Here is a 57,671-nt window from a genome sequence, read left to right on the forward strand (position 1 = left end):
GAAACCGAAAGCACGGCCTCTGTCACGGTGACGGCAACGTCGGATGATGGTTCGACCTCGACGGAAACGTTCGAGATCGCGATCACGGATGCAAACGAGTTCCCGATTGGTCCGGTTTCTGACAGCGATACGACGGGCAATGTGGTCGACGAAAACGGCACGGGCGGTGAGTACACCGGCGTAACGGCTTTCGCAGACGATCCGGATGTGACCGACGTGGTGTCCTATGAGATCACGGGCGGCGATGATCGGTTCGATATCGACCCGGATACGGGTGAAATCACCGTAAAAGACGGCGTCAGCTTCGACTATGAGACTGAAACCGAAGCTGATGTGGAGGTCACCGCGACTTCATCCGATGGCACCACGTCAACGGGCACGTTCACGGTGAACATTGCGGATGTGAACGAAGCCCCGGACCTCGTCGTCGAGTACGGAGATGTTGGTACCAATCTCATCAAGAACGGCTCGTTTGAATCCTTCGACGTGGACAGCGGAACCTGGAACCAGTTTGCCGAAGACAATTCCGGTGCGTGGACCACAAACGGCAACATGGAAATCTGGGACAACTTCAACGGTGTCTCTGCCACCGAAGGCGACCAGCATCTCGAGTTGGATTCGGAGAAAAACGTCAACTCGATTTCCCAAACTGTCGAAACGTCCTTGGGTCAGGTTTATGACCTGTCCTTCGATGTTCAGGCGCGCAGGGATGACGATTCCAATACCGTCGAGGTTTATTGGAATGGCGAACTGGTCACCAGTGTCGATCCGGAAAAGGGCAGCTGGGAAACCGTCGAGTTGCAGGTTGTCGGAACAGGCGGCAGCGACGTCCTTGAATTCCGCGAAACCAGCGAAGACAACGACACTTACGGTGCATTTATCGACAATGTTGAACTGACCGGGACGGACAGGATCGCAATCGTCGAAGAAACACCGGGCGTCGAAGTTGTTCCGCTTTCGGTCATTGATCCGGATGCAGGTGATACGCATACCTTCTCCGTGTCTGACGACCGGTTCGAGGTCGTAGCGAAGGACGGCAAATACGTTCTCAAGCTCAAGGACGACCAAGAGCTCGATTACGAGACCGAGACACAGGTTACGCTTCAGGTAACAGCAACCGATCAGGGTGGGTTGTCCGATACCGAAACCATCGTCATCGATGTCATCGATATCGTTGAAAACACTGAGCCTATTGGCCCTGTTTCGGACGTCGACAATGCGAGCAACTCCGTGATGGAGAATGCAGCTGCGGCGACTGTCGTTGGCATCACGGCGTTTGCAACCGATGCGGATGCCGGCGACAGCGTAACCTATTCGATCACCGATGACCGGTTCGACATCGATCCGGAAACAGGCGTGGTCACGGTTGCCGATGGTGCGGAGATCGACCGCGAGACAACTCCGACCATTGACATCGAAGTCACTGCGACGTCGACCGATGGCTCGACCTCGTCGAAGACTTTCACCATTGAGGTGGGCGACGACACTACCGAGTTCTCCATTGGTCCTGTGTCGGATGTCGACGATGCAGCCAACCAGATTTCCGAGACCGCGGACGGCGGCGAGGACACGGGTCTTACTGCATTTGCCGAAGACAAGGATGCAACGGATACGGTCACCTATGAATTGAGTGGTGATGACCGGTTCGAGATCGACGAAAACACCGGTGTCGTGACCGTTAAGGACGGCGCCGAATTCGATGCGGAAACCGAGCCGACGGTCACAGTCACAGTGACTGCGACCTCAACCGATGGCTCGTCGAAATCGAAAGACTTTGACATCGACGTGCAGGATGGAAACGAGGCACCGGACCTGATTGTGCATCTTGAAGATGGTTCGAAAGAGTTCATCGTGAACGGCAGCTTCGAACTCTTTTCCGGCACAATGTCCGGTACGGATGGGACCGGTTGGTATGACACCCCGGACACCATCGATGGCTGGACTTACCAAGATGTCGATATCCATCAGGCCGACCGGCATGGTGAAGGCGCCACCGATGGCGATCACCGTCTCGACCTGACCGCCGACGACAACGGTACGATTTCCCAGGAATTCGATGGCATGCTTGACGGGCAGGTCTACAACCTGAGCTTTGATCTCAACTCGCGCGGCAACACACCGGGCGAGGGCGTTGCCGAAGTGTACTGGAACGGCGAGCTGATCGATACGCTTGACCCGACCGACCTGGGCGCGGATTGGCAGAGCTACAGCTTCGATATCGTTGGCGGGTCCGGGGACGGAACGAACACCTTGACCTTTGTCGACAAGGGCTCGGACAACAGCCATGGCGTTTACATCGACAGCGTCTCGATCAAGTCCGACAACCGGACTGCAATTCTCGAGGAATTCGAGGGTGCAGAGGTTGCCCCGCTTTCGGTCATTGACCCGGATGCAGGCGACACGCACACGTTCAAGGTCTCCGATGATCGGTTTGAGGTTGTCGAGGCTGACGGTAAGTATCTGCTGAAGCTAAAGGATGATCAGGCGCTCGACTATGAAACCGAGCAGCAGGTAACCGTTGAGGTGACCGCGACGGACAGCGGGGGCCTTTCCGACACCGAAACCATCGTGATTGATGTCATCGACATTGACGAGAATACGGCGCCGGTCGGTCCTGTAAGTGACGTTGATGACGCGAAAAATTCTGTCATGGAAAACGCAGCTGCGGCCACTGTTGTCGGCATCACGGCGTTTGCGACGGATGCTGATGCGGGCGATACTGTCACTTACTCCGTCACCGACGACCGCTTTGAGATTGATCCGGATACGGGCGTGATCACGGTTGCCGATGGGGCGGATCTTGACCGCGAGACGACGCCAACGATTGATGTTGAAGTCACGGCGACGTCGACCGATGGTTCGACCTCTTCGAAGACGTTTACGATTGAAGTGGGCGATGACAACACCGAGTTCTCGATTGGCCCGGTAACAGACAAAGACGATGCGTCCAACCAGATCTCCGAAACCGCCGACGGAGGTGAAAATACCGGCATCACGGCGTTCGCCGAGGATCAGGATGCAACAGACACGGTTACATACGAACTCAGCGGCGATGACCGGTTTGAGATCGATGAGAACTCAGGTGTCATCACCGTCAAGGATGGTGCAAGCTTCGACGCTGAGACCGAACCGACGGTAACCGTCGCTGTTACCGCGACATCAACCGACGGGTCGTCGTCGACGAAAGACTTCACGCTTGATGTCACCGATGGCAACGAAGCACCAGATCTGTCTTTCGATCCGGAGTTGGGGCCTGGTGTGTCCGTAACGTTGACATTCATGGAAGAGACCGCCGGGTATAAGAACACCATTGGGGTTTTCCAGGTTGATGAAAACGGCGATCCGGTGTCTGGCGAGATCGTTTGGGTCGATCACAATACTCTCAACAAGGGTGATAGCGCTACTGTTTATCTGGAGGGAGCCAAGGAAGCCGATATTGGTTTCTTCCTCATTCCGGACGGTGCCTCGAAAAACTCTGGCCTGCAGAGTGGCGACCAAGTGACCTTTGAAAAAGACAGCGATGGCAACTGGCAAGCTGTGCTGGAGGATGGCACCAAACTTGAGGGCCGCAATGCCAATGTCTTCTTCTCTGGCGACGGGTCGCTTAACCCGGACGGCTTCGACCAAACCTTCGAGAATGGCATTGAGATTGGCTTCGAAGATATTGCGGGCGGTGGCGACAAAGACTTCGATGATCCAGTCTTCACTGGGGAAACATTCGGAACTGCAGCAACCGCAGCAGTTTATGAAGAGGAACTTGGTGCGGATGTCGGCGGACTAACCGTTGTTGATCCGGATGTAGGTGATACCCATACATTCACCATTTCTGATGATCGGTTTGAAGTTGTAGAGCAGAACGGCGAATATACGCTGAAGCTCAAAGACAACGAAGCGCTGGATTACGAAACAGAGACGCAGGTCACCGTCCAGGTTACGGCGACCGATACAGGTGGGCTGTCTGACACTGAAACGATCGTCATTGATGTCATCGACATAGATGATGCGCCGGGTTCGGATATCGGCCCCCTCCGCGACAGCGATGCTGCGTCAAACACGATAACCGACAAAGCTGTTGGTGGAGAAACGGTCGGTATCACTGCTCTTGCCGATGATCCGGATCTCGAAGATGACGTCACCTATGAATTGGCCGGAGACGATCGGTTCGAAATCGACGAGAACACAGGGGTCATCACTGTCAAGGATGGTGCGAGCTTTGATGGTGATAAAGAGACTGGCGTTGATCTCACGGTAACGGCGAACTCAACCGATGGCACTAGCTCTACTGAAACCTTTACTGTCGAAATAACCGATGGAAACGAAGCACCCGATCTTGTCGTTGAGTACGGTGACGTTGGGAACAATCTGATCAAAAACGGTTCTTTCGAAACGTTTGACGTCGCTGACGCGAGCTTCAGGCAGTTTGAAGAAGACAGTTCCGGTGCTTGGACCTCCAGCGGGAAAATGGAGATCTGGGACAACTACCAAGGAGTGAACGCCACCGAAGGCGACCAGCATCTCGAACTGGATTCCGAAAACAATGTCAATTCGATCTCGCAGATGGTCGAGACCTCATTGGGACAGGTTTATGACTTGTCATTGGATGTTCAGGCACGAACTGACGACGCCTCCAACACTGTCGAAATTTATTGGAATGGCGAGTTGGTTTCGAGCGTTGATCCAGTAACAGGCAGCTGGCAGACAATTGAGCTGCAGGTTGTTGGAACTGGTGGCAATGATGTTCTCGAGTTCCGTGAAACCAGCGAAGACAACAACACATTCGGGGCATTCATCGACAATGTTGAGTTGACAGGTACTGACCGCCTTGGCGTTGTTGAAGAAACTCCTGGTGCGAAAGTTGTTCCGCTTTCGGTCGTAGACCCGGACATTGGTGACACGCACACATTTACGGTCTCTGACGATCGTTTCGAGGTTGTCGAAGCAAATGGTGAGTATCTTCTGAAGCTGAAGGACGACAAGGCGCTTGATTACGAAACCGAAACTCAGGTCACTCTGCAAGTCACTGCGACCGATGAAGGCGGATTGTCCGATACAGAAACCATAGTTATAGACGTTATTGACATTGAAGAGGTTCCAGGAGCCGACGTTGGTCCTGTAAGTGACATCGATGGCACGAAAAACTCTGTCATGGAAAACGCAGCTGCGGCCACTGTTGTCGGGATCACGGCGTTTGCGACGGACGCTGATGCGGGCGATACTGTCACTTACTCCATCACCGACGACCGCTTTGAGATTGATCCGGATACGGGCGTGATCACGGTTGCCGATGGGGCGGATCTTGACCGCGAGACGACGCCAACGATTGATGTTGAAGTCACGGCGACGTCGACCGATGGTTCGACCTCTTCGAAGACGTTTACGATTGAAGTGGGCGATGACAACACCGAGTTCTCGATTGGCCCGGTAGCAGACAAAGACGATGCGTCCAACCAGATCTCTGAAACCGCCGACGGAGGTGAAAATACCGGCATCACGGCGTTCGCCGAGGATCAGGATGCAACCGATACGGTTACATACGAACTCAGCGGCGATGACCGGTTTGAGATCGATGAGAACTCAGGTGTCATTACAGTTAAGGACGGTGCAAGCTTCGACGCCGAGACCGAGCAGACTGTCAGTGTCACCGTCACCGCAACCTCCACTGACGGATCAACCGCCACCAAAGATTTCGATATAGAAATTACCGATGGCAACGAGCCGCCGGATCTTGTTGTTCACCTTGAGGACGGGTCAAAACAGTTTGTAGTCAACGGCAGCTTCGAAGTCTTTGATGGCCCGCTTGGCGGTTCCGACGGCACTGGTTTTTATCAAAATCCGGACAGCATCGAAGGTTGGATCTACGAGAACGTGGATGTCCATCAGGCAGGGCACCTCGGTTTTGGTGCTACCGATGGCGATCATCACCTTGATCTCGCAGCTCTTACCAATGGCGAGGCATCTCAGGCGATTGATGGCATGATGAGCGGCCAGGTCTATGAGCTGACCTTCGACATGAAGTCCCGCGGTGATATCGGCCAAAGCGTTGCCGAGGTTTATTGGAACGGAGAGCTGATCGAGACCATCGATCCAGCAAAAACAGGCTCGGATTGGCAAACCTACACATTCGATCTAATTGGCGGCGCTGGCGACGGTACCGATACGCTGACCTTTGTCGAAATCGGGTCCGACAACAACGGCGGCGCACTGATCGATAGCGTCTCAATCACCTCTGATAGCCGGATTGCTGTATTGGAGGAATTCGAAGGTGCGGAAATCGCTCCCCTGTCTGTCATCGACCCGGATGCTGGAGACACGCACACAGTCACTGTGTCAGATGACCGGTTTGAAGTCGTCGAAGCGAATGGGAAATACCTTCTGAAGCTGAAGGATGACCAGTCTTTGGACTACGAAACCGAACAGCAAGTGACCGTCCAAGTCACTGCGGCCGATAGCGGTGGTCTATCGGACACGGAAACAGTCGTGATCGATGTTATCGATATTCCGGAGGACGTCCTCAACACTGATATAGGACCGGTCAAGGATATTGATCAGTCCGCCAACATGGTGTTGGCTGGCGCCGCGGCTGGTGTGGTTGTTGGTATTACCGCGTTTGCGGATGACGTGGATGCGGGCGATACCGTGACCTACTCGATCACTGATGAGCGTTTCGAGATCGATGAGGAAACAGGCGTTGTGACTGTTGCCAAATGGGCGGAATTGACCCCTGGCGATGACATCAGCCTTGAAGTGACGGCGACGTCTTCGGATGGATCAACCTCGTCTAAAACATTCGAGATCGAGGTCGGTCCGGATAACAAGCCGGTCGTTGCAAATGATGATGCCGCGACCGTGGGCCTGACCACGACATCATTCTACTACAGCGACGATGACGGTGAGCTGCATGTGATCAGCTCTGACGGAAGCGATACGGTCATCGGGTCGACGGGTGTTGGTGCCCTGACCGATGTCGCAATCGACAGCTCCGGGAAACTGTTTGGCATCACGTTCAGCAGGCTCTACAGCGTCGACCCTCAAACCGGTGAAGCAACCAAAATATCGTCATCTAAGTTCGGCACGTCTATGAATGCGCTTGAGTTTGCGCCTGATGGCACGCTCTATGCCGCCAGCACCAACGGCAAGCTGTATACGGTGGATGTCGATACCGGGAAATCAACCTTGGTTGGTGAGATGGAATTCGAGTCCGCAGGCGATTTGGCCTTTGCCGGGAACAAGCTTTATCTCTCAGCCTCTGACGGGTCGATTGTTGAGATCGATCCTGCATCTGGTGCAACAGTGGCCGTTGTGGCGACGCTTCCTGTCAGCAATGCCTTTGGGCTTGTTGGGGATCCGGCCGGCCAGCTCTATGCCTTCACAAGTGGCGGCAAGGTGTTCCAGGTCGATCCTGAAACCGGCTCGGTTTCGACACCTGACAACTATGTCATGAATGACAGCGGTTGGGGAGCGACCGAAACAGCGGACTCCGATGGTCAAACAGGGTTCGTGGAAGGCGACGTCCTTGCGAACGATGTCGATCCTGAAGGATCTATGACGGTAACCGGTATATTGTTCGGAGGTCAGGAATTCGCGACAGGGACAAAGATCGACAGCGACTACGGCTCTCTTACGATCAGTGCTGATGGATCCTATACCTACGTTCTGGATCCCGACAGTGCGGCGGCCCAGGCCCTGGGCGTTGGAACATCCGACGAAGAGGTGTTCACGTATACCGTTACGGATGATGGAGGCAATACAGACAGCGCCACGTTAACAATCACCGTTAATGGCTATGCTGATGGCGCGGAAGTATCTGCAGTCGACGATGAGCCAGTGCGCTTGCGTGCTGAAGGTTCTGACAAAGATGATGACGACATTTTAGCCAAAGGAACCGGCGACGACGAAGGTGACGTGGAATCTGCCGCGGTCGCGACCAATGACGATGATGGCCAGGAAGGGCTTGAGCAAACCGGCACCAATGAGGCTGATACGCTTGAAGGTGGTGCTGGGGCCGACGCTCTATATGGCCTCGATGGCAATGACATCCTGATCGGCAACGAAGGTGCGGATCGTCTCGACGGTGGTGCCGGGAACGACCTGTTCAAAGGCGGCAAAGGCGACGACGAAATGGTCGGCGATGATGGCAACGATATGTTTGCCTATGCGATGGGCGACGGAAACGACAGCATCTCTGGCGGTACGGGAAGCTGGATTGACGTCATCGATCTGGCAGACGGAGCCGATGGCACGCCGCTCGGCGAATATGGTGCCGATTGGACGATCACCGTTACCGAAGGTTCGATTGAGACACTTGCGGATGGTTCAATCACGCTGGCGGAAAATTCCGACGGGTACATCGAGCTGGCCGACGGTGCAAAGGTCGACTTCTCCGATGTCGAGAGCGTTTCCTACTAAGACGTTGGTACAAAAAAGGCGGCCAACCGGCCACCTTTTTTGTCAAAGCTGTCCCTATCGAATGGGTTCAAGTGTTTGTGCTTGGATAACGGTATCTGGCGGCAGAGGTTCAGCTATTGCGAACTGTGCTTCGGCCAATTCCGTTTCCGAGGGTTCCAGCCGCAAGGTCCAATTGTTGAACTCAGGTACCAACCGTGGAACCGCCGGTGGCAATTCTTCAATAATGGAAAAGTTTGAAGGCGCAAGGCGTCCAATGGAGGCGAGCAAGAAGAACTCTGCGATCATTGCGTCATATCGTGCGCGCTCATAGTCAACTTGACTGGTCAGCAATTCGCGCTCTCCGTCAAGCACGTCCAAGAGCGAACGTTGTCCGCTTTCGAATTCGACCTGTAGACCCTTCACAGCTCTACGATTTGCGCCGATGGCCCGTTTCGATGCTGCAGCGCGGAGGCGGGATGCGGCTTCTTGTTTGTAGGCGCGAGTGACATTCTCACGAATAATCTGCTGGATATCGTCCAGCTCAAATTCTTGCTGCGCAGCGGTGAATTTTGCAGTCCGGACTGCGGCGATGTTTCGTCCGCCGGTAAAAAACGGTGCTGTGACCCGTACCCCAAGCCGAAAGTCTTCTTCGTCGCGGTTTCCAAGATTTCCACGATACCCGTTTGACCATGAGCTTTCCAAGTCCACGCGCGGTAACATGTCCCCGACGGAGGCCCTCGCAGCATAGCGTGCTGCGCGCGCATCGGCGGTTGCAGCCCGGATTTGTGGATTGTTTTGGTATGCAATGTTGATCCCGTCTTCAAGTCCATTCGGCTTGAGAGACCCTGGTACAGCTGGCCACCCGATTTTGCCGGGCTCCTGGCCGGTCAGGCGCTCATAAAGCGCAACCGACGCTTCAAGGTCGCCAACCGCCTGATCGCGGTTGCCCTGCGCTTCGGCCAGGCGCGCAAGTGCCTGTTCAATGTCTGTCCGTGTTCCGTCGCCGGACTCGTATCTTGCGCGTGCACCTCGGACCTCCCGCTGAACGACGCCGACATATTTTTTCAAATGGGCAAGGACACAGCGATCACGGACGACGCGGAGATAAGCGTCCGCGGTGTTGAACAACAGCGTTTGTTCTGTCCCGATCAGCTGGTTGCGGCCCGAGACTGCTTCTTCGTGGGCTTGGTTCAGGCGGTTAACTGCCGAGAAGCCTTGAAAAAGGGGCTGTGAGAGTGTGACGCCAAGCTCGTGGAAGAACGCGCGGTCGCTGTCATTGTCGCGATCACTTCTAAAGGCACTGTGTTCTCCGACGTAGTTACCGGTGATTGTTGGAAGGAAATTGGAACGCGCCGTCCAGATACCCTGGTTGATCGCCTCGTAGCGAGACCGCTCGGCCTTGAGGCCAGGGTTTACTGCGTAAGCCGACGACATCGCTTGTTCCAGGCTTTCAGCCCAGACTGGTGCAGGTAGCGCAAGCGCTGCATAGATTGCCGTACATGCCAGCAATAGTGTTGCGCATCTTGGTCTGGAAATAGTCGGCAATTCGTGTGTCATCACCACGTGCACCCGTCCTGTTCTGTCCAGAAATACGGTAAATATCTTTGGTTAACCAAAGGTAATTTCATTGGGAATTCGAGTGCAGCAATTATGGTGTAAGTATATTTGTTATTGATAAAAATATCGGTTAATTAACAATTTCTGACTGGAGCGTGTTTTCTTGTGTTTCGGCTTTCTTCATGAGTACCTTATAGAATTTGTTTTTTGTTGGGTGTGTTTTGCAATATCGGGGAAAGAATGCGGTTAATAAAAATTTATGGGATTAATTAACGGTCGCTAACCATTTTTCATTCAGAAATTAAACAAACCCGCGAATTGTGGGGCACCAACATCGGTGCCCTTATTCCCGACGCACCCTTAAAAACACTGTTTCCATTGTTTATAGATGCTCACGAGATCAAAAACGACCCGAGTTGGTGACGCTTATCATCGTTTAAAAGCTGATATTCTTGCGAACACTTTGCCCGCCGGATATCAGGCACCCGAACCCGAAATTGCAGAGCGTCTTGGCATGAGCCGAACGCCTGTGCGGGAGGCTTTGATCAGGCTTGAGGCTGAAGGGCTTCTGGAATTAATGCCTCGAAGGGGCGCGCGGATTATCGGTGTCAAACAGAGTGATCTGAAGGACGTCTATGAAATCCTCGAGGTTTTACTGCCCGTAGCAGTCGCAGGTGCCGCCCGGTCCGGTGTTGACGGCGAGCAAAGTGCTTTCCTCGAAGGGTTAATCCGGCAACTCGAACGGGCGGCAGACGACAAATCTGCCGAAAGATGGCTAGAAGCGGATGATCAGTTCCATCTCGCGCTTACGTCGCTCCACGGCAATATGCGGCTTTACAAGCAAATGCGCGATCTATTGGATCAGATCTTCCGGCCTAGGACGGTACTCGCAAAATTGCGCGAACAAATGCCGGTTGAACCTGCCTATCACTGGGCGCTTCTGAACGCCGTCGACGATTTGAGGCCCGAGGATGCTGCAGATAGAGTTTTGCAGAATTTGCGGGCAAACCGAGACGGTTTTGACGATATGTTTGAGCGCTGCGGACTTAAGGTAATTTGACGATGCTTTTGACCTAGGGAGCAGGGCCCGTTGACTGGCCAAGGATCAGTTCGGCTTCCAGATGTTCGTATGCGTGTTCATCACCCTCCTCATTGACCTTCTGAATGATCATTTCCGCAGCCCTGATACCAGCGTAGCGCACAGATGAGCGGGTGCATGTGAAAATCGGCACTTCGCCGCTGTTGGGCAAAAACGAAAGAGCGTCGTCGTGGGTTATCACGGAGACGTCTTTCCCGATTCGAAGCCCGCACAGACTTATGCCGCGGGCGACGCCGATTGCGCTGATCATGCTTGAGACCAAAAAAGCGGTCGGCGGCTCCTGCGATTTGAGCAGGCGGATTGCGGTCTCGGCGCCGTAAGGTTCGGTCATGTCGGCGCTCGACATCAGCTTCTGATCAGGCTCCAGGCCATGCGCCTGCAGCGCGGTCTCATACCCTGTGCGGCGGCGGACAGCGAAATCCATTGTTTCGAGGCCGTTTATTAGTGCAATGCGTTTGTGGCCAAGGTCGATCAAGAGGTTTGTTGCGCGTTCAAACGCCCGCCGGTTATTAACGTCAATCCAGCTGGTGCGTTCTTCTGCTCCCGTAATGCGGCCATGAACCACAAAGGGCAGGCCGAGCTGATCAAGCAGATCATGACGGCGGTCGTTGATGCGTGGCCCTTGTAGAATAACTCCGTCCGCTTTTTTCCGGGAGGCGATTTCCCGGAATGCATCTTCTTCGTTGTTGTCCTCCACGACAGAGATGATCATGTCATAACCATGTGTCGCGTAGGTTTGGCCGGCGCCAGCGATAAACTCCAGAAAGATCGGGTTCATCATGTCATGCACCGATCGCGGGATGACGTGACCGATCGCCATTGAGCGGCCTGTGGCCAGTCTGCGTGCTTGCAAGTTAGGTTCGTAACCGAGCTGCCGCGCCATTTCGACAACCCGATCACGCGTTTTTGCGCTGACCTCCGGATATCCGTTCAGTGCGCGGCTTACTGTCGTCTGCGAAAGCTCCAAGGCTTTCGAGAGTTCTTTCAAATTGACCATTCTGCCCCAATTTCCAAAAGGCTTTGGCTGCGTGCCCTTCCGCACTGCAAAACAGGGACTCTACACTAATTGGGGTCGACATTCCTTGACAAGCCCACGGTCGGCAGACATGGTGAGGTCAGAATTCAAAGCGGTTTGAAAAATAAAAACCACGCTGTCGAAAAGACGGGTATGAGCTGGAACTGCTACTATAGGTCGTTTTCAGCCGGTGTTCGGGAGGACAAAAATCATGAAATCGAAACTATTGGCCTGCACGGCCTGTTTGGTCTTGGCACTCGGGTTTGCTGCCGGAGGTGTCCAGGCACAGAGCGGGGTAGCGACCGAAGCAGATCTCATTTTCAAGCCGGGCGAAGGGGCGTTGAACTGGGGCAGCTACACATCTTGGAAAGAGTCGGCGCCGGATCTGAGCGGCCAAACGGTCACGATCGCCGGCCCGTGGCTGCAGCCAGAAGATGGCTTTTTCCGCAATGTTTTAGCGTACTTCTCCGAAGCGACCGGTGCAGAGGTTGTCTACACCGGATCGGATTCCTTTGAACAGCAAATTGTAATCGACGCCGAAGCCGGGGCAGCTCCTAACATTGCAGTATTTCCGCAACCCGGCCTTGCTGCAGAGATGGCATCACGCGGCTTATTGACGCCGCTGCCTGCCGCTATGCGAGACTGGGTGTCAGAGAACTACGGAGCCGGCGACAGTTGGGTAGATCTTGGAACCTATGCCGATACGGCTGGAAATGACCAATTCTACGGCTTTTTCTATAACGTAAATGTCAAAAGCCTTGTCTGGTATGTGCCGGAAAATTTCGAGGACGGTGGCTATGAAGTGCCGAAATCGATGGAAGAGCTGAAGGTTCTTACGGAACAAATTGTCGCTGATGGTGAAACCCCTTGGTGCATTGGTCTTGGATCAGGGGCCGCAACCGGCTGGCCGGCGACCGACTGGGTAGAAGACATGTTGCTTCGCACGCAGCCTCCCGAGGTATATGATCAATGGGTGGCGAACGAGATTTCTTTCGACGATCCGCGCATAATAGCGGCGATCAAAGAGTTCGGCTGGTTTGTGCGTGATGATGCAAAGGTGGCTGGAGGCGCCGGTGCTGTTGCTTCAACGGACTTTCGTGACAGTCCGAAGGGTTTGTTCTCTGTTCCGCCACAATGCTACATGCACCGCCAAGCCTCCTTTGTGCCGGCATTTTTTCCTGAAGGCGTTGAATTTGGTGCCGACGTCGATTTCTTCTATCTGCCTGCTTACGCAGAGAAAGACTTGGGGAGCCCGGTGCTTGGCGGTGGCACACTGATGGCTATTACGAATCCATCGGACGCAACCTCCGCGCTTATGGAGTTTTTCCAGCAGCCCATCGCCCATGAGGTCATGATGGCGCAGACGGGCTTCTTGACCCCGCACAAAGGTGCAAACCCGGACGTGTATCTCAATGATACGTTACGCGGGCAGGGCGAAATTCTCGTCAACGCTACGACTTTTCGTTTCGACGGTTCGGACCTTATGCCTGGTGCTATAGGAGCAGGGGCGTTCTGGACCGGAATGGTCGACTACGCTGGTGGAAAAGATGCTCCTACGGTCGCTCAGGAAATCCAGAAAAGCTGGGACGCTCTGAAGTAATCGGTTTTCTGGGTGGGTTTTGTGTGTGAAACCTGCCCAGTTTTTTCGAGCTATTCCTGACATTGAGCGGTGGCGAAAGGCCTGCACCCGCTTGGCGGACGAGAAGGGGAGCGGCTGTGCTTTCAGAAAATCCGGCACTGCTTGGACTAGCGACAATCATTTTGGGCGTCGGCGCCTGCCTAGGTTATTTTTTTCTATCCAATTTGGTTCTCGACAAGGTCGTTTTTCCTGCCCGCGGAAAGCACGCAGGACGCAATATCAACCGGGCGAATATGGTTCGGCCCTGGCTGTTTCTGTTTCCGGCACTGTTTGCCCTGGGGCTATATCTGGCATACCCGGTCTTCGAAACGCTGCGTCTTTCTTTGACGGATCGAAGCCTTGGAGGGGCATTTGTAGGTTTCGATAACTACCGACAAATGATGAACGAAGCGAAGTTCTGGGAAGCGCTCAGAAACAACATGTTGTGGCTGATCGTCGTCCCGGCGATTTCCACCTCATTCGGGCTTCTAGCAGCCCAGCTCACTGACCGACTCCGTTGGGGCAATTTGGCAAAGTCACTCATCTTCATGCCAATGGCCATTTCATTTGTCGGGGCATCGGTCATCTTCAAACTGATCTATGACACCCGTCCGGCAGATCAGAACCAGATCGGAGTTCTTAATGCAATCTGGCTCAAGTTTGATGGCGGCGCCGGATCCATTTTTGTGCTCCAAATCCTCCCGACAGTCTTCTTTCTTGCAGTGGCGGGGCTTGCTGTGTTTTCGGGCTGGGGCATGTTCCGGGATGGGAGCGCGAGCCTTCGGGGGCGATCACTTTGGCAGATGAGCCTCCGTGTGTGCGCCGCTGTGCTCGGTCTCTGGCTGGTTTGGGCAAGTATTTCTGCCGCTGTTGGGATTTGGTTTGTAGAATTGCCCTATGGTGAACCCCAGACTTGGCTAACCATTCCTTTTTGGAACAATTTTTTCCTAATGGCCGTCTTGATCTGGATTCAAACGGGTTTTGCCATGGTCATTCTGTCGGCAGCATTACGCGGGATTCCGGAAGAGACCGTGGAAGCTGCCATAGTCGATGGGGCAAACCCGTTTCAGATATTTTTCAAGATTAAGGTGCCACAGATCATGGGTACCATTGTCGTGGTCTGGACAACGATTACGCTAACCGTACTGAAGGTCTTCGATATTGTTTTCGCCATGACAAACGGTCAGTGGGAAACACAGGTTCTTGCCAACTACATGTATGACAAACTCTTCCGCTCAAACGACTGGGGAGTAGGATCGGCCAGCGCTATTGTCATTATGCTGTTGGTTACCCCGATCCTGGTCTGGAACGTCCATAATGCACGTAAGGAGATGCGCTGATGGCGGGTGTAGCGGGCAAGAAATCAAGCCTTACCTGGGCTGTTCAGATCTCTGTTGCCTTGCTTGTGCTTCTCTGGCTTTTTCCCACAGTCGGTCTGTTCGTATCGTCGTTTCGAACGGCAGATCAGATTTCGGCGTCGGGCTGGTGGGCCGCATTGTTTTCCTCAGAGCAAAGCGAAGTGTTCCGGACGCTTGATCCAGATGAGCATCGTGTCTTGGATGGGAACGGTTTTCGCGTTGACGGGACTATTTTCGCGGACACACCGCTCAACATACAGGCTTGGGGCGTCTCATCCCGTGACATTGCTGCTTACCAACCCGGGGAAACTGCCGAAATGAAAGGCGGTGAAACCCTCACTCTGCGACGGGATGGCAGCTACACTTGGCGCGGAAGTGACGAACAACTTGCGGGGCGTGGTCAGAGGGTTTTTGTAACTGCGCAAGTACCGCCAGAATTCACGCTCGATAACTACGCAACGATCCTGTTCTCAGGCAGCGGACAGGACAATATGGCGAAAGCGTTTTTCAACACACTGACTGTCACGATCCCGGCAACGATTATTCCAATTGTTATTGCGGCCTTTGCTGCCTACGCCCTTGCCTGGATGGAGTTTCCTGGTCGGGCCTTATTGATTGCGGCCATCGTCGGGCTTTTGGTTGTACCTCTTCAGCTCGCGTTGATCCCTTTGCTAAGGCTCCACCTGGGGATTGGCATTGGAAAGGGCTATATCGGAGCCTGGCTCGCCCACACCGCCTTTGGCATGCCTCTCGCAGTATATTTGTTGCGGAACTATATGGCCGGATTGCCGCGCGACATTATTGAAAATGCAAAGGTGGACGGGGCTACCGATTTTCAGATTTTTACCCGCATCATTATACCTTTGAGTTTTCCCGCACTCGCATCATTTGCCATTTTTCAGTTTCTGTGGACCTGGAACGATCTGCTCGTGGCCAAGGTGTTTCTCATCGACGCGACAGGCTCGACCACCGTCATGACCAACCAGATCGTTGAACTATTGGGCACGCGCGGCGGGAACTGGGAGATCCTTGCAACGGCTGCATTTGTTTCGATCGCCGTGCCCTTGGGCGTGTTTTTCGTGATGCAAAGATATCTGGTGCGCGGGCTTTTGGCAGGGTCAGTCAAATAAATGAAAAACAAGAAGAACGGGGAGCAGCCGATATGACGTCCTTGTCACTCAAAGGTGTCTCGAAAGCTTATGGATCGATGGAAGTTCTCAGGGATATCGATCTGGATATTGAACAGGGTGAATTGGTCGTCTTTGTGGGGCCGTCGGGCTGTGGCAAATCGACTTTGTTGAGGATGATTGCGGGATTGGAGAAGATAACGGGCGGAACACTCGATATCGACAATGTCGTGGTAAACGATCTGCCGCCCGCACAGCGCGGCATAGCCATGGTGTTTCAGTCCTATGCGCTGTATCCGCACATGACCGTCTATGACAACATGGCATTTTCGCTAAAGCTTGCGGGCAAGTCGCGGCAGGAAATCGATACGGCCGTCCGCTCAGCTGCCGACATGCTGCAGCTGTCTCAATACCTGGACCGGCTTCCGAAAGCGTTGTCGGGTGGCCAGCGCCAGCGTGTTGCGATCGGGCGCGCAATCGTTCGTGATCCAAAGGTTTTCCTGTTTGATGAGCCGCTCTCCAATCTCGATGCAGCGTTGCGCGTTGCAACGCGGATCGAGATTGCGCAGCTAAAAGAGAGCATGCCCGACAGCACTATGATCTACGTGACCCATGACCAGGTTGAGGCAATGACGCTTGCGACACGCATCGTGGTTCTACATGGGGGTGGTATCGAACAGGTCGGTGCGCCTCTTGAGCTCTACGAAAGACCAGCCAATACGTTTGTCGCACAGTTCATCGGCTCTCCGGCCATGAACTTGATTGAGGCGAAAGTTACGGAAACTGGGCCTCGAACTTCGGTGATAATGGCCGATGGCGGCCACGCAACATTGCCGATCCCCACTCGGGCCGAGGATCAGGGTAATGCGGTCAAGCTCGGGGTCCGGCCCGAGGATTTGAGTTTGGTCGAAGGTGACGATTTTCTGGTTTCAGCGGATGTGGAGATCATTGAAGCGCTTGGTGAAACAACGGTCTTGTATTTCAAACCAAAGAGCGATGCACCGGCACTGATTGCCAAGTTGCCAGGAATTCATCAGATCCAGCGTGGCACCCATCTAAAGCTGATCGCAGCACCGGAAAAGTTGCATTTGTTCGATGAAAACGGCGTATCGTTTTTATATCGGAGCTGACACGGTATTTGTCAGTTGCTGAGCGCGGTTTCCAGAACGCATTCCGTCTCCAGCTAATTGAGTACGGGAAAACTATGAGCTGATACGCGACTAGTCTGGAGCGTACCTAGCAGCCCGTGCCTTCGGTCTGGTCCGGCAACTATATGAAAGAATTCATACTTTTTAATGCTAGTGATCGTTTGATCGGCTGAGATTTGCCAGATTAAAGCGCCGTCACGCCTTTTGCCGCTGTTCTAAAAGCAGTCCCCATGTAAGATCATTCTTTGTCATAACATGTTCATATGAGCGTTAATATACGTTCATATGAACATACTATCACGATGTTATCCGACGCTTTGTTGCGCCGACATCGGATCCGGCAGGGTGCCTGCTCGGACCCGGATTGGTGTTCAAGGGGGAGGGGCGCAGGGAGCAAAAATGCTGGGACACGTAGATATTTCAAAACGTCAGGCGGAAATCGCGGAACTGGTTCAAAAAGCCGGGTTTGCTTCGGTCGAGCATCTGGCCGAACTCTTTGAAGTGACTACGCAGACCATCCGCCGGGACGTAAACGGGCTATGTGAACTGGGTATTTTGCGCCGCACCCATGGAGGGGTGGAGCCTCCAGCGCCATCCTCAAACATTCACTACAGCACGCGTCAGATACTTAATATCTCAGAGAAAAAACTGATTGCATCTATGGTCGCCAAGCATGTGTCGAATGGCCAATCCTTGGCGTTCTCAATTGGGACTACGCCCGAAATCGTCATGCAGTCATTAACGGGTCATGACAGCTTGGCCGTATTCACCAACAATCTGAATGTTGCGTTTAGTGCATCTTCAAACCCGTCATTCCAGGTGACGATCGCCGGTGGACGGCTGCGCCACGGCGACCGGGATGTTCTGGGGACATCCACACAGGAGTTCTTCAATCGATATAAAGTGGATGTGGGTATCTTCGGTGTGGCGGGTGTTGATGAGGACGGCACGCTCCTCGATTTTCATGAGGACGAGGTAGCCGCCCGTCAATCGATCCTTGACAATTGCCGGCAGTCTTTTCTGGTTCTCGATCACACAAAGTTTGGCCGTACGGCTCATGTGCGCGGCGGACGGATGTCGGATGTGTCTGCGGTCTTCACCGATCGGCCTATTTCAGATGAAATTTCAAACCTTCTTGCTCAGTCGGGGACGGAGCTTCACGTAGCTGACGAGGATGCCGCGTCATGACTACCGCTTCTCAAGAGACAAGATGCGGCAAGGCGATCCACCTTGAGGGTATTTCAAAAACCTGGGGCGGGGCAGTCGCGGTCGATGGTTTGACGATCGATGTTCCTGCTGGAAGTTTTACAGCTCTTTTGGGGCCGTCCGGCTGTGGAAAATCCACAACCCTGAGAATGATTGCCGGGCTTGAAACGACTGACAGCGGTGCGATCCGTATTGGTGATGAGAATGTGACCCGCAAAGGGTGCTCTGAGCGGGACCTTTCCATGGTGTTTCAGTCCTATGCACTGTTTCCGCATTTGAGCGTTGCTGAAAATATTGTGTTTGGCTTGAAAGTGCGTCGGGTCGCGCGCGAACGGCGGGATGAGAAGTTGAAGCGGGTGGCTGCTCTGCTGGGACTGTCTGCCCTGCTGGACCGAAAACCGGCTCAACTTTCCGGTGGGCAACAGCAGCGCGTTGCGTTGGGACGCGCCATCATCGCGGAAAAACCCGTTTGTTTGATGGACGAGCCATTGTCCAATCTTGATGCCAAGTTGCGTCACGAAATGCGCCTTGAGATCCGGGCTCTGCAGCAGCAACTCGGTTTCACCATGGTATATGTGACGCACGATCAGGTTGAAGCGATCACTATGGCCGACCAGGTTGTGCTTTTGAATAAGGGCAAGGTAGAGCAGGCTGCAGCTCCGCGTCATTTGTATGAGCGGCCATCTACTCCATTTGCCGCACGTTTCATTGGAACACCGCCGATGAACCTGTTTCCGGCTGAGATCTTCGGTGTGCTTTCTGATGCGTCCGACCTGACGCTTGGCGTGCGTCCCGAGGCGCTCAAATTTTCGTCCGAAGGACCAATTGCTGGAACCGTTCGGGCCGTTGAATTCCTCGGTGCCGATGTTTTGGCTGACTGTATGGTTGCTGGAACTGGCTTTCAGGCGAGGCTTCCCGCTGCGAACATGCTGGCACCTGGTCAATCAGCGCAGTTTTCTTTCAGCCCTGAAGACCTTCACGTTTTTGACACCGCTAGCGGGCGCCGGCGGGATGACCTTCAAACCGAAATTGGTGCGCGGCTGCGTGCCTAACCTTCTGTGCCGGAGAGTGGCGCAGCGACCGCGTTGTTCGCGGAGGCTCAAACAAAGGAAGTCTGCAAATGTTGAAGTCCTCTTTTCTTAAAGCCGTTGCCGCCACGGCGCTAACGGTCAGCACATGGGCCTCGGCCCACGCTGTCGATCTCCAATTCTATTTTCCAGTGGCTGTGGGCGGTAGCGCTGCAGAAACCATTCAAGAACTTACTGCCGAGTATGTCGCGCAGAACCCTGATGTGAACATTGATGCTGTCTACGCTGGGTCCTACCAGGACACTGTCGCCAAGGCGATTACAGCCTCGCGCGGCGGCAACCCGCCTCAGCTTTCAGTTATCCTGTCGGTCGACATGTTCACACTCATTGACGAAGACCTGATTGTCTCCTTCGATGACTATCTGACGAGCGAAGAAGACAAAGAGTGGCTGAACGGGTTCTACCAGGCATTCATGGAAAACAGCCAAACCGACGGCAAGACCTACGGTATCCCATTCCAGCGTTCCACACCGGTGCTTTACTGGAACAAAGAGGCCTTCAAAGAAGCAGGTCTTGATCCTGATGTTGCGCCTGCAACTTGGGACGAAATGGTTGAGTTTGGCAAAAAGCTCACCAAGAAGGACGATAGCGGCAATGTTACCCAATGGGGTGTACGCATTCCCTCTTCCGGCTTTCCTTACTGGTTGTTCCAAGGTCTCGCGATTGAAAACGGCGTTATCCTAGCGAACTCTGAGGGCAATCAGACGAATTTCGATGACCCGAAAGCAGTTGAAGCCCTGCAGTACTTGGTTGATCTGAGCACAAAATACGAAGTTATGGCACCGGGCATTATCGAGTGGGGGGCAACTCCGAAAGCCTTTTTTGAAGGTCAGACAGCGATGATGTGGACGTCTACAGGCAACCTTACCAACGTTCGCGATAACGCCCCGTTTGAGTTCGGTGTTGCCATGCTTCCCGAAAAGGTACAGCGCGGCGCGCCGACAGGCGGTGGTAACTTCTATCTCTTTAAGGGCGGAAGCGACGAGCAAAACCAGGCAGCAGTCGACTTCGTCAAGTGGATCACTGCTCCTGAGCAATCTGCAAAGTGGACCATGGCGACTGGATATGTCGCACCACGCCCGGAAACCTGGGAAACAGAAACCATGAAGCAATATGTTGAAGGTTTCCCGGCGGTTCTTGTCGCCCGTGATCAACTGCAATACGCCAAGGCAGAGCTGTCAACCTATCAGAACCAACGGGTTACCGGCATTTTCAATGATGCGCTTGCTGCCGCTATTACAGGAACAAAGACGCCTGAAGAGGCTCTTAAGGAAGCTCAGCAACAAGCTGACGCGATCCTAACTGAATATCGCTGACACAGCTTCGGGGCGGTGCAAATTGTGCCGCCCCTCGTCTTTTTGTTCTGAACCGGGTTTGCGGGCACATGATCAAGCGTGAATGGATCTATGGGTGGTTGCTGCTTTTGCCTGCAATGGTATTCCTGTTCGCATTCACCCACATCCCGGCAATCACGACTCTGATTAACAGCTTCTATTCAACGCCAAGGGGCCGGCGTCCGGCGAAGTTCCTCGGGGTTGATAATTATGAGCGAATGCTAGCGGATCCTGTGTTTTGGAAGGTGCTGTGGAACAACCTTTGGTTCGCCATCGGCACGATCCCGGTGTCCGTTGGCCTTGCAATCTTGATGGCGCTCTGGGTCAATGACCGGCTTGCTGGGCGCGGTTTCGTGCGGATGGCTTATTTCACACCGACCGTTCTTCCCTTGATTGCCGTCGCCAATATCTGGTTGTTCTTCTACACTCCAGGGTTTGGCCTGTTCGACCAGATTACAGGTTTTCTGTTTGGCTGGTCGGCTTCGAACTACTTGGGTAACCCGGAGACGGCCCTCAATGCAGTGATTGTTGTTACCGTCTGGAAGGAAGCCGGGTTTTTTATGATCTTCTATCTCGCTGCATTGCAAGCGATACCTGTCTCGTTGAAAGAAGCTGCGCAAATCGAAGGGGCAGGGCGTTGGATCATTTTCTGGCGTATTACCTTCCCTTTGCTCATGCCAACCACATTATTCGTATCGGTCAACGCAGTGATCAATTCGTTTCGTCTGGTCGATCACATTTTTATCCTGACCGATGGTGGGCCAGACAACGCGTCGTCTTTACTGCTCTTTTATATATACGAGACTGCTTTCCGGTTTTGGGAAACCGGTTATGCGGCGACGCTCACTGTCGCGCTGCTGGTTCTTTTGTCGCTGCTCGCAATCGGCCAGTTTTTCTTCTTCGACCGGAAGGTGCACTACAAATGAACAGCATGGGCCAGACATTTGATCGCTTTTTAAATACGCTCGCGGCCTGGGCACTCGCTCTGATTTGGATCTTGCCACTCGCCTACGCGGTTTGGACCGCCATTCATCCGGCAGCCTATGAGGCGCGCTTCGAGCTGTTTGCACCGCTGACATATGACAACTTCGTCAAGGCATGGGAAGCTGCTCCATTTGCCCGATATTTTTTAAACACTTTCATCCTTGTGACCATGATTCTCGCATGCCAGTTTTTTTTGTGTACTCTGGCAGCCTATGCGTTTGCGCGTTTCGAGTTTCCCGGACGCAACGTCCTTTTTGCGCTGGTTCTGCTGCAGCTGCTCGTGATGCCGGACATCCTCATCGTCGAAAACTATAAAACGATGCGTCTGTTGGATCTTGTCGACACAATTCCGGCTATTGCGCTGCCCTACGTTGCATCGGGCTTTGGGATTTTCTTGTTGCGCCAGACATTCAAAACCATTCCCAAAGAGCTCGATGAAGCAGCCCGTATTGAAGGCTCTTCATTTCTGGGAGTACTTTGGCGGGTGTACATCCCGCTGGCCAAGCCGACCTACCTTGCCTATGGGCTCGTCTCTGTGAGTCATCATTGGAACAATTTCCTTTGGCCATTGATTGTGACCAACTCCGTGGAAACCCGGCCGGTAACAGTCGGTCTGAGCGTGTTTTCTGCAATTGATAGCGGAATTGAATGGTCCGTAATCAATGCGGCAACACTCATTACGTCCGGGCCGTTATTGATCGCGTTTCTGCTGTTTCAGCGCCAATTTGTACAAAGCTTTATGCGCGCCGGCATCAAATAAATATGGCAAGGTGTGCGGATTGCTGTCATCTGCGCTTGGATCTTTGGGTGTTGGATAATGCACCTTCAAGGCATTGAGGCCGCGGCCAGCAAGCGCCACCTTACGATCTAGAACTCATTTTGAATTGGCCCGAGCTCTTTACAGCTCCGGTGATCCTGTAGAAAGTCCGGGGGCATTGACTGCTCGAAACCGCGCGGGTTTCGTTATCGGCGCATGTATATCCTGATGTTACCGTTGCAGCTGCACAAAATTTAACAGGATTGTGACGGTATTTTCCTTGCATCAATTTCCAGCCAAATGCGTGTGGTTCATTGATGGAAAAGGACTTTTTCTTTTTTTGATCAGAAAGTAGGCGGATGTGTGTAGACCAATCTGAAAACCGCCGGGCCAATTTTCCATTGACCTTCATTTTGTTTCGCCTGATATTCGTTTTGCCTGCAAATGCGGGAATACTAGGGAGGACCTAATGAAACAAAGATTCTTGTCCGCAGTCGCTGCTGCGGCTGTTCTGGCTTATTCCGGCGCCGCTTACGCTGGAATGGAAGAAGCCGAAATGTGGATCGACAACGAGTTCCAGCCGTCGGTCTTGAGCAAAGACGAGCAGATGTCCGAAATGGAATGGTTCGTCCAAGCATCTGAACCGTTCCGCGGCATGGAAATCAATGTCTTGTCCGAAGGTATCCCGACTCATGAATATGAGTCGCGCGTTCTGACGAAGGCATTTGAAGAAATTACCGGCATCAAGGTCAACCACCAGATCCTCGGCGAGGGTGAAGTGGTCCAGGCGGTTCAAACCCAAATGCAGACGAACCGCAATCTCTATGATGCGTACGTCAACGATTCAGATTTGATCGGTACACACTCCCGTCTTCAAGCTGCAGTAAACCTGACAGACTGGATGGCTGGCGCCGGTAAAGATGTGACCTCGCCGACTTTGGATCTCGAAGACTTCATGGGTCTCAGCTTTACGACAGGCCCGGACGGCGACCTCTATCAGCTTCCTGACCAGCAGTTCGCGAACCTTTACTGGTTCCGGAAGGACTGGTTTGACAATCCAGACTATCAGGCCCGCTTCAAAGAGAAGTACGGCTATGACCTCGGTGTTCCGGTCAACTGGTCAGCCTACGAAGACATCGCCGACTTCTTTACGAACGACGTTAAGGAAATCGACGACGTTCAGGTGTTCGGCCACATGGACTACGGCAAGCGCGCACCCGATCTCGGATGGCGCATGACCGACGCATGGCTTTCCATGGCTGGCGCGGGCTCAGTCGGCCTCCCGAACGGCAAACCGATCGACGAGTGGGGCATCCGCATGGAGGAAGGCTCCTGTAATCCGGCAGGTGCATCCGTCTCCCGTGGCGGCGGCACAAACGGTCCAGCTGCTGTCTATGCGATCCGCAAGTGGGATGAGTGGCTGCGCGCCTACGCTCCGCCAGCAGCAGCCGACTACGACTTCTACCAGTCGCTTCCAGCGCTGTCCCAGGGCAACGTTGCCCAGCAGATTTTCTGGTACACCGCGTTTCTCGCTGACATGGTCAAGCCGCGCTCGGAAGGCAACAACACCGTCGACGAAGAAGGCATGCCACTGTGGCGTGCAGCACCGTCTCCGCATGGTCCTTATTGGGAAAAAGGCCAGAAGGTCGGCTATCAGGATGTGGGTTCCTGGACGATCTTGAAGTCCACTCCAGAAGACCGCGCCAAAGCGGCATGGCTTTATGCACAGTTTGTGACTTCCAAGACCGTAGACACCAAAAAGAGCCACGTTGGTCTCACATTCGCGCGTGACAGCACTGTTCGCCACGGATCTTTTACCGAGCGCGCTGCGGCCCTCGGTGGCGTGGTCGAATTCTATCGCTCGCCTGATCGCGAAATGTGGACGCCGACCGGTGTCAACGTGCCTGACTACCCGAAGCTCGCACAGCTTTGGTGGCAGCAAATTGGTGACGTTAACTCCGGCGCCTTTACGCCGCAGGAAGCCATGGACCGTCTCGCCGAAGAGATGGATACCATTATGGCTCGTATGCAGCGTGCTGATGAGGCGAATGACACTTATGGCGGCTGTGGCCCGCGTTTGAACGAGCCAAAAGACGCATCCGAATGGCTCGGCAAAGGTGGCGCTAAAGCGAAGCTCGAAAACGAAAAGCCGCAGGGTGTAACGGTCAAGTACGAAGACCTAATTGCTGGCTGGTCCGAAAACTAAGCGTCCTCCCGACGCACTCAGCACTCCCGGGACGCATCGGCGCCCCGGGAGCCCTCTTCTGACGCCTGCGGAATAATGTTACCCGGCGCGATTTAATGCGAATGGCTCATGTCTCTTGAATTGATCAACGTCTCCAAGCGGGTCGGTGTCGAACAACACATTTATCCGACAGACCTCAAGCTGGAACCAGGCGGTCTTAACATCTTGTTGGGCACCACACTTTCCGGCAAGACCACCTTGATGCAGATGATGGCGGGGCTCGATAAACTGACGACCGGCGAACTGCGCTTCAATGGTCGGGATGTCACCAAGACGCCGGTGCAAAAGCGCAACGTATCGATGGTCTATCAGCAGTTCATCAACTACCCGAATTTTAGCGTCTTTGAGAACATCGCCTCCCCGCTTCGGGTGGCAGGCGTTGCTGAAGGCGAAATAAAGCGCCGGGTCGGCGAAATGTCCGAACTCATGAAGCTATCAGGTATGCTTGACCGGCGGCCATCCGAATTATCCGGCGGACAGCAGCAGCGCACAGCTATGGCGCGGGCGCTTGTTAAAGACGCCGACCTTGTGCTTTTGGACGAGCCGCTTGCCAACCTGGACTTCAAGTTGCGCGAAGAACTTCGCGACGAACTCCCTCGGCTGTTTGCCGACCGGAACTGTGTCGTGGTTTATGCAACGACAGAACCGGTCGAGGCACTTCTATTTGGCGGCAATACTGCGACCTTGCATGAAGGCAGGGTCACACAGTTTGGTCCAACCAGCGAAATTTATCGCAATCCGAAAGACTTGATTAGCGCCGAGGTCTTCTCCGAGCCGCCGATCAACCATGGAGACGTTGTGAAATCCGGCTCAACGATTACACTTTCCGGAGGTGGCAGCTGGCCCGCAACCGGTGCGGCAGCATCGCTTGCAGACGGAAAGTATACTCTAGGTCTGCGTCCGCATCACGTGACACCGCAAGATGACGGTGGCCAATCGATTGAGGTAAGTGGGGAAGTGCTGGTTACGGAAATCAGCGGCTCAGAGAGCGTTATCCACTTCACTATCGGGGGGCGCACATGGGTGTCTCAGTCCCACGGGGTTCACCCGGTCGAGGTGGGCGAAGTCGAACAACTGTTCGCTGACGTGTCCCAAGCATTCTATTTCGATGCCTCCGGCGCCCTGGTGGCCGGATAATGCACGGCGCAAATTTGTAGGAGCCAGCATGGCGAAAATAACTCTCAAGGGCTTGCGCCACAGCTACATGCCCAATCCGTCAAAGCCTACGGATTATGCTCTTCAGCAATTGGATGTAGATTGGGAAGATGGAGGTGCATACGCGCTTCTTGGGCCATCGGGCTGCGGAAAGACAACTCTCTTGAACATCATCTCCGGTTTGCTAACCCCGAGCCACGGCGAAATCCTGTTTGACGGGCAAGATGTAACGCGCATGCAGCCCGATGAGCGGCATATCGCGCAGGTGTTCCAGTTCCCTGTCGTCTACGACACGATGACCGTCTATGACAACTTGGCCTTCCCCCTGCGCAACCGAGGTGTTGCGGAAGCCGAAGTCGACAAACGGGTTCGCGAAATTGCAGAGATGATCGATCTGACATCGACGCTCGACAAGCGTGCGTCCGGTCTCACGGCCGACGGAAAGCAGAAGATATCTCTCGGTCGCGGCCTCGTGCGGACCGATGTGAATGTCATCATGTTCGACGAGCCGCTCACAGTTATTGACCCGCACCTGAAGTGGCAACTGCGTTCGAAGTTGAAAGAATTGCACCAGCGCGTTCGTACGACGATGATCTACGTGACCCACGACCAAACCGAAGCTCTTACGTTTGCCGACAAAGTTGTTGTCATGAAGGACGGCCAGGTAGTGCAGATTGGCACACCGGTCGACCTTTTCGAGCGCCCGCAGCACACATTTGTCGGCCACTTTATCGGTTCTCCCGGCATGAACGTGCTGCCATGCCAAGTAAAGGGCGGTAAGGCGTTTTACGAAGGCATCGAATTAGGTAGCTGGAATGCGTCTGCATGCAAGTACGAAGAAGGCCTAGAACTTGGTGTCCGGCCGGAGTTCGTAAAATTGTCGGATGCAGGGGTCCCGGTTGAAATTGCAAAAGTCTCCGATGCCGGACGGTTTCAAATCGTTCATACGCGGAAGGGTGATCACAGCATCAAGCTACTGGTTCCAGAAGGCGTCGAGATCCCTGAAAAACATGCGCATCTGGCATTCAGGAGCGACCACACGCAGGTCTATCGCGATGGTTGGCTGGTGAGCGGGGACAATAGCCATGAATAAGATTGAAAACCAGAAGGCCTGGTTCTTCGTTCTGCCGGTTTTGGCATTGGTCGCCTTTAACGCGATCATTCCGCTCATGACGGTGGTGAACTACTCGGTTCAGGAAACGTTTGGTGACAACACGTTTTTTTGGGCCGGCGTGATGTGGTTCGAGCAGGTCCTGACGTCGGAGCGCTTTCATGCGTCGCTCGGGCGGCAGATGATCTTCACTTTCTCAATTCTTGCGATCGAGATTCCGCTCGGTGTTCTAATAGCACTGACCATGCCACGAAAAGGTCCTTGGGTGCCGGTCTGCCTCGTGCTGATGGCTTTGCCGTTGCTGATCCCGTGGAATGTGGTTGGCGCCATGTGGAACATCTTTGCGCTGCCCGATATCGGTTTGCTCGGGCGCACGCTCAACGCGATAGGCTTCGATTATAACTTCACCCGTCAGCCTGGTGATGCCTGGTTTACGATGATCCTGATGGATGTCTGGCATTGGACATCCTTGGTCGTACTGCTCGCCTATGCGGGCTTGGTGTCGATCCCGGACGCATATTATCAAGCCGCGAAAATTGACGGTGCGAAACCGCTCGCAATCTTCCGCTATATCCAGCTGCCGAAGATGAAACGGGTCCTGACAATAGCAATTCTGTTGCGGTTCATGGACAGCTTTATGATCTATACCGAACCGTTCGTGCTGACGGGTGGCGGCCCGGGCAACTCCACAACCCTCTTGTCGATTGATCTTGTAAAGATCGCGCTCGGCCAGTTCGACCTCGGTCCAGCTGCTGCCATGTCGCTAATCTACTTCCTGATCATTCTAGCGATGAGCTGGGTCTTCTACACTGTCATGATGCGTAACGAGGCAAACTAATGAGAAACCTAAGCCGCTTCGTGCCCGCTCTTTATATTCTCTTCCTGTTGCTGCCGATCTACTGGCTGGTCAACATGTCGTTCAAGACAACCAACGAGATCCTGGGTGACTTCACTCTCTGGCCACGCGAGTTCACCCTCGAAAACTACATCACGATCTTCACGGATCCGACCTGGTACATGGGCTACGTGAACTCGCTCGCCTACGTGTCTATCAATACGGTCCTCTCTGTTGCGGTCGCTCTTCCAGCTGCCTATGCGTTCTCACGCTATCGGTTCTTGGGCGACAAGCACTTGTTTTTCTGGTTGCTGACTAATCGCATGGCGCCGGCTGCCGTGTTTGCCTTGCCGTTTTTCCAGCTCTATTCGGCGGTCGGGCTGTTCGATACTTACTGGGCGGTCGCGCTCGCGCATACGCTGTTCAACATCCCGCTCGCGGTCTGGATCCTGGAAGGGTTCATGTCAGGGGTGCCGAAGGAACTCGATGAGACGGCTTACGTAGACGGCTATTCGTTCCCAAGGTTCTTCATCAAAATCTTCATCCCGACCATTGCTGCCGGGATCGGTGTGGCCGCTTTTTTCTGCTTTATGTTCTCTTGGGTGGAATTGCTGCTCGCCAAGACGTTGACGGCCGTAGACGCCAAGCCAATCGCGGCGACCATGACCCGAACTGCGTCAACCTCCGGGTATGATCTTGGGCTTTTGGCAGCGGCGGGAACGTTGACCATTATACCCGGAGCTATCGTGATTTACTTCGTCCGCAACTACATCGCCCGGGGCTTTGCCCTCGGCCGGGTCTGACAAGGAGACGTACTATGGGTCTTTCCTGGATGGCCTGGACATGGCCGACAGCAGCCTTCTTCATTTTTGTGGCGCTTTGTATTCTGACCATGGGTGTATGGGAGTATCTTTCCCCAGGTGGCGGACCACGCCATGGAATTCTTGGTTTGGAAACAACGCGGGGTGATCGCCTGTTCATCTCGCTCCTTGGAAGCGCGTTCATCTTCCTGGCTTGGCTGGGTTTGATGGGGACGCCGCTCTGGGCCCCACTCGCGATTGCAATCGTTTATGGGATTGTCGTTTTTCGCTTTGTTTAGTTGGCGCTGTAATACCTTTGCAAAAGGCCGCGTTTTCGCGGCCTTTTGCACTTGGATCAGCTTAACGGCGATGATGACCGGGTTGCGGCCCGCCGCAACGCGTGCTCTTGCCTGTACACCGCCGATGTATTCAGCGCGTGCCATAGGTGCCAGAAAAGCTTGCGCTCGATCCAATTGCACGCCATGACTTAAATCGTTTCGTATTGATTATTGTTGATGGCTAACTGGAGCCAAGTGTTGTGACACCAACGTTTTTATCAGTTGGCGAATGCATGGTGGAGATGGCACCGTTCGACAACGATTTATTCAAGATGAACTTCGCGGGCGACACTTTGAACACGGCATGGTATGCGCGGCAGCTTCTACCGGTAGATTGGCGAGTTTCGTATTGCACATGTATTGGAGAAGATCAGCTTTCTGCACAAATGCACGCGTTTATGGAAGCCTCTTCAATTGACACTTCGCACATATCCACCGTTCCCAACCGGACCGTTGGGCTTTATGTCACTCAGCTGGATGGCGGAGAGCGCAGCTTCACATATTGGCGCGAAAACTCTGCAGCACGCCGGCTAGCGGCCCGTTCTGACCATATTGAGGCAGCTTTTGTTGCTGCGGGCATTATCTTTTTCAGCGGAATCACGCTCGCCATTCTTCCCGAAGCAGATCGGGCCGTTTTCCTGGATCAATTGGAAAAGGCGCGGCGAAACGGTGTGCAGGTTGCATTTGATCCCAATCTGAGGCCGCAATTGTGGGAAAACGAAGACGTGATGTGCCGTCAGATCATGGCTGCAGCTCGGATTTGTGATATCGTCATGCCGTCATTCGAAGATGAAGCCCGTTATTTTAGTGACGAAAATCCGCAAAAAACCGTCAATCGTTACAAAAAAGCGGGCGCGAATCTACTTGTCGTAAAAAATGGCCCGAACGACATTTTGCTGTCGACATTTGAAGGCCAAACCACCGTTCAAGCTCAGCGTGCGGCGAAGGTTGTCGACACTACAGCGGCAGGCGACAGTTTCAACGCTGGCTTTCTCGCGAAGTTGCTGGCTGACGAAACGCCTGTAGATGCTGTTCAGTACGGATCTAAAATTGCAGCCCAAGTCATCGGCCAACGCGGCGCGCTCGTCGATCTCGACCCGGATCTACTCAAGTAAGTCTATCCCGAAGTTCTGAGGGCCGAGCTGAGTGTCGATTCTATCTTGTCCTTAAGGTTGTTTCGTTCTTGAGACCCCTCGGCCGCATAATTCAGATTTTTGAACAACGAGGTTAATTCGGTAAAGAACGAGCGAACGGCGTCTTTGCTATCGAATCCGAAGTCGTGTTTCGCGACGCGGTATACAATGTCAAATGTCTCTTGCTGGCGGGCAAGCGGCGCTGATATGTCGACACCGTCAAAAGCATCCTGCTGCAGATAAACCATATCGAGGAACAACGCTTTTTGCTGGAGGACAAAGTCCTCGGTTGAAATGCCTTCTTCGCCGGTGACCTGCATCATGCGCGATATTTCGTCACCGCGCTGCAACAACTCAATCATCTCTTCAACACGGCTGGCCCAGTCAGCGCCGATATTGTCGCGAAACCAGTTTTCGAGCTGTATGGGATAACGCGACCACGATAGAAGTGGATCGACTGCAGGGTAAAAGCGTTTGTACGCCCGGTCGGCGGACAGGCCCAGAAAGGTTTTCACCGTTCCAAGGGTGGATTGCGTGACAGGCTCTTCGAAATTACCCCCCGCAGGCGACACGGTGCCAATCATGGTCAAACTGCCGGTGTCGCCGTCGGCGGTTCTGATGACGCCGGCGCGCTCATAGACCCCCTTAATCGAGCTATCAAGATAGGCGGGAAATGCTTCTTCTCCAGGGATTTCTTCCAGTCGTCCCGACGTCTCGCGCATTGCCTGGGCCCATCTGGATGTGGAATCGGCGATGAGAAGAACATCATAGCCCATCTGCCGGTAGTATTCGCCCAAGGTCAAGCCGGTGTATATCGATGCCTCTCGAGCGGCGACGGGCATGGATGAGGTGTTGCAGACGATCACAGTGCGATCCATCAGTGTTCCGTCACCCGACGGATCCGGCTGATGTGGAAATTCGGTTATCGTTTCGACGACCTCGCCGGCACGCTCGCCACAAGCCACGACGATTACGATATTTACCGCGGAAAACCGCGAGATCAGCGACTGCAACACGGTTTTACCGGCCCCGAACGGCCCTGGAATGCAGCCCATTCCCCCGCGTGCGATTGGAAAGAAGGTGTCAATCAATCGAATGGTGGTGATCAGGGGCTCGCTCGGATAGAGCCGCTCGGACTTGCCAAGTGATACGAGGCGGTCGGGTATTGCGCGGCGAACAGGCCAGTGCTGCACAAGGGTTAGGTCGCGCGTTTGCCCATTCTTATTGGTAAGGGTTGCAACAATCTCCTGTGTCGTAAACGAACCCTCGCGGATGCGTTCAACCGTCCAGGCGCCAGTCAATGTGAACGGTGCCATGATCTTGTGCTCGAAACGCCCTTCCGGAACGGTTCCGAGAATGTCACCTGCTGTTATTGCATCACCTGACTTCACTTTTGGTGTGAAGGCCCATTTACGGGTTGCATCGAGAGCATTTGTCAGCACTCCACGCGGTAGGAAGAAGCCGTGTTCGGACGCGATTTCAGCCAGAGGATTTTGCAAGCCGTCAAAAACCGTGCTGAGCAGGCCGGGCCCGAGGGCCACACTGAGCATTTCGCCGCTTTGCACTACCTGGTCGCCGACACGTACACCCGTCGTACTTTCAAACACCTGTGCTTCAGCCGATTTACCGCGCACGCGCAAAACCTCGGCCTTTAAATACTCAGCCGGCTTCCCTTCCCGTTCGGGTCCGTGAGGGATAATGTAGACGACTTCATTTTTGATCAGCGGATGATCGCCAAGCGGGGCAATTGTCACCAGATCGTCTTGGACTGCAATAACTTCGGCTGTCGGTTCCGGCAGCTGCACATGGGTTGTCATGCTGGGGCCTCCTCCTGTTGGGTGGCGCCGAGGGGCGGTCCGGGAAGGTCTGGGGCGGTCTTAAGGGCCTGATCAATCAGTTTGCGCAGGCGCGTCGCAGCTGCCTCGCCATTGTATGTCGACCAACGCTGTACGATCGTCCACCGCAGGACATAAATAACAACAGCTTCAAAATCGAACGCATGTGTCGCCGCTTGTCGGTCGAGTTGGCGGAACACTTCTGTAAGGCTAAGACGCTCCATCGCGATATGGTCTCCCTTACGCATTAGACCATTTGCCTCCGCAATCCATGGCATGAAATGGCCCATGCCGAAGGACGGGTCGCTCCAATTGTCGGAAATTCGGGTCCGCCAGCGACCGTAGCCCCACGTGTGAATATCGCCTGCACTTTGGTCGCCATGCTGCCTGCGGCGCAGCGCCGCAATTATGGTTCTCGTTTCCATGCGAACGCGCACCAGGTCCTGCAGTGCTGGATATTCGTGCACGGCATCGATCACTGTTTCCGCAAGTCTGACGACATCTGCATCTGTATCCAGCTTTGCGACACCGGCCCAAGCGGTGACCGAGATGACTTTCTCAAGCAGATCTTTATGCCCGTCATCGAGCATCTTAAGCCGCTCTCTCAGCCTGAACTCCGAAACCGGAACAGACTTTTGTGAGAACAGTTTGCCAAGATAAGGCAGGCTCGAGATCAGTGTGATGTAACGAAATTTATCGGACATGGCTCGCGGCGCGGCCGAGGTATCGTCCTCAGCGCAGAACACCCTCCATGATAGCACGCAGGCGCGGTTGCAGATGCGTTTTCAAAAGCTCAGCAACAGCCTCTTCCGTGATGTCGATCGAAACATCCTTATCTGTCAGTTTGATCCTTATTCCCGTAAGCCCCGGTGCAGTAGAGAAGGTTACCCCGTCGCGCAGAACGTCTCCGGCAAGGGCGACTACAAAATGCGTAAGCGTGCCTGCTTCCGCCTTTTCCGGTGCCTGTTTCAATTCATCAAACGTAACAGCGCGTTCCGGAAGTACGATGTCCAACTTGTCGGCATTGGTAATGCCGGCGTCTTCTTTGGCTTTGGCCGCAATCGACAGAATGAGTTTTTGCAGGAAATCGTCTTCGGACAGGGTAACCCCGATCAACCGGGAAGCCTCGGTTTGAATGCTGCGGTCAAGCTCGTTGCGCAGCGACAGCACCATGTCACGCGCAGCTATCTTGAGCCCATCAAGTGTGGCAGATCGCTCTTCGGCCGCTTCTTTATGGGCTTTTTCGAGGATTGCCTGAGCCTTTGCTTCGGCATTTTGAACAAGCCTTTCAGCGTCAGCCTGAGCCTTTTTAAGAATTGCTTCCGCTTCGCTTTGCCCCGCCTCGACACCTTCGCTTTTCAAACGCTCTATAAGCGCCTGAACGCCAGCACCGGCCGCGGAGCTCGCCTTTTCGTCATGGCTGGCCATGTCCGGCTCTCCTACTACTGCTGTTAGGTTGGGATGCTGCCGGCCAAGACCAGCGCAAAGACAAGGGCAAAGACCGAAAAGCCCTCGAGCACTGCTGCCGGAGCGAGGGAGACGCCGAATATCTCTGGCTTGGCCTTGGACGCGTGAATTGCCGAGGCCAAAACTTCACCCTGCCGGATCCCGGTATACATCAGCGCAAAGCCTGCGAGCACGCCGATGCCGAACATTGCCGCTCCTGCTTCCGCGCTCATGGTCTCCCTTTGAAGGGTGAACATGATTACAATGCCATAGATGACTTGGGAGGAGGGCATCAGTGAGGCGCCAATGAACCTGCCATATCCACCGTCTGAATCCAGCATTGCGCCGATTGCGGCGCTGCCGCCGAGGGCACAGCCCCACGCACTTCCTATGGCTCCGAGCGCTACAGGTGCATAAAGGCCAAACCATCCAAGGGCCAGTACGAACTCGTTCACAGGCCTGTCTCCTCTTTCTTGAATGGACGGAAGGGTTTGCCCTCGTCCGTCAATGCCCAATTGAAAAATTCTATGACATTTAGGCGCAGCCCGTGCACACAGCCTGCGATTATTCCAAGTCCAATGTTTATAGCGTGCCCGATGACCAGCACGAACAGCGCCACTAGCAGACCGATGCCGGGAACTGCATGCATCAGCTGCCCGGACAGACTATTGATTGTTTCGGCGAGTGAGGCCGCCGCAAGTCCCAGCGCGAACAATCGCATGTAGCTCAGGATATCGCTGAACATATTGACGATGCGCGCCAGTGCGGCGAACCCGTCGAACACACGCATGCCAGCAGAAGAGAGTGAATTGACAGGACGGTTGCTCGCGAAGAAGCCAATTGCGAGAAGTCCAAGGACAATCGCAATGGGTCCGGCATGTGCCACTGGAGTGCCGTTGCCTAAATAAGTTGCGAGACCGCCGAGTGCGACTATTGACCAGCCAATCGGTTGAATGCGCTCATGCCACGAGGTCATGTGCAGACAACGGGCCGTATTCGCGAGCACAATATGTGATACGCCAATCGTGATATTTAGTTTCATCATGGTCTCAATTTCTTTGAGATTCATGATTTTCAGATAACCTAAAAGGCTGTCTGGCGGCGGAGAAATGCCAAAATAGCTGCCGGTTATGACACCGAAAAAAGCCGTAGAGGCCATGAGCCACATGGCCATTTTGAGCAGTCGCTGGCTTGTTGCGCTGCGTTGGAACCGCTTGCGGTAGAGGAACAAAACTCCAAGCAAAATCAGCCCGTAGCCTGCATCAGTCATGATCATGCCGAAAAACAGCACAAAAGAGATGTAGACGATGATAGAGGGGTCCCAGTCCCGATAGCCGGGGGTTTGGTAAAACTCAACCAGATCTTCCCCGGCTGCAAGCCGAGCCGGGTTCTCGAGGAGGGTTGGCGGAGCGTCGCTTTCGCTCGGGTCTTCCGAATAAACGGCGATACCTAAGTCTTCCGCGAGCGCTTCGACTTCATAGAGTTGGTCCGCCCGTGCCCATCCTTGCAATACAAACACGCGCTCATCGTCCGCTGTTTCGAGCGCGGCACGCTGGCGTGCCGAGTTGTCACGGGCTGCCGCAAGGTTCTCGGCGAGCAACACCCGCCATGCGGTCAGCAGCCGGCGATCAAGCTCCAGGCCTTCCAGTACGACTTCAGTGTCTTCAAGTTCTCTTTGAAGCTCGGAAAGAGACTTTTCGCCAATATGGCTTCGCGGCACCGGCATCGCGTCTGAAGGCGGCTCGTCTGGCGAGAGTACAACCACGTGCGCCCGATAGCGGTCTTCATGGACCGTCTCAAAGGTCACCTTGCCCGGATCAATCAGGCCCAACTTCGTTTTCGGAACGATGTAGAACCACAAGCGATAGTCACCGACATCTTGCAGTGCGGCAAACGAAAACTCACCCCACGGCTTCACGCTCGCAATACGTTTTTGGAGCCACGCAATTCGGTCTTCCGTTTCGCGGATCATGATCCGGTTCCGGAGAGTCTTTTCCACGAATGCTTCGGTGTTGAAGTCTTCGGACCTGGTGACAGGACGCCTTTGTTCCGGGCAGTCCATCAGCCAGCGCAGCGCATTTACCGCATCCTGACCTGTGGGGCTTGGGACCGCCTCCAGCTCTTTCTGCGCAGAACTGAGCGGTATCAAATGGAGATTGCCGAACGCCTGTACTGTTTCCAGGACTGCGTGCTTGTCGTCCAAGACACCAAGCAGGCTCACCTTTTTGAGCGGGACGATGGTCATAGCTCAGCCATCCTCTGCCCAGCGGCACGGGCGGCCGTTTTGCGTTTGGAGATTTTAGCTCGCACCACTGCATCACGCTCCGCGTCTGCCAGTGCCATACGGATTTTCTTGATGTTTTTTTCAGCTTGCGGGATGAGCACCTTCTCAAAAAGGTTCACACGGCGCGAAATAACGGCTTCAGCCTCAATCAATTTTGAGACCCGGTCATGTGCGACACGGCGTTCCATGTCGAGTTTGATCAGCTCCTGCAAACCGGTGACAACGGGATCGACCCAGTGCGGGCGGCCCATTTGCGAATAGTCGTCAATGTCGATCTCAACGTCAGAAACGAATGGTAACCGGGTGCCGGACAGGTTTTGCTCGCCAATTTCAACATGTGTTATCTTTACTAAGCCCTCGACCGGAACCTGAGTATTGGCAAGCATTGGGACGCCGTGTGCAATTTCGGCAAAGCGTCTTTCAAATGCGGCATCAAGTTCGGCCACAAGTGTTTTGGCTTTTGCCCGTTCGGCGACTATTTGAAGGCGCTTTAATTCCAGGGACGGCAGAAAACGTCGGTATTCGGCCAAATGGCTTGTTTCTCGTGCAAGGGATGACTTATTGAGCGCCAGTTTTGCCATTAGGCGGCTTCCCCGCTTTCATCATGGGAAGCAGACACTTTTGACGGAAAATATTTGTCGATAAGCGCCTGCTTCATCAAAAGCTGGTTTGGCTCAAAGCATTCCGCCAGGGTGGACCAGCAAAGATCGAGCGCCTCTTCAAGCGGCAGTGAAACCTCAATATCCATGAAACGTTTTCGAAAAAGTCCACCGAACTTTAGGAGCTGGTGGTCGTAGTTTGACAGCTCAAACGCCATGGACTGTTTTTGCTCCGCGTCCCGCGCGCCGGAATAGAACCTGATCATTGTATTCATGATCTGGCTGTGGTCATCCCGGGTGACTTTGCCAATAACGTGCTGCTTTAACCGGGACAGAGAGCCGAACGGGTCTATCACACCTGAATGCAGGTAAAACTGGCCCTCCGTGATATATCCCGTGTTGTCGGGCACCGGGTGAGTGACATCGTTGCCGGGCATGGTGGTAACGGTCAAGATCGTCACGGATCCGGAGCCTTTGAAGTCGCAAGCCTTTTCGTAGCGCCGCGCCAATTGAGAGTATAAATCACCCGGATAGCCGCGGTTTGCGGGGACGCGCTCCATTGCGATGGAGACCTCCTTCATCGCATCAGCGAAGGCGGTCATGTCGGTCAACAAGACAAGCACACGCTTGCCGTCTTCCACGGCAAATTTTTCTGCCACGGCCAGAGCCATATCTGGAACCTGTAGCCGTTCAACAACGGGGTCCGAGGCCTGATTCACAAACATGACTGTACGGGGAAATACCCCTGCATCTTCAAATCTTTTGCGGAAATAGGCGTAGTCATCGAAAATGAGGCCGAGCCCTCCGAATACCACGACGTCGGCATCCGCCTGAATGCCGATGCGCGCAAGAAACGGATTGTATGGTTCGCCGGATACCGAAAAAATCGGAATTTTCTGGCTTTCAACCAGGCAGTTGAATACATCGATCATCGGAACATCCGTCCGGATCATACGCGAGGCGAGCACCCGTTTCATCGGATTCACGGAAGGGCCGCCAATCGGAACCGTCGGATCGCTGCCAAGGTCCGGGCCGCGATCGATAGGCTGTCCTGCTCCGTCAAAAACCCGGCCAAGGATATTTTCCGAATAGGTGACCTTTGCTGCTTCACCAAGGAATTTAACAGCGGAATTGTTGGCAAGTCCCTTGGTGCCGGAGTTGACCTGTAAAGACACCATGTCCTGATCTATATTGATGACTTGAGCGAGCGAAGATACGCCGTCTTGTGCTTCAACAAGGGCCAGATCACCAAGGCACGGCCGCCCCTCATTTACAGAGCGATCCGAAGACACCTTAATCCTTATGATATCCCCAACGATATCGACAATGCGCGTATGGGATACCAGCATCAACCAATCCTCTTTGATGTTTCCAACAACACTTTTTACGTGCTGGCTTGGCAGGTCAAGTCGGTCACACCGATTTGCAAAAGACTATTGCTGCACCGCGGCAAACGGAATTCGTAGCTTCCCTTATGAGCTACACCCGCTGTTTCATTTTAATGACTGCAAGATGAAAAATGGCACTCTGGTTCTGAATTGCTGAGCAACTAATCCTGCGTTCCGCGGACCGTAGGACCTATATGTATAGTGCGCCGGTATGTGTCCCTTGCATTCGGAAGGCATCCGCCTGGCTTATCAGCACCTCAACTTGCCGGCTTGACCCTTGCCTTGCCCGCTGCGGAGACAGCACTGCACCTGTCTGAAGGTCTTGTTCGCACACGAATGACGGCCGGGAGCCGATGTATTCTGTGCGAATACGTCTCGATCGATTGCCGGGCGGCCGATACCGGCTGTAGGCTTTGTTTTTCGGATGTTATGCAATTATTCCGGCTCGCATAGGCCAACGAATTGTTCAGTGGGAGACCGTTTTGGCGAAGGTTCTGGTGCTCTATGCTCACCCGCGACCTGACCGGTCGGAAGTGAATGCGCCGATGTTCGAAGCCGCGCAATCACTGGACGGTGTTACCGCCGTCGATCTTTATGCGGACTATCCGGACCTCGGGATCGATGTCGATACAGAGCAGGCACGGCTGGTTGCTCATGATGTGATTGTTTTTCAGCATCCGCTGTATTGGTATTCGGCTCCGGCTATCGTAAAAGAATGGCAGGATCTGGTGTTGGAGCATGGTTTTGCGTATGGCCATGATGGCGACCACCTGGCGGGGAAATGGATCCTGAATGCAACCACGACCGGGGCAAAGCCAGAAGCCTATTCCAAAGGCGGGGTAAACCATGCGGACCTGCGCAGCCTGCTTATCCCTTTCGAAAAAACCGCTGATCTTTGTGGCATGACTTACGTTGCTCCGTTCGTGCTGCACGGTGCGGGGCGCGCTCGGGAGGAAAACCGGGTCCAGATGCATGTCGAAGCATACCGGACACTTTTAACGGCCCTTGTTTCGGACCGGGTCGATCTGGCTAAGGCTTCGCGAGCGATCGCGCTTGAAGGCGATTTAACCCCATTCCTCCTTCAGTCGGAGATCGCTTGATGGCGCTTCTAAGCGATGCGTTTGTTTATCTGAGTGCCGCTGTCATAGCAGTGCCAATAGCGAACCGGCTTGGGCTCGGATCAGTCCTTGGCTATTTGATCGCTGGCGTCGTTATTGGTCCGGTCCTGGGGATTGTTGGTTCTGAAACGGCCGAAGTGCAGCACTTTGCCGAGTTTGGCGTTGTCATGATGTTGTTCCTGGTTGGGCTAGAGCTTCAGCCGTCTGTGCTGTGGAGGATGCGGCGGCAGTTGATCGGCCTCGGTGGATTGCAGGTTGTTGGGACAACGGCAGTATTCACCGCTATCTCGATGGCCTTTGGGCTCTCCTGGCAAAGCAGTATGGCACTTGGCATGATCCTGGCGCTGTCCTCTACAGCCATCGTCCTACAAACCCTCAACGAGAAGGGGTGGTTCAAGACGAGCGGTGGCCAAGGCTCATTCGCTGTGCTCTTGACCCAAGACATTGCTGTCATTCCCATGCTTGCAGTGTTGCCGTTCTTAGTCATCGGGCCGGCAGGCATAGCGGGGAGCCGGCCTGACGGCGAACTCGCAGATCATGGTGGCTCGGCTCTGGCAACCCTGCCGGCATGGGCGCAGGCACTGGTCATCCTTGCCGTGATTGCCGCGATTGTTGTTGCCGGGCGCCACTTGCTACGCCCAGTGTTCCGTTTCATAGCAGAAGCAAAATTGCGGGAGATTTTTACCGCAACGGCACTTCTCTTGATTATAGGAATAGCTCTTCTGATGGATCTTGTTGGCCTGTCTCCTGCGCTCGGGACTTTTCTTGCCGGTGTTGTTCTTTCTGACAGTGATTACCGCCATGAATTGGAAAGCGACATCGAACCCTTCAAGGGTCTGTTACTAGGACTGTTTTTCCTGACGGTGGGGGCGGGTATTGATTTTGATCTGTTCTTTGGGGACCCCTTTTTCATTTTGGCGCTGGCTATTGGGCTTATCGCCGTAAAGTTTTGCGTACTTTACGTTCTTGGGTCGGTTTTCGGGCTGAAAGGCGCAGACCGTTGGCTTCTGGCGCTCGGTCTGGCCCAGGCTGGCGAGTTTGCGTTTGTACTTTTCGGGTTTGCCGGAGGGGCGGGGGTTTTGGAACCAAGTCTGCTGCAAACGATGACATTGGTTGTTGCAATCTCCATGCTTTTGACGCCGGCGCTATTTATTTTGTACGAGAAAGTCATCGCCCCGCGTGTGGTCTCGAAGTCAGACCGGGAACCGGATCTTATCGACACAAAAGGCCGCGTTGTTGTCGCGGGCATGGGCCGGTACGGTCAAATTGTATCGCGGCTCTTAATGACCGACGGATTTGAAGTTATCATTCTTGATCATGATCCGCAGACCATTGAGAACCTTGGCCGGATCGGCATCCGGACCTACTATGGTGACGCCACGCGACCGGATTTGCTACATAGCGCCGGCCTTTCGCATGCGGATGTGTTCATCTCAGCAATCGATGATCGTGAAAAGCAAACTAGCATCGTTGAGCATGTCGCGAAGACTTATCCAGATGTCAAAATTTTGGCACGAGCGCGGGATAGGCACCACGTTTACGAGCTTGAAATGGCCGGTGCCCATATCGCGCTTCGTGAAGTTTTTGAAGGGGCCCTAGCCTTAGGCAAGCATGCACTGATAGAGCTCGGCGTCCACACTTTCAGAGCTGAGAACAAAGCACGACGTTTCAAAAAGCACGATCTAGAGATGCTTGCCGACCTGCGCGACAACTACAATGACGGAGGTGTTGATGCCTCGTACATCGACGCCATGCGCGCGCATTCTGCAACTATGTTCGAGATTATGAAGGCTGAGCGCGATGAACGTCACGAAAGAACGGAGCGAGGTTGGACTCCGCCGCCAAAGGGTGACGCCAATTTATAGCTGCTATAGTCAGGAGACGGCAAATTGAGTGAAACAACAGACCAGGACTTCGACGATCTTCTGCAAATCGACATTGTGTCTGATGTCGTTTGCCCATGGTGTATTGTCGGCTTCAAGCAGCTCGAACAAGCGCTCCAGGTGACGGGAACGTCTGCCGCTGTCAAATGGCATCCATTCGAACTCAATCCGCAGATGGCGGAGGAAGGTGAGAACCTGCGCGAGCACCTAGCGGCGAAATACGGAACCACTCCCGAACAGTCTGTGAAAGCACGTGAAAACCTGTCTACCTTAGGGATACATTTGGGTTTTCAATTCAACTTCTCGGACGATATGCGGATGGCCAACACCTTCCGGGCCCATCAGATGATCCACTGGGCAGGACCGCAGGGCAAGGAACACCAACTTAAAATGGCATTGTTTGAGGCACATTTTCAGCGCCGCGAAAACGTTAATGATCTCCACATTCTTGCAGATATTGCGACACGCGTTGGGCTTGACCGTGATCAAGCGCTGAAGGTCTTGGAGGACGAGCGATTTGCACAAAATGTGCGTGATGAACAGTCCTTCTGGACATCACAAGGGATCAAGGGTGTTCCTGCAGTGATCTTCGACCGTCGGCATTTGATTACAGGTGCACAAGGCGTCGACAATTACGCTGCTATTCTGCGTCAGCTCTCAGGAAATGCAGCCGCCTGACGGATTGCCATTTTGGAACGTCTAAAAGCGTTATGTTTGGTCTTTGCACAAACTGAACAGGGTTGGCACACAAACACGAGTTCGCTGACTTTATGAGTTCTGAGAGCAACCAACTAGTAGCAGTCTGCGAAAAGTCTTTCTGCGCAGCTTGCGTTCATCGCATAGGGTGCGCATGCGGCATATGCCGCTCTTGAATCGGATCTTGCGCGGATCATATTCCTCGTGAGGCAAATGACGGGGGTAATATGGCAGCCGGTTTCGTTTTTGGAATACTTGTCTTTTTGACCGCCATGTCGGGTGCGGTCTTCAAGCCAGGCGACTGGTACCTTAGTTTGAAAAAGCCATCTTGGACACCGCCAGGATGGGCCTTCCCGCTCGTATGGACCGTGCTTTATGTTATGATCGGTTATTCTGGCTGGCTCATTTGGTCTGAGCAAGGTTTTGGTCTAGCGCTTGTCTTCTGGGTGTTGCAACTCGCACTGAACGGTGCTTGGTCTTGGCTGTTTTTCGGCATGAAGCGCATGGATTACGCATTAATCGATGTGTGTGCCATGTGGCTCTCAATCGTTGCCTATATCGGCGCCGCTTGGCCGGTTTCCACCACAGCGGCGCTGTTGTTCCTGCCCTACCTAGCTTGGGTATCGGTGGCGGCTGCATTAAACTTGTCGGTTTGGCGGTTGAATCCGGATGAGGTGCCGGCATAGGTCATTGTTCGACGCTTTGGCGTGGCAAGGCGAGCGAGCATGTCCAGAATGTGCGCGCAACCGGCACTTGCCATCCAAGCGGCAACCACCCAGCTGGGGCTTCCCGTCTGGAATGCGTAAAGTGCTGCCAGCAAACCAAAACCGGCTGCCACGGTTGCAAGGAGTTTCATCGGCGCGTCAAGATGGTGCCGGAGCAAGATAATCGCAAATGCCTCAAGGATTAGAATGGCACAGCCGGTCAATGCCAGTGTCCCAGAGCCAGCAAAGATAAAAATGTCTGACATTTGGCTCACCTTCCGGCTAGGCCAAGAAGCTGTCCCATGTCCTTGATGGCGACGCGGATATGGGCCATTGGATCTTTGCGCACGAGTTTCTTGTTAAGATAAGATTCCCAGGTCAGACGCTGTATGTCGGGGTCCTTGCACATGTTGACAAATTGCTCACGGCGTTTGTCGGAGCCGTACCAAAAATACTGCAGAAGTCCGAGTACAAAGAAAACCCGACCGTGGCCTTTCATAAAGCGCTTGCGGATAGCGCCAAGATGACGTGCGCTTCCAGTTTCCAAGAAGGCTTTTGCCTCTTGCGCTGCCAAGTCACCCGTGTGCATGGCGTAGTAAATTCCTTCGCCGGAAGAGGGGGCGACGACACCTGCTGCATCACCGATGAGGACCACGTTTTTTCGGTTGTCCCAACGCCGCATGGGCTTCAAGGGGAGAGGAGCGCCTTCGCAGCGCACTGTCTTGACATCCGATAGTTTAAACCGGTCACGCAGAAGCTTTGTGGCATCTTTCAGATCGTGACCTTTGACGGCAGACCCGACGCCGATGCTGGTTTGACCGCCATGGGGAAACACCCAGCCGTAAAAGTCCGGAGAGACTTTCCTATCATAGATCACCTCGCACCGGGCAGGTTCGAAACTAGCCGGGTCACTATCTTGCGGGGATTCTACGATTTCATGGTAAGCGAACACATAGGGGGGTTTTTTCTTTGGTCCGAATACGGTCTTGCGAACCTGCGAGTTCGCGCCGTCTGCGCCAATTACCAATTTGGTGGTCAGGGTCTCGCTGTCATGGTCGCCCGCGAGATTAATGGTCACTGTGCCATCCTGATTGTATGTAAGGCTTTTGAACGTGGCTTTTAGACGATCCGCACCTGCTAGCGCTGCACGCTCTCGCAAGTAGGGGTCAAATTCTTCGCGATCGACCATACCGACGTAGCCGATGTCGCCGATTTCCATACCAACCTGGTTTCCGGAGGGGCCGGTCATGCGGGCCCGTTTGACACGCGCTTTGATCTGCGACGCTGCAATGTCAAAGTCGCGCATGGCAATGGACGGAATAGCACCGCCGCATGGTTTAATCCGGCCTTCCTTGTCAACAAGAAGGACTTTCGTTCCCGAGCAGGCAAGCCGTTCGGCAGCTGTAGCACCAGCTGGACCGCCACCTATGACAATGACATCGAAATCGGTTTTGGTCATGGCATTACTCCGCGGCTTCAAGGACAGGATCTGTACTGAAAGAAGGATGGTTCATGTGTGCCGAGGGCGATGCACGAAGGCCGGTTGCAACCAGCGCGGACATGACGAAAAGCACTGCTTCAAAGCCGAAAACAGACATGAACGAGTGGGCATCGCTTTTGGTTAATGCACGCGCTGCATCAAGAAGGACGGTGCCCATCAATCCGCCAAGGCCAAAGGAAAGTGCTTGGGCTGCCCCCCAGACACCCATGCGGATCCCTGCCTGTTCCCCGCCATTTTGACTGGCAAGCATCATCATTGTGCCGATGGCAGCCACCGCAAAAACCCCATTTGCGAGGCCGAGTAGAAAAATGTTTGCAGCTAGCGGCCAGTCCGGCGCCGCGAAAGCTGCAATAGCGAGCGCCCCGAGAGCAATTGCAGAACAGACGCAGCCCCATATGGTGAAGTGTCTAAGGATGCGCGCTTTTTTGCGCGCTAGCAGGGTGCCGAGAATGCCCACAAGTGCCATACCGAGCAAAATTCCACCATGTTGCGCGCCGGACAGTTTTGTTGTTTCTCCTGGTGTCAGGCCAAACAGCAGTCCCCCGAAAGGTTCAAGGATGAGATCCTGGGTGCTGTAAGCCAGCATCGACATGAATACGAAGACCGTGAAAAGGCGGGCTTCGCTATCATTCCAAGTTTCCTTGAGATCGGCAATGAAGGGGCGTTTCTTTCGCGGTCGGGGCGCTTTGGTGTCCGCCATGCGCTCTACCCCAGCAACTGCGAGACAGGTTACCGCAATTGCGATCAGTCCCGTTGCTCCCGTTATGCCTATGAGCCGTTCAAAGCTGAACGGGTCCAGCAAGCTTCCCGAGACGATGGCAGTGATCACAATACCGGCGATCATCATCATCCAAACGATGGTCGCAGCGGCAGCGCGGCGTTCTGGGGCTGCTTTGCTGGCCAGAAGAGCCAGAAGTGAGGTCCCGCATGCTCCGACGCCAAAGCCAATAAACGCAAATGCCAATATTGCGGAGGCTAGACCAAGCCCGAACTTTGTCTCCATCAGAAGTGCGGAAGCAGACGCCGCCGTGCCCGATGCCGCCAGTACGCACATTCCTCCAATGATCCAGACCGTCCGGTTGCCGCCATTGTCAGACTTGTGCCCCCAGACCGGACGTGAAATCTGGACTGCGTAGTGAAGACCGACCAATAATCCGGGTATTACAGCTGCAAGAGAGAGTTCGACAATAAGAACACGGTTCAAGGTCGATGTGGTCAGCACAATAACCGACCCAAGGGCAGCTTGAACAAGTCCAAGGCGCATGATCGCAAGCCAGGAAAGGCTTATTGCTGGTTTGGCAATTCGAAGTGTATGCATTATGCCCTCCCAGTGTGTGAATGTCGTTCTTATCAAAGGCCGCTCAGCGAGACCGCCGTGGCCATCATTCCGGTGACATAAAGCCCCACTCCCAGACCCGAGTACCAGACGGCTTTTCCGATCGGATCTGCAAGGAATCTCGGCAATGCCGCTAATTGCAGGAGGCAAAGGGCGCTGACAATCAAAGGCGTCCAGACAAAACCCCACCCCAACAGCAGTGCAATGACGCCCACCTGAGCGCCAATCATCACAGCTCCGCTCACCCGCGCGGCACCCCTCGTCCCAAGCTGGACTGGAAGGGAGGCCACGCCCATCTGCCGATCGCCCTCAATGGCTTTGAAATCATTCAAGGTCATGATGCCGTGCGCGCCCGCACCATAAAAGAGCGCAACAAGGATAACTTCATAAGGGGCAAGCGTGCCAAGGCTTGCGCATGCGGCAGTTATCCAGGGCAGCGTTTCGTAGGAAAATCCGACGGCCGCATTGCCAATCCATCCGTTTTGCTTGAACCGGAATGGGGGCATGCTGTAGCCCCAGGCTAGGACCAATCCCAAGCCCGCTGCCAAGAGGATCCAGATCCCGAGGATTGAGGCAACACACAGGGACACAACCGAACCGATGAGTGAAATCCAAAGGCCCCATCGGCCGGGCATGCGACCGGACGGGATGACACGGTCTGGCTCATTTATGGCGTCGACGTGCCGGTCAAACCAATCATTGATGGCCTGGCTGGTGCCGCAGAGGAGCGGCCCGGCAAGGACAACACCGAGGATCACCTCAGGCCAGCGCCCGGACGCTATGCCCACAGAAACAGCACCGCACGCATACGCCCACATTGGCGGAAACCAAGTGATTGGTTTTAACAACGCAATCACAGCGCCGAGACTGGGCAAGGTGCGATCTGAAGGTATCACAGAATGATCGACCATAGGCCGCAGTCTAGGCCTATGCGCACGATTGTGTCAATTAATATGGACAGTGTAAATTAAGATTGACGCTACGAGGTTCCGTCAAAACCCTCTAGGCCGTGGCGCTTCAGTTTGATGTACAGGCTCTGCCGGCTGAGGCCGAGCAGATCTGCCGCAGACGCACGGTTGTTTTCCGTTTGCCGAAGCGCGGCTTCGATACAGAGTTTCTCAATCACGTCAACAGATTCGCGGATCAGTTCCTTGAGTGGCACCCGGCCAATAAGTTCGGCGAAATCTGATGTGGCGGCTGCTGTATTGGCCGTGTGAACGCGCACCTGTGTTTCCCTGGCTGCGTGTTCACTCAACAAGAGAACGACTCTCATGTCTTCAAGGTTGCGGTCAAGAATTGCATTGACTCGGACCGGGCGTGTGTCGCCGAGCGCATCCCGTAAGACCGACATGAAATTGTTGACTTCGCCCTCCTCTTGGAGGCGTGCGAGCAATACCTGCATGTCGACATTTGACGCGCCGAGCCAGCTGTTGATGTTACGGCCAACAAGTTGAGTCTTGTTCAGGATATGAACGACATCCAGAAAACGATCGTTGATTGCAATAACGCTGCCGTTTACATCCGTGACGGCAACGGCTTCGGGGATTGTTTCAATCCAGTCCGCATTACCGCCCGCTGTGCCGAAGCCGTCCGCGCTATCTGCCGTCCGCGACAGTGAGACCAAGTAATTTATCTTCCCGCTTTCGCGAAACGGATCGAGCTGCAGTGTGAACGGATTGGGCAGGGCATTCATATGCGCGCTAATGGTACGCGATGTGCCTTTTTCACGGGCTGCCGAGAGCGCATCAAGTACCTTGTCACGATCGGGCCTGCTCACCAGTGAAGTAAGCGGTTCTCCGGATAATTTGGCGGGTTTGGTCTGCAGGGCAGATGCTGCGGCCGTGTTCGCATCAATGACCTTACGCTGCTCTCCGTCGAGCACCAGAACAGGCCACTCCATCTTGTGGAAGATTACACGGTATCGTGCCTCGGTCTCACGAATGCGCCGATACTCACGTTCCAATTCGAATTGCGCGCGCATCAGCTGCTGCTGGATCTCCGCGAACCGCCTTAAGTCTTTGCCGAATGCGACCAGGGCCGGAAATTTTTCGATTCTGACGAGTGTGTATTCGATCGGCAGATCCGGACCGTCGGCTTTGGCATGATTGACCTGATGCGGCCGGCTGGTCCCATGTTTGATACATTCATCAAGCAGCGCATCGACCTTGTCGACGCATTCCATGGTCACCACATCTTTAAAGAGGCGCCCGGACCAAGATTGCGGCGCATATGCGTCCAAGCTTGCGTCGGAGTAGGACGCGTCAAGAACATCCCCTTCGCGGGATATCAAAAGTGTAATGTCTGCACCATGTGCTGCAAGAGCCATGGCCACGTCGGCCGGCAAATCGCCAAATATCTCTTCCGTCTGGCGGAACAAGCGATGCGTCGGTTTTGACGGCTGTTTTTCCATCTTTCCATCAGGCATCATCCAGCCACTCCTTCCCGTAGGACGCTAGATTTATTGCCCGCCAATTCGTTTTGTTATTTTTGCGATATGCATCTCGGCACATTCAAGAGCCAAGTATGTGTCCGAAAATACATTGTCAACGCCACGTTTAAAAAGCCAGTCTATTTTTTCCAAAGTTGCGGGCCCACCCGCAATCAGCAAGGTGTCCTTATGCCGGTGTTCGCTCAAAATTTCCAGCAACTCGTTCACCGATGGCTTCAGACGAGTATCCGACCAGGACAGGCAAACGAGATTGGGTCTCTCTGTCACCAAAACCTGTTTTAAATCATGGTGATGGTTTGAAAAATGCAGCTCGGTTCGCCATCCCCGGATGCGGAAATGTTCTTCAACTAGTGCGGTCGCAAAACGATGTGTTTCGCCGACCGGAAGCACGAAATGAACGCTTGGGCAATGGTGGCTGACGGACTGCGCAGGAAAGGCACTGGAGCTTTTGTGCAAAGCGGACTGTAGCCTCGATACGGCAGCCGTCAGTGATGCAAAATCGGTCGAATCAGTGCACCACGCCTCGCCGAGACTGCGTGCAACGGTCTGGAGAGCTGCGAGTTGACAGAGCGGGTCGTCAGAAAACCTTATCAATGCTGACGCGATGTCAATCTCAGGCCCTTCTGTCAGGCTGTTCAAGATATGGGTGCACAGGAGTGTGAACGCCGCCTCACCATGGGCTGGAGCGGCGTGGTCAGTGGCCAGTTCGCAGTCAAGAAGCCTCTTACGGAAATCGGTCCGTGCAAGCGTGCTGACTAATGTTCCATGAAGCAACGTGCGTAAATCATCTGCGGGGGGGGGCGGCGGCTTGACGACAGCATTGGTTGGACTGGCGGCATAGTCAGAACAATCGTTCTGAAAGTCATTCATGCGCCTCCCTCCCTCAACAAGACAGATGACGCACGTTCAAAGTCGGCGCATAGGCCGAAGCCGTCAATATCCTGCCGGCGTGTGTCGCTGTAATTAAGCAGGAATTCTAGTCTGGTAAGTGTCCGATTGTCACCATGCCTGACAGTCAGAGCTTTGTAAATGATTTTAGACGTCAATCAAAGTTGACACTTTCGGGCCGCTGTGCCTATCCTCCTGGACAGTCAACCTAGGGAGGCGGCGTGCACGGCGTAAACGACATGCAAAAAAACGTGCAAAGCTTCAGACTTTATACGCCAGAGCAACGGCGTCGGCGGGACACTTCCCCTTGGACATTGGTGCAGGGACTCTTGGCGCCTTTCCAGTTTTTGGTTTTCCTCATCAGTCTCGGCCTCATTCTCAACTATATTGCGACTGGAGAAGGCCTGTTTGCTGCTCAAGTATCTGTCATCATTAAAACAATTGTACTTTATATGATCATGGTGACTGGATCGATCTGGGAAAAAGAAGTCTTTGGCATCTATCTTTTTGCCAAACCGTTTTTTTGGGAAGACGTCTTCTCGATCGTCGTTCTGGCCCTCCACACTTGGTATTTGGCGGCCTACTTTTACGCAAGCACCGCAAGCGTGACACTCTGGATCGCGCTCGCCGCGTACGCTGCGTATGTCATCAATGCCGGACAGTTTCTTTGGAAGCTGCGTCAAGCGCGCAAGGAAACGGATAGGCTTGCAGGTCCGAGTGAATTGGGGGCGGCAGGATGACAACCGTGATTGATCGCCTTAATCGACCGTTAAAAAAGAAGCCATCGGGTGGTACTGCCGAGACTCCGCGGCCCGTTTTGCGCGAGCGCGGCCAGCACGAGGTGTTCTGCGGTTTGACATCCATTATTTGGCTCCATCGCAAGATGCAGGACGCTTTCTTCTTGATTGTCGGATCCCGTACCTGCGCGCATCTGATGCAATCGGCTGCTGGCGTCATGATCTTCGCGGAGCCGCGCTTTGCAACAGCAATTATCGGCGAGCGCGATCTTGCTGGTATGGCCGATGTCAATGACGAGCTCGACAAAATTGTAGCGCGGCTTCTGGAGCGCCGTCCCGACATCAAAATGCTGGTACTGGTCGGGTCCTGTCCGTCCGAAGTGATCAAATTAGACCTGAGCCGCGCTGCGCAACGACTGAATGCCGAACACCACAATAACTGCCGGGTCATGGCGTATTCAGGCAGCGGTATTGAAACGACATTCACCCAAGGCGAAGACACGTTTCTGACCGCCCTGATACATGACCTGCCAGCCGCCGCGGCCGCTTCACCGCAGTCCTTGTTGGTTGTTGGAACACTTGGTGATGTCATCGAGGATCAGTTTGCAAGAATATTCCAGGGTTTCGGCATCGAACACTTCAGCTTCTTGCCATCCCGATTGAGCAGCTCGTTGCCCGCAGTGGGGTCAAACACGTCTTTCATTCTGGCGCAACCATATGCAAATGACGCTGCAAAGGCTTTGATTGGAAGGGGTGCCAAACAAATCGCGGCGCCGTTCCCTTTGGGCGAGCAGGGAACGACATCCTGGCTGTCTGCAATCGCAGAGCGCTTCAACGTCGGCACTGCGCGTTTTGCCGCAACTACCGATCCCGGCAGAGCGCGCGCACGTCAAGCGGTAGCGCATAGTCGGAAGGATCTGCAGGGCCGGAAAGTGTTTCTGTTTCCGGACAGCCAGATGGAACCGTCGCTTGCCCGATTTTTGGCCAATGAGGCAGGAGCTGACATCCTCGAAGTAGGAACGCCATATCTTCACAAAAATCATGTGTCCGGAGAACTGGCCTGTCTGCCCGAGACCATCTTGGTCTCCGAAGGTCAGCATGTCGACAACCAGATCGACCGTGCCCGTGCAGCAAAACCCGACCTGATCGTTTGCGGCATGGGGTTGGCCAATCCGTTCGAAGTCGAGGGTTTCACTACAAAATGGTCGATCGAGTTCGTGTTTACACCAATCCAGGGCTACGAGCAGGCCGGTGACTTGGCCGAACTGTTCGCGCGCCCCCTCCGCCGCCGCGCGCTTTTGAAAGTGGAGGCCTGATCTATGGAACTTGCGACTTGGACATATGAAGGCCCTCCGCATATAGGAGCGATCCGAGTTGCTGCTTCCATGGAAGGCGTGCATCTGGTTTTGCATGCGCCCCAGGGCGATACCTATGCAGATCTGTTGTTCACAATGATTGAGCGCCGTAAAACGCGGCCGCCGGTGACCTATACGACGTTTCAGGCAAGGGATCTGTCTGGCGACACGGCTGAAATTTTCAAAGATGCATGCCGCGACGTGGCCGAGCGCTTCGACCCGCAATTGATGCTGGTCGGTGCGTCTTGCACCGCGGAGTTGTTGCAGGATGATCCGGGAGGTCTTGCCAAAACGCTTGATCTGTCAGTGCCTGTGGTCCCGCTGGAGTTACCCAGTTACCAGAAGAAGGAAAATTGGGGGGCAAGTGAGACCTTTTACCGGCTCGTCCGCGCCTGTTCCTCAGGGTGGCAGGGCGATTCCGGCCCGGACGCTGAACGGCAAAAGACGTGCAACATACTCGGTCCGACTTCCCTAGGGTTCCGGAACCGGGATGACGTTGAGGAGGTCAAGCGGCTGCTTGCAGACCTCGGGGTTCGGGTGAATGTTATTGCGCCGCTTGGAGCAACGCCCGCCGATCTGGCGCGTTTGCCGGGAGCCGGTTTCAACGTTGTCCTCTATCCCGAAATTGCCGCACCGGCTGCGCGCTGGCTGAAAAAGACTTTTGGTCAGGAGAGCGTCACAGTCCAGCCGATTGGCGTGGGCGCGTGCCGTGATTTCATTGCAGCTGTCTGCGCCTGTGCGGGCCTGCCGGATCGCGCAAAATGTATGCAAGAGCGGCTATCCTGGTACTCTCGGTCGATTGACTCCAACTATCTGACGGGAAAGCGGGTCTTTGTTTATGGCGATGCCACGCATGCAATCGCCGCGGCCCGCATTTGCGAAGAAGAGCTCGGGTTCAAACTGTGCGGACTGGGGACCTACAGCAGGGAATTCGCGCGTGATATTCGAGCCGTAGCCGAGCACTACGATGTTGCTCCGCTTATCACGGACAATCATCTTGATGTCGAAGATGCGATTATTGCTGCACAACCCGAGCTCGTGCTCGGCACGCAAATGGAACGTCATGTCGCCAAACGGCTACGCCTGCCTTGCGCAGTGATTTCCAGTCCGGTCCATGTGCAGGACTTTCCAGCCCGCTATTCGCCGCAAATGGGTGCAGAAGGCGCCAACGTTATTTTCGACACATGGGTGCATCCGCTCATGATGGGTCTCGAAGAACACCTTCTTCAAATGTTCCGAGGTGACTTTGAGTTCCATGACGATGTCAGCGCGTCGCATTTGGCAGCCGTAGCTCCGCAGGATCATAGCGCGTCCCGGCCGGTAGAACTTGCGTCGGTGGAGCCGGAAGCAGATGAGCCGGACGTTCTGACTTGGACGGACAGCGCCGAGCGTGAACTCAAAAAAATACCATTCTTCGTGCGCGGGAAGGCGCGCCGCAACACAGAAAATTTTGCAGCTGAGCGTGGACTCAACCCAATCACAATAGAGACACTCTACGATGCCAAAGCCCATTTCGGGCGGTAACTCCGCCGCACCGCCGGCTGCAACGCCGGTCAAGGTCGTCATCCTAACGCTCGACAACCACATGGCGAGCGCGATGGATCGCGTTTCCGCTCAGTTGAAAAGCGAAATGCCGGGTCTGACCATAAAACTGCATGCACTTGCCGGCTGGACCGGTGAGGCTGATGCGGCCGTCGAATGCCGCGAAGACATTGAAACCGGCGATGTGATCATCGCCAACATGCTGTTCCTTGAAGACCATATCCGCAAGGTTTTACCTTGGCTTAAAGCGCGGCGCGACACATGCGATTGTATGGTTGGTTGCCTGGCGGCGACTGAGGTCGTCAAGCTTACAAAACTTGGCGATTTCGCCATGTCGGAACCCGCAGGTGGCGCGATTGGCTTTTTGAAGCGCCTGCGCGGCAAAGGCTCCGGCAAGCCGGGCGCGGCAGGCAAGGGGCAAATGAAAATGCTCCGCCAAGTGCCAAAATTCCTCAAATACATCCCCGGCAAGGCGCAGGATGTTCGGGCGTATTTCCTTGTGTTGCAATACATTCTGGCTGGATCTGACGAGAACTTGGCAAATCTGGTTCGGTATCTGATTGGGCGATACGCAAGTGGACCGCGAAAGAGCCTGCGGAAACAAATCCGGGCCAAAGATCCGGTGCATTATCCTGACATCGGTCTCTACCATCCGCGGCTGTCGCAAAAGGTGACCGATAGTCTTGCTCAATTTCACCGGGACATACCGGTCAAGGCGGACGCTGGCACAGTCGGGTTGTTGATCATGCGATCCTATGTTCTGGCAGAAAATGCGGCGCATTATGACGGTGTCATCTCGGAACTGGAAAGCCGCGGTCTAAACGTGGTGCCAGCTTTTGCGAGCGGGCTCGATGCCCGCCCTGCCATCGAAGCGTTTTTCATGAAAAATGGCCGGGCAACAGTGGATTGTGTTATCTCATTGACCGGTTTTTCTCTGGTCGGCGGTCCCGCCTATAACGATTCAGCGGCCGCAGATGAGATACTGCGTACTTTGGATGTTCCATACCTTTCGGCTTTTGCCACAGAGTTTCAAACGCTTGAGCAGTGGGAGAGCGGAGAACAGGGATTAACCCCCGTCGAGACCACAATCATGATGGCGCTGCCAGAAATCGACGGCGGTACCAACCCAATTTTGTTTGGAGGCCGCAAATCCGGCGGACAACGCAATGCCGGCAAAGATATGGCGGTCCATGAAGAGCGGGTAGCTATGCTTGCTGATCGGGCCGAGAAACTTGTTCGTCTGCGCCAAACAGCCAAGGCAGACCGGAAAATTGCAACCGTACTCTACAATTTTCCGCCGAATGGTGGGGCCACAGGCACCGCTGCTCATCTCGACGTTTTTGCTTCGCTCTTTAACACGCTGACTGCATTGAAGGACGATGGTTACACGGTTGATGTGCCGAGCAACGTTGAAGCCTTGAGGTCCGCGGTTTTGGAGGGCAATGCTGCCGAGTACGGAATGCCGGCGCATGTGGCTGTAAAAATCCCCGCGGACGATCATGTTCGCGGCGAGCGCTGGCTGAATGACATTGAAGCCCAGTGGGGCCCTGCGCCAGGACGGGTTCAAACAGACGGTCGCAACATCCTTATCCTAGGCCGCCATTTCGGCAATGTGTTCGTCGGGATCCAGCCGGCTTTTGGCTATGAAGGCGATCCGATGCGGCTATTGTTCGAACGGGGCTTTGCGCCAACACACGCGTTTTCCGCATTCTACACCTATCTGAAGTCGGGCTTCGAAGCCGACGCGGTGCTGCATTTCGGGACCCACGGTGCACTTGAGTTTATGCCAGGGAAACAAACCGGATTGTCACAAAATTGTTGGCCGGATCGCTTGATCGGAGCTTTGCCTAATATTTATTTGTATGCCGCGAACAATCCGTCAGAGGGCACCATCGCGCGGCGCCGGTCGGCAGCTACATTGGTTAGCTACCTGACGCCACCAGTTGGTCACGCCGGGCTCTACAAAGGTCTTCTGGATCTGAAATCCGCGCTGGACCGGTGGCGGAGCTTGCCTCCTGGTTCTGAAGAAGAGCGTTCAAGGGTCTCCGAAGCGATCAAGGTTCAGGCGGTACAGCTTGATCTTGTGGCCGAAGACGAGGATTGGTCTTCGGGGGCGGCCGGTCGGATTGAAACACTGATCGGTGATGTCCATGAGTTTGAAAATGCCTTGATCCCTCACGGGCTACATGTTGTGGGCCAGCCGCCTGCGGATTCAGAGCGGGAAGACCTGCTGCTTGCAGTCAATCAAACGCTCGGCGAAGATGCTTTGACTGAAGATGTTGTTCGCGCTCTGGCGGCGGACACGGCATTGGATGTTGCAGCTGGAGGCGCGCCAGATTCAGCGGCGCGAGAACTAAGCCGGTTGAACTCAGCGTTACAGACGGAACATGAGCTTCCGGCCCTGGTCAGAGCACTTGACGGCCGGTTCATTCCACCGGTTAACGGCGGGGATATTCTGCGATCCCCGGACATAGTGCCGACCGGACGCAACATTCACGGCTTCGATCCTTTCAGATTGCCGAGCGCATTCGCCATTGAAGATGGCCGCCGCCAGGCGGACCTCTTGATCGAGCGGCACGTCAAGGATCATGGAATACCGCCACGGCGCATGGCCATGGTTTTGTGGGGAACCGACAATCTAAAATCTGAAGGCGGTCCGATCGCTCAGGTGCTCGCACTGATCGGTGCAAAACCACGGTTCGACAGTTTCGGCAGACTTGCTGGTGCGGATCTCATGTCTCTTGAGGAGCTTGAGCGACCGCGGATTGATCTCGTCATCACCCTGTCGGGCATTTTCCGTGATCTCCTGCCCATGCAGACAAGGATGCTTGCAGAGGCCTTTTTCAAGGCTGCCAGTGCCGACGAACCCTTGGACATGAACCCGATTCGCGAACATGCGCTTTCCTACAGCGAACAGCATCGTTGCTCGCTTCAAGAGGCGTCCTTACGCGTCTTTTCGAATGCATCCGGGGCTTATGGGTCCAACGTGAACATGCTGATTGAAAGCGGGGCCTGGGCCGAAGACGATGAGCTGGCCGACACCTATTCCAAGCGCAAGAGTTTCGCCTACGGCCTGGATGGAAAACCCGTCCAACGCGAGCAGCTTCTGGAAGCAGTATTGAAAGACACGGAGATGGCTTACCAAAATCTGGACTCGGTCGAGTTGGGTGTCACTTCGATCGATCACTATTTCGACATGCTTGGCGGAATTTCCAGCGCGATACGCAAAGCCGGCGGAAAACGCGTGGCGGTTTATGTTGGGGATCAGACGTGCGGGACCGCAAAGGTACGCAGCCTGTCCGAACAAGTTGCCCTTGAGACCAGAACACGCATGCTCAATCCCAAATGGTATGAGGCAATGTTGTCCCATGGCTATGAGGGTGTCAGGCAAATTGAAAGCCATGTCACAAACACTCTCGGCTGGTCAGCCACGACGGGCCAGGTGGACCCATGGGTTTATCGGACACTGACAGAGACGTTCCTGCTTGATGAGGACATGCGCAACCGGCTTGCGGAGCTCAATCCGAAAGCGAGCGCGAAACTGGTCAACCGGCTGATTGAAGCGGGTGACCGGAACTACTGGACACCAGACGAAGACACTTGGGACGCCCTACGGGCCGCTGGCGATGAGCTGGAGGACAGGGTCGAGGGTATTGGCGTGGAGGCCGCAGCATGAATTTATATACGCATCCGCGAACCGCCGCTGAAAATGCCCGGGCTGCCAAGCTACGCTCGGCATCAGGCGCTGATGATGGGGAAGGTAGCGTCCAGGTTCAAATCGACGCCGCCATGGAGAACACGACGGCCAAAGTATTTGCAATCTACGGTAAGGGCGGCATCGGCAAATCAACAACCTCATCCAACCTGTCGGTCGCCTTTTCAAAGCTGGGCAAGCGTGTCCTGCAGATCGGCTGCGACCCGAAACACGATTCCACATTTACGCTGACTAAGTCCCTGATACCGACTGTTATCGATGTGCTGGAGCAGGTTGATTTTCACCCCGAAGAGCTTCAGCCGGAAGACTTCGTTGTTGAAGGCTACAATGGTGTGCAATGCGTCGAGGCCGGTGGTCCGCCGGCAGGAACAGGTTGCGGCGGATATGTGGTTGGCCAGACGGTCAAATTGCTCAAAGAGCATCACTTGCTCGAGGACACCGATGTCGTGATCTTCGACGTTCTTGGTGATGTTGTTTGTGGAGGATTTGCTTCACCGCTTCAGCACGCAGAGCGGGCGCTGGTAGTTGCGGCCAATGATTTTGATTCAATTTTTGCGATGAATCGTATTGTGGCGGCAATCCGGGCAAAGTCGAAAAACTACGATGTCCGCCTCGGCGGCGTGATTGCCAACCGGTCTCGCGAAACAGATCAAATCGACCGGTTCAATGAGGCGACCGGCCTCAAGCGGCTTGCCCATATTCCGGATGCCGATGCGGTTCGGCTGAGCCGGCTGAAAAAAAGCACCTTATTCGAGATGGGCGATACGCCCGAGCTGCAGGCCATCCAAAACGAGTATTTGCGTTTGGCCGAACAGCTTTGGAATGGCACGGAGGAGTTGCAGGCCAATCCGATGAAGGATCGGGAAATTTTCGATTTCCTCGGTTTCGAGTGAGGCTGCTATGGAGAACGCCCGCTATCTGAAACGCCGGAACGAGATCGAGACCTATTTTGATCGCACAGCGCTCGACGCCTGGAAACGCTTGACCAGTACCGAAAAGGTCAGCGGCATTCGCGCCACCGTACGCGCTGGGCGGGCCGAGATGCGGGCTGCAATTCTTTCGCGTTTTCCAGCGGACCTGAACGGCTGGCGGATCCTTGATGCCGGATGCGGCGGCGGCGGTCTCTCGCTTGAACTGGCCAATCGCGGGGCGAATGTTCTCGGGGTGGATCTCTCGGCGCAGATGATTGAACACGCCTTAAGAGGCTTGCCGGATGTCAGTGGAAGCGGACAGTTGTCGCTTTGTGCGGGTGATATGCTCTCGCTGGATCATGGCTCTTTTGATGCCGTGGTCGCAATGGACTCTCTCATCCACTATCCGAAGGCTGAGGTTGCTGGGGCAATAGCCGGTCTGGCCGCGCGCGTTCGCCGGAAAATGGTGTTCACATTAGCACCCCGGACTCAGCTGTTGGCGGTAATGCACTTGGTGGGACAGCTGTTCCCGAAGTCGGATCGGTCTCCTTCTATTGAGCCGGTCAGAACGGACAAGCTGCTTCGAGCCCTGCTGGAACGTCCCGATATGGGTGGGTGGCATGCCGGTTCGGCCTGCCGGGTTTCTCGCGGGTTTTACATCTCCGAGCTCCAGGAGATCGCCAGATGACAAATCCTGTCAGGACTCTTAACGGCAAGATGATCGCTTTCTGGCAAACGCTTGGCCCCCGGGCCCTTCCGTTCGCCGATGCGGCCACACCTGACCTGCCTCTTAGCCGATTGATCCGGTTGTCGATGTTCCAATGGTCGATCGGTCTGGCAGCTGTTTTGCTCACCGGGACGCTTAACCGGGTGATGATCGTCGAGCTTGGTGTTCCTACAAGTCTTGTTGCGGTCGTTGTTGCAATTCCCTTACTGGTTGCTCCGTTCCGTGCGCTCATTGGCCACAAGTCTGACACCTACCGGTCTGTGC

General features: G+C 54.4%; 43 protein-coding genes (1 of these 43 running past the window's edge). 29 read left to right on the forward strand and 14 right to left on the reverse strand.

The annotated features are described in order from the left end of the window. Positions 1-27: 27 nt before the first annotated feature. A complete protein-coding gene (locus tag JM93_RS12680) occupies positions 28-8,406 on the forward strand; it encodes a cadherin domain-containing protein (protein WP_208995150.1) in 8,379 nt (2,792 codons plus the stop codon). 54 nt (positions 8,407-8,460) lie between these two features. Here JM93_RS12680 and JM93_RS12685 read toward each other — a convergent pair whose 3' ends face one another. Then, positions 8,461-9,942, reverse strand: a complete 1,482-nt coding sequence (locus tag JM93_RS12685) for a TolC family outer membrane protein (protein WP_145343942.1) — start codon at positions 9,940-9,942, stop codon at positions 8,461-8,463. A gap of 388 nt (positions 9,943-10,330) precedes the next feature. Between JM93_RS12685 and JM93_RS12690 the strand changes: the two genes are divergently transcribed. Beyond that, positions 10,331-11,002: a GntR family transcriptional regulator gene (locus JM93_RS12690; RefSeq protein ID WP_145343944.1), complete on the forward strand. Its 672-nt coding sequence runs from the start codon at positions 10,331-10,333 to the stop codon at positions 11,000-11,002. A 13-nt stretch (positions 11,003-11,015) separates the two neighbouring features. On the opposite strand, the gene JM93_RS12695 is transcribed toward JM93_RS12690, so the two are convergent. Beyond that, positions 11,016-12,038, reverse strand: a complete 1,023-nt coding sequence (locus tag JM93_RS12695; RefSeq protein WP_145343946.1) for a LacI family DNA-binding transcriptional regulator — start codon at positions 12,036-12,038, stop codon at positions 11,016-11,018. A gap of 229 nt (positions 12,039-12,267) precedes the next feature. Here JM93_RS12695 and JM93_RS12700 point away from each other — a divergent pair, with 229 nt between their 5' ends. The 16 genes from JM93_RS12700 (at position 12,268) to JM93_RS12775 (ending at position 30,275) form a co-directional block, all read left to right on the forward strand. Beyond that, on the forward strand, positions 12,268-13,656 hold the full coding sequence (locus tag JM93_RS12700; protein ID WP_145343948.1) for an ABC transporter substrate-binding protein: 1,389 nt from the start codon (positions 12,268-12,270) through the stop codon (positions 13,654-13,656). A 116-nt stretch (positions 13,657-13,772) separates the two neighbouring features. After that, positions 13,773-15,014 (forward strand): carbohydrate ABC transporter permease, encoded by a 1,242-nt coding sequence (locus JM93_RS12705; protein ID WP_145343950.1) that lies wholly within the window; start codon positions 13,773-13,775, stop codon positions 15,012-15,014. After that, positions 15,014-16,162 (forward strand): carbohydrate ABC transporter permease, encoded by a 1,149-nt coding sequence (locus JM93_RS12710; RefSeq protein WP_145343952.1) that lies wholly within the window; start codon positions 15,014-15,016, stop codon positions 16,160-16,162. Before JM93_RS12705 ends, JM93_RS12710 begins: the two co-directional genes overlap by 1 nt. Positions 16,163-16,194: 32 nt before the next feature. Then, positions 16,195-17,289 carry an ABC transporter ATP-binding protein gene (locus tag JM93_RS12715; RefSeq protein WP_145343954.1) on the forward strand — a complete coding sequence of 365 codons (1,095 nt, stop codon included), beginning with the start codon at positions 16,195-16,197 and terminating at the stop codon, positions 17,287-17,289. A 417-nt stretch (positions 17,290-17,706) separates the two neighbouring features. Further along, positions 17,707-18,495 (forward strand): DeoR/GlpR family DNA-binding transcription regulator, encoded by a 789-nt coding sequence (locus tag JM93_RS12720; RefSeq protein ID WP_145343956.1) that lies wholly within the window; start codon positions 17,707-17,709, stop codon positions 18,493-18,495. Then, a complete protein-coding gene (locus tag JM93_RS12725) occupies positions 18,492-19,565 on the forward strand; it encodes an ABC transporter ATP-binding protein (protein WP_145343958.1) in 1,074 nt (357 codons plus the stop codon). Before JM93_RS12720 ends, JM93_RS12725 begins: the two co-directional genes overlap by 4 nt. A gap of 68 nt (positions 19,566-19,633) precedes the next feature. Next, complete coding sequence (locus JM93_RS12730) at positions 19,634-20,917, forward strand: ABC transporter substrate-binding protein (protein ID WP_145343960.1); 1,284 nt, start codon at positions 19,634-19,636, stop codon at positions 20,915-20,917. A 68-nt stretch (positions 20,918-20,985) separates the two neighbouring features. Next, complete coding sequence (locus tag JM93_RS12735) at positions 20,986-21,861, forward strand: carbohydrate ABC transporter permease (protein WP_145343962.1); 876 nt, start codon at positions 20,986-20,988, stop codon at positions 21,859-21,861. Further along, a complete protein-coding gene (locus JM93_RS12740; protein ID WP_145343964.1) occupies positions 21,858-22,679 on the forward strand; it encodes a carbohydrate ABC transporter permease in 822 nt (273 codons plus the stop codon). The genes JM93_RS12735 and JM93_RS12740 overlap by 4 nt, the downstream gene beginning before the upstream one ends. 466 nt (positions 22,680-23,145) lie before the next feature. Further along, positions 23,146-24,882: an ABC transporter substrate-binding protein gene (locus JM93_RS12745; RefSeq protein WP_145343966.1), complete on the forward strand. Its 1,737-nt coding sequence runs from the start codon at positions 23,146-23,148 to the stop codon at positions 24,880-24,882. Between the two features lie 108 nt (positions 24,883-24,990). Then, a complete protein-coding gene (locus JM93_RS12750; RefSeq protein ID WP_145343968.1) occupies positions 24,991-26,058 on the forward strand; it encodes an ABC transporter ATP-binding protein in 1,068 nt (355 codons plus the stop codon). Between the two features lie 28 nt (positions 26,059-26,086). Continuing rightward, positions 26,087-27,169: an ABC transporter ATP-binding protein gene (locus JM93_RS12755; RefSeq protein ID WP_145343970.1), complete on the forward strand. Its 1,083-nt coding sequence runs from the start codon at positions 26,087-26,089 to the stop codon at positions 27,167-27,169. Beyond that, on the forward strand, positions 27,162-28,025 hold the full coding sequence (locus tag JM93_RS12760; RefSeq protein ID WP_145343972.1) for a carbohydrate ABC transporter permease: 864 nt from the start codon (positions 27,162-27,164) through the stop codon (positions 28,023-28,025). Before JM93_RS12755 ends, JM93_RS12760 begins: the two co-directional genes overlap by 8 nt. Further along, positions 28,025-28,825, forward strand: coding sequence for a carbohydrate ABC transporter permease (locus JM93_RS12765; RefSeq protein WP_145343974.1), 801 nt, complete (start codon positions 28,025-28,027; stop codon positions 28,823-28,825). Before JM93_RS12760 ends, JM93_RS12765 begins: the two co-directional genes overlap by 1 nt. Positions 28,826-28,839: 14 nt before the next feature. Continuing rightward, on the forward strand, positions 28,840-29,121 hold the full coding sequence (locus tag JM93_RS12770) for a DUF2160 domain-containing protein (protein ID WP_145343976.1): 282 nt from the start codon (positions 28,840-28,842) through the stop codon (positions 29,119-29,121). A gap of 239 nt (positions 29,122-29,360) precedes the next feature. Beyond that, a complete protein-coding gene (locus JM93_RS12775) occupies positions 29,361-30,275 on the forward strand; it encodes a sugar kinase (protein ID WP_145343978.1) in 915 nt (304 codons plus the stop codon). A 2-nt stretch (positions 30,276-30,277) separates the two neighbouring features. On the opposite strand, the gene JM93_RS12780 is transcribed toward JM93_RS12775, so the two are convergent. Genes JM93_RS12780 through JM93_RS12810 form a run of 7 tightly spaced genes read right to left on the reverse strand, consistent with a single transcriptional unit; the run spans position 30,278 to position 37,806 of the window. Then, entirely contained in the window at positions 30,278-32,110 is a 1,833-nt protein-coding gene (locus JM93_RS12780) for a V-type ATP synthase subunit A (protein ID WP_145343980.1), read from the reverse strand. Further along, positions 32,107-32,832, reverse strand: coding sequence for a DUF2764 family protein (locus tag JM93_RS12785; RefSeq protein ID WP_145343982.1), 726 nt, complete (start codon positions 32,830-32,832; stop codon positions 32,107-32,109). The genes JM93_RS12780 and JM93_RS12785 overlap by 4 nt, the downstream gene beginning before the upstream one ends. Before the next feature lie 28 nt (positions 32,833-32,860). After that, positions 32,861-33,556: a V-type ATP synthase subunit E family protein gene (locus JM93_RS12790; protein WP_145343984.1), complete on the reverse strand. Its 696-nt coding sequence runs from the start codon at positions 33,554-33,556 to the stop codon at positions 32,861-32,863. Positions 33,557-33,579: 23 nt separating this feature from the next. Further along, complete coding sequence (locus JM93_RS12795) at positions 33,580-34,029, reverse strand: ATP synthase subunit C (RefSeq protein WP_145343986.1); 450 nt, start codon at positions 34,027-34,029, stop codon at positions 33,580-33,582. Next, on the reverse strand, positions 34,026-35,819 hold the full coding sequence (locus JM93_RS12800) for a V-type ATP synthase subunit I (protein WP_145343988.1): 1,794 nt from the start codon (positions 35,817-35,819) through the stop codon (positions 34,026-34,028). The genes JM93_RS12795 and JM93_RS12800 overlap by 4 nt, the downstream gene beginning before the upstream one ends. Then, positions 35,816-36,439 carry a V-type ATP synthase subunit D gene (locus JM93_RS12805; RefSeq protein WP_145343990.1) on the reverse strand — a complete coding sequence of 208 codons (624 nt, stop codon included), beginning with the start codon at positions 36,437-36,439 and terminating at the stop codon, positions 35,816-35,818. Before JM93_RS12805 ends, JM93_RS12800 begins: the two co-directional genes overlap by 4 nt. Next, positions 36,439-37,806: a V-type ATP synthase subunit B gene (locus JM93_RS12810; RefSeq protein WP_145343992.1), complete on the reverse strand. Its 1,368-nt coding sequence runs from the start codon at positions 37,804-37,806 to the stop codon at positions 36,439-36,441. Before JM93_RS12810 ends, JM93_RS12805 begins: the two co-directional genes overlap by 1 nt. A gap of 521 nt (positions 37,807-38,327) precedes the next feature. Between JM93_RS12810 and JM93_RS12815 the strand changes: the two genes are divergently transcribed. The 4 genes from JM93_RS12815 (at position 38,328) to JM93_RS12830 (ending at position 42,228) form a co-directional block, all read left to right on the forward strand. After that, on the forward strand, positions 38,328-38,945 hold the full coding sequence (locus tag JM93_RS12815; RefSeq protein ID WP_145343993.1) for an NAD(P)H-dependent oxidoreductase: 618 nt from the start codon (positions 38,328-38,330) through the stop codon (positions 38,943-38,945). Further along, complete coding sequence (locus JM93_RS12820; protein WP_145343995.1) at positions 38,945-40,828, forward strand: monovalent cation:proton antiporter-2 (CPA2) family protein; 1,884 nt, start codon at positions 38,945-38,947, stop codon at positions 40,826-40,828. The genes JM93_RS12815 and JM93_RS12820 overlap by 1 nt, the downstream gene beginning before the upstream one ends. A gap of 24 nt (positions 40,829-40,852) precedes the next feature. Further along, positions 40,853-41,524, forward strand: a complete 672-nt coding sequence (locus JM93_RS12825; RefSeq protein WP_145343997.1) for a DsbA family oxidoreductase — start codon at positions 40,853-40,855, stop codon at positions 41,522-41,524. Positions 41,525-41,769: 245 nt separating this feature from the next. Then, positions 41,770-42,228: a TspO/MBR family protein gene (locus JM93_RS12830; RefSeq protein WP_145343999.1), complete on the forward strand. Its 459-nt coding sequence runs from the start codon at positions 41,770-41,772 to the stop codon at positions 42,226-42,228. A 289-nt stretch (positions 42,229-42,517) separates the two neighbouring features. On the opposite strand, the gene JM93_RS12835 is transcribed toward JM93_RS12830, so the two are convergent. From JM93_RS12835 to JM93_RS12855, 5 genes are all read right to left on the reverse strand, one after another. Next, on the reverse strand, positions 42,518-43,705 hold the full coding sequence (locus JM93_RS12835; protein WP_145344001.1) for a geranylgeranyl diphosphate reductase: 1,188 nt from the start codon (positions 43,703-43,705) through the stop codon (positions 42,518-42,520). Between the two features lie 4 nt (positions 43,706-43,709). After that, positions 43,710-45,065, reverse strand: a complete 1,356-nt coding sequence (locus JM93_RS12840; RefSeq protein WP_145344003.1) for a BCD family MFS transporter — start codon at positions 45,063-45,065, stop codon at positions 43,710-43,712. A gap of 32 nt (positions 45,066-45,097) precedes the next feature. Next, a complete protein-coding gene (chlG, locus tag JM93_RS12845) occupies positions 45,098-45,994 on the reverse strand; it encodes a chlorophyll synthase ChlG (RefSeq protein WP_145344005.1) in 897 nt (298 codons plus the stop codon). A 68-nt stretch (positions 45,995-46,062) separates the two neighbouring features. After that, the gene (ppsR, locus tag JM93_RS12850) at positions 46,063-47,511 is read right to left on the reverse strand and encodes a transcriptional regulator PpsR (protein WP_145344008.1); all 1,449 of its coding nucleotides are present in this window, start codon (positions 47,509-47,511) and stop codon (positions 46,063-46,065) included. Positions 47,512-47,541: 30 nt separating this feature from the next. Next, the gene (locus tag JM93_RS12855) at positions 47,542-48,402 is read right to left on the reverse strand and encodes a hypothetical protein (protein WP_145344010.1); all 861 of its coding nucleotides are present in this window, start codon (positions 48,400-48,402) and stop codon (positions 47,542-47,544) included. A 257-nt stretch (positions 48,403-48,659) separates the two neighbouring features. On the opposite strand from JM93_RS12855, the gene bchF reads away from it, so the two are divergent. The 7 genes in view from bchF to JM93_RS12890 are tightly spaced (at most 7 nt apart) and all read left to right on the forward strand, a layout consistent with a single transcriptional unit that may run on beyond the window. Then, on the forward strand, positions 48,660-49,160 hold the full coding sequence (bchF, locus tag JM93_RS12860; RefSeq protein WP_145344012.1) for a 2-vinyl bacteriochlorophyllide hydratase: 501 nt from the start codon (positions 48,660-48,662) through the stop codon (positions 49,158-49,160). Further along, positions 49,157-50,473, forward strand: a complete 1,317-nt coding sequence (locus JM93_RS12865; protein WP_145344014.1) for a ferredoxin:protochlorophyllide reductase (ATP-dependent) subunit N — start codon at positions 49,157-49,159, stop codon at positions 50,471-50,473. Before bchF ends, JM93_RS12865 begins: the two co-directional genes overlap by 4 nt. Positions 50,474-50,476: 3 nt before the next feature. Then, positions 50,477-52,036 carry a ferredoxin:protochlorophyllide reductase (ATP-dependent) subunit B gene (gene bchB, locus JM93_RS12870; protein ID WP_145344016.1) on the forward strand — a complete coding sequence of 520 codons (1,560 nt, stop codon included), beginning with the start codon at positions 50,477-50,479 and terminating at the stop codon, positions 52,034-52,036. Beyond that, on the forward strand, positions 52,011-55,730 hold the full coding sequence (locus tag JM93_RS12875) for a magnesium chelatase subunit H (RefSeq protein WP_145344018.1): 3,720 nt from the start codon (positions 52,011-52,013) through the stop codon (positions 55,728-55,730). The genes bchB and JM93_RS12875 overlap by 26 nt, the downstream gene beginning before the upstream one ends. After that, positions 55,727-56,662, forward strand: a complete 936-nt coding sequence (bchL, locus tag JM93_RS12880) for a ferredoxin:protochlorophyllide reductase (ATP-dependent) iron-sulfur ATP-binding protein (RefSeq protein WP_145344019.1) — start codon at positions 55,727-55,729, stop codon at positions 56,660-56,662. Before JM93_RS12875 ends, bchL begins: the two co-directional genes overlap by 4 nt. Before the next feature lie 7 nt (positions 56,663-56,669). Continuing rightward, positions 56,670-57,368 carry a magnesium protoporphyrin IX methyltransferase gene (gene bchM / locus JM93_RS12885; RefSeq protein ID WP_145344021.1) on the forward strand — a complete coding sequence of 233 codons (699 nt, stop codon included), beginning with the start codon at positions 56,670-56,672 and terminating at the stop codon, positions 57,366-57,368. Next, positions 57,365-57,671, forward strand: partial view of a BCD family MFS transporter gene (locus tag JM93_RS12890; RefSeq protein WP_145344023.1) — the 5' portion only. It continues 1,139 nt past the right edge of the window; 307 of the gene's 1,446 nt are visible here — the first part of the coding sequence; its start codon is at positions 57,365-57,367; its stop codon lies off the right edge, out of view. The genes bchM and JM93_RS12890 overlap by 4 nt, the downstream gene beginning before the upstream one ends.

The sequence above is a fragment of the Roseibium hamelinense genome (assembly GCF_007830545.1).
Classification (GTDB): Bacteria; Pseudomonadota; Alphaproteobacteria; order Rhizobiales; family Stappiaceae; genus Roseibium; species Roseibium hamelinense.

Excerpts from the sequence above, each read along its gene's own strand:
- JM93_RS12820 (WP_145343995.1), top strand. The coding sequence starts at position 38,945 with ATGGCGCTTCTAAGCGATGCGTTTGTTTATCTGAGTGCCGCTGTCATA.
- JM93_RS12695 (WP_145343946.1), bottom strand. The coding sequence starts at position 12,038 with ATGGTCAATTTGAAAGAACTCTCGAAAGCCTTGGAGCTTTCGCAGACG.
- bchL (WP_145344019.1), top strand. The coding sequence starts at position 55,727 with ATGAATTTATATACGCATCCGCGAACCGCCGCTGAAAATGCCCGGGCT.
- JM93_RS12745 (WP_145343966.1), top strand. The coding sequence starts at position 23,146 with ATGAAACAAAGATTCTTGTCCGCAGTCGCTGCTGCGGCTGTTCTGGCT.
- JM93_RS12755 (WP_145343970.1), top strand. The coding sequence starts at position 26,087 with ATGGCGAAAATAACTCTCAAGGGCTTGCGCCACAGCTACATGCCCAAT.
- JM93_RS12740 (WP_145343964.1), top strand. The coding sequence starts at position 21,858 with ATGAACAGCATGGGCCAGACATTTGATCGCTTTTTAAATACGCTCGCG.
- JM93_RS12790 (WP_145343984.1), bottom strand. The coding sequence starts at position 33,556 with ATGGCCAGCCATGACGAAAAGGCGAGCTCCGCGGCCGGTGCTGGCGTT.
- JM93_RS12720 (WP_145343956.1), top strand. The coding sequence starts at position 17,707 with ATGCTGGGACACGTAGATATTTCAAAACGTCAGGCGGAAATCGCGGAA.
- bchF (WP_145344012.1), top strand. The coding sequence starts at position 48,660 with ATGCAAAAAAACGTGCAAAGCTTCAGACTTTATACGCCAGAGCAACGG.
- bchM (WP_145344021.1), top strand. The coding sequence starts at position 56,670 with ATGGAGAACGCCCGCTATCTGAAACGCCGGAACGAGATCGAGACCTAT.
- JM93_RS12690 (WP_145343944.1), top strand. The coding sequence starts at position 10,331 with ATGCTCACGAGATCAAAAACGACCCGAGTTGGTGACGCTTATCATCGT.
- JM93_RS12810 (WP_145343992.1), bottom strand. The coding sequence starts at position 37,806 with ATGCTGGTATCCCATACGCGCATTGTCGATATCGTTGGGGATATCATA.
- JM93_RS12800 (WP_145343988.1), bottom strand. The coding sequence starts at position 35,819 with ATGACCATCGTCCCGCTCAAAAAGGTGAGCCTGCTTGGTGTCTTGGAC.
- JM93_RS12725 (WP_145343958.1), top strand. The coding sequence starts at position 18,492 with ATGACTACCGCTTCTCAAGAGACAAGATGCGGCAAGGCGATCCACCTT.
- JM93_RS12835 (WP_145344001.1), bottom strand. The coding sequence starts at position 43,705 with ATGACCAAAACCGATTTCGATGTCATTGTCATAGGTGGCGGTCCAGCT.
- JM93_RS12865 (WP_145344014.1), top strand. The coding sequence starts at position 49,157 with ATGACAACCGTGATTGATCGCCTTAATCGACCGTTAAAAAAGAAGCCA.
- JM93_RS12785 (WP_145343982.1), bottom strand. The coding sequence starts at position 32,832 with ATGTCCGATAAATTTCGTTACATCACACTGATCTCGAGCCTGCCTTAT.
- JM93_RS12765 (WP_145343974.1), top strand. The coding sequence starts at position 28,025 with ATGAGAAACCTAAGCCGCTTCGTGCCCGCTCTTTATATTCTCTTCCTG.
- JM93_RS12710 (WP_145343952.1), top strand. The coding sequence starts at position 15,014 with ATGGCGGGTGTAGCGGGCAAGAAATCAAGCCTTACCTGGGCTGTTCAG.
- JM93_RS12805 (WP_145343990.1), bottom strand. The coding sequence starts at position 36,439 with ATGGCAAAACTGGCGCTCAATAAGTCATCCCTTGCACGAGAAACAAGC.
- JM93_RS12750 (WP_145343968.1), top strand. The coding sequence starts at position 24,991 with ATGTCTCTTGAATTGATCAACGTCTCCAAGCGGGTCGGTGTCGAACAA.
- JM93_RS12685 (WP_145343942.1), bottom strand. The coding sequence starts at position 9,942 with ATGACACACGAATTGCCGACTATTTCCAGACCAAGATGCGCAACACTA.
- JM93_RS12840 (WP_145344003.1), bottom strand. The coding sequence starts at position 45,065 with ATGCATACACTTCGAATTGCCAAACCAGCAATAAGCCTTTCCTGGCTT.
- JM93_RS12760 (WP_145343972.1), top strand. The coding sequence starts at position 27,162 with ATGAATAAGATTGAAAACCAGAAGGCCTGGTTCTTCGTTCTGCCGGTT.
- JM93_RS12770 (WP_145343976.1), top strand. The coding sequence starts at position 28,840 with ATGGGTCTTTCCTGGATGGCCTGGACATGGCCGACAGCAGCCTTCTTC.
- bchB (WP_145344016.1), top strand. The coding sequence starts at position 50,477 with ATGGAACTTGCGACTTGGACATATGAAGGCCCTCCGCATATAGGAGCG.
- JM93_RS12855 (WP_145344010.1), bottom strand. The coding sequence starts at position 48,402 with ATGAATGACTTTCAGAACGATTGTTCTGACTATGCCGCCAGTCCAACC.
- JM93_RS12875 (WP_145344018.1), top strand. The coding sequence starts at position 52,011 with ATGCCAAAGCCCATTTCGGGCGGTAACTCCGCCGCACCGCCGGCTGCA.
- JM93_RS12830 (WP_145343999.1), top strand. The coding sequence starts at position 41,770 with ATGGCAGCCGGTTTCGTTTTTGGAATACTTGTCTTTTTGACCGCCATG.
- JM93_RS12700 (WP_145343948.1), top strand. The coding sequence starts at position 12,268 with ATGAAATCGAAACTATTGGCCTGCACGGCCTGTTTGGTCTTGGCACTC.
- ppsR (WP_145344008.1), bottom strand. The coding sequence starts at position 47,511 with ATGATGCCTGATGGAAAGATGGAAAAACAGCCGTCAAAACCGACGCAT.
- JM93_RS12715 (WP_145343954.1), top strand. The coding sequence starts at position 16,195 with ATGACGTCCTTGTCACTCAAAGGTGTCTCGAAAGCTTATGGATCGATG.
- JM93_RS12730 (WP_145343960.1), top strand. The coding sequence starts at position 19,634 with ATGTTGAAGTCCTCTTTTCTTAAAGCCGTTGCCGCCACGGCGCTAACG.
- chlG (WP_145344005.1), bottom strand. The coding sequence starts at position 45,994 with ATGGTCGATCATTCTGTGATACCTTCAGATCGCACCTTGCCCAGTCTC.
- JM93_RS12735 (WP_145343962.1), top strand. The coding sequence starts at position 20,986 with ATGATCAAGCGTGAATGGATCTATGGGTGGTTGCTGCTTTTGCCTGCA.
- JM93_RS12780 (WP_145343980.1), bottom strand. The coding sequence starts at position 32,110 with ATGACAACCCATGTGCAGCTGCCGGAACCGACAGCCGAAGTTATTGCA.